A 57,671-nucleotide genomic window follows, 5' to 3' on the forward strand; every position below is an offset into this window, starting at 1 on the left:
GATAGACTTTGCATCTAATCTAGTAGCAGAAGCTACCCTGTGGGAATGCGACTTCTTGTCGCACCATAATTCTCTTTATTGGAAGTTTATTAATATTAGCTTATTTGTCTTATAAGTTAAATTGAGAACAATTAGATTCCAAAATATTTCAGTTCTTTTTGTATGTTATTCAAAGCAAATCCCTCTCGTTCTCGAAAGGAATTATTTGATTCGTTCGAAGATAATATCAAAATATTGTGCGTATCCTGCGATTGATGGTGCAAAGATTTGAACAAATTTCCAACCGTCTTCAGCATGTTCGGCAATAATACGCTTATAATCTTCTTTAGGTTCTCCTTTCCAGTTATTAACTTCGACTTTCACGAATTTGTAATCATACATATCCTTTCCCTCTTTTCCTAATTGTACCATTTCGGAGAATCGATTTGTTATGATTTTTGGATGTGTATGGTATTTGCATTTAGTTAATATAACGTAACATTATCGGTAGCAAGAAAAAGGCGAATCCCTACTTTCAAAAGGAATTCGCCTTTTTCTTTTTCTATAAACCTATTCATCTTTTTATACATTCCTATCATGGTACGGTTTTCGGGTTCTCGTTTGTTACTGGATTATCCGAAAAAATTGTATAAAATCTTGCATGCTCTTAGCGTGGGGGTTTTCCAAAATACTGGCGGTACACCTTATTAGATTTTCAACATAAAAAAAGTACCCCTAATTAGAACCAGGGATACTTCTTTTTATATTTCTGTCAGTAATTTAAATTTCATTTTCTGCTCTGCAGTTAATTCTTTTTCTACATAATTATTTATAAGTAGATCAATTATTTCATGAGCAAATTTCTTTTTGGTAATTTTCATTAGCGCTTCAAGTTCTACTTTTGATTCATTAGGAACTTTAATGATTGCTTCTTGGTTTTTAAACTTCTTTTTCTCTGGCGCCTGTAATTTCTTGTCTTTGTTTAAACCTAAGTTGTCAGTAATAGGCGTAACGGTTACTACAAATGAATTATTCTTATTTTCCACTTATTTATCAATCTCTACAAAAAGACGCCCCAGAATTAACAAAGATACTGTCTCGACTGTTTAATCTTTTACAGAAAAACGGACGACCATAGGTATGAGAAGAAAACAGTCTTTGATATCTTAGGCGTCGTATATAACTTTTCTATGTCTTACAATCATGTAGCATAATTTAAAAAAATTGAAACCCGATAGAGTTTATTTGGTATGCAAATCTTTAAAGACTTACATTAGATCTTTAGAAAAAAGAAAAAATTTCACATGAAATTAACCTTATATAAGCTTAGCTTGATGGGCATGTGGCGAGACCCCTTATAGTATTAATATGTTTATTTTAGGTGACTGTTTTTTTAATCATATGTTATAAAATCAGCCTTTCCTAAAAATAGGAAAGACGCTGCCAATGGTTTGCAACGTCTTTCGAATCGTTTATATGTAGTTATTCCCTTACATTTTACAAGTTATTAACTTATATTTCCTATTTATCTTTAGAATATTTAGTTGATAACTATTTATTGGGGTACAGCCGAGATACCTATGACCTATTTTTGCATGTATCTTGGCTGTACCTCTTTATTAAGGAAAACCTAAATCGACTTGCATGTACATTACGATTCTTTGGGGGCCGTACATACCTTCCCTAAGTTTTGTTAATAACATCGAAGACAATCAAAAAGGGGGAAAGCTATAATTGGTGGGGTCTGCTGAATAAGCAGATCTTTTTATTTGAATTCCGCAAAAAATTTTGTGTCTATAATTCCAAAAGCGACTTTACAGGGAAATGGGTTTTTACCTTCTGAAGCAGCATGCATACAAGAAAGCACCCAATATTCCAGTTCTAACGGTAAGCGATATATTTGAAGACTACCATCATTGTTTTTTACTGTTACAATCGGTGCATTTACTCTAGTTGTAGCAAAACCATCCGTAGTTATCATTGCTACTGCATCATTCGCTTGAAAACCGGCGCTTAACACCTCGTAAATCACTCCGTCTTTCTCATTAATAATCATAGGTATATTTAGAAAGGGATAGCTATTAATATCATTATGAATAACTACTCCTGCTGTATTCTTTCTTATCTGATTCCCTTGCATTTTATAACCCCCTTTATAAGAATCTAACATGTTCGCTTACATGCTTTCTATTTTACATCTATTATATTAGAAAATTGTAGTTTCATCTTGTTATCAAAAGCATCCGTACATATAACAGTGCTATTTGGTGGATCAATATCAACAACAGTCATATAGCTAGAGAGCACATAACCATCTTCATAATATGTAATTAGTATTTCTTCTTCAGATAATAAGGAACATAATAACATGTTCTCAATTAGTTCTTTTTCTTCATCTGTTAAGATCGGCCGAGTTACTTTGCTTTTCTCCTTGATGATTTCACGAATACCAACAAACTGCTCTGGCATACTGGCGAACGGTTGCCATTTTACCATTCCTCTTCCTTTTGGCATATTAGCGTTATTCATGATTTATGTCCTCCTATTAGAGTGTTTCTATATCTAGCTGTAGCGCTATTCGTGTAGGAAATCCCACGTAAAATACTGTTTTTCCCAAACTTAGTGCGTATTTCATCCATTACTTTCGTTAACTTCACTTCTTGTTCTCGCTGCGTTATGTTATCAAAAAGAGAAATTTGTTCCTCTCCTTCGTGGATTAGGTTCGTTAGAGAGATGTTTATGCTGCGAATGGGTTCGCCTGTATATTGTTGATGTAAAAAGTATGTACAGATATGATAAATATCCATTGTTAAATTTGTTGGGCGGCCTAAAGTATGTGTTTTTCTAATGTCGCCTGTATAACTTTTGCTATAACCGACTGAAAAATGAACGGTTTGAGCAAGTTTATTTTGTCTTCTAAGCCGATAACAAACTTCTTCAATATGTTCCAGTAGAATAATCGGAAATTCTTCTATTGTGTAATCGCGCATGAGTATTTGGCTTTTCCCAACAGAAGTTGTGGCAGGAACATATTTTTCTGAAATGCGACTAAAGTCAATTCCGTAGCTATGTAAGTGTAATTCTTCTCCAATCTTACCGAAGCTCTGTTTTAAGTATTTAAGAGGATAATTGGCTAAATCTCCTATAGAATGTATTCCTTTTCGATTCAACTTTTCTTCCGTTTTGTACGAAATGCCCCAAAATTTATTGAGCGGTCGTATGCTCCATAATTTTGTTGGGACATCTTCATATTTCCAATAGGCAATACCGTTTTGATTCTTCTTTGCTTCAATATCTAAAGCTACTTTGCTCATTAAAGGGTTAGGACCAATTCCTATTGTGCACTCGATTCGTGTTTTCGCATATATTTCACGTTTAAATTTCAACGAAAACTCATAGGGATCGTTAGCAAATAAATGAATGCTATCTGTAATATCCATGAAGAACTCGTCGATAGAATATTGGTGAAAATCCTCAATAGGAACGTACTGTAAAGCTAATTTTGTTATGTAATTAGAGCATTTAATGTATGTTCCCATAATCGGATTTACAACAAGAATGTCTTTTCTGCAAGGAATCTCGTATAATCTGGCCATCTTCTTTACACCCAATGCTTGTAATGGTGGAGTGGCAGCTAGAACGATTGAACCATTTCTATTTACATCACCGACTACTGCCAATTTTGTATACATAGGATCTAACCCCATTTTGATGCAACTTACTGAAGCGTAAAAGCTACGTAAATCAACACATAAGATGATTCTATTCGGTAAGATAGAATAGTCATACACTGTTATTCCTCCTTAAATATAATAAGAACATAGGTTCGTCTTTATTATACACGAACCTATGTTCTTTTATGAAGAGGTTTTACAAATAAAAATTAAATATAAATATTTAATTAAGAAATATGTTTGAAGAAGAGTTCAAAACCCCAAAAACGAATCTTTAAGCTAGATTTGTTCTTTCTTTTATGTGCTTTTTTCTTTTTCTTTTTCATAATATACCCTCTTTTTTTACTGCATGTTTCGGATTATACTCATCCTGATCTTATATTTTAAGTAAAAATCTAAAGAATTTTTATTTATTTTCAATTTCCTTTATTCCGACGAAATATAGCAAAAACTGTGCGAGCTTCGTCGATGAATATTAAGAGGTATTGGAGCTTTGATAAGGAATTTTCCTTATAGGAGGTGGCGTAGCGCTATGATTGAAGAAATTAATAAGGTGCAGCAAGCAAGCTTATTAGAGATGGAAAAGAGACTAGGTGATCGTATAGATCAGAAAAATAAATTAATCGAAGAGGATATTATAGAAAGAAATAAATTAATAAGAGAAGATATGAAAGATCGGAAAGAACGAGAAAAAAGGATAGAAAAGAGGTTAGAACTAAGGGATGATAATCTTATGAAGATGGTTAGAGAGATTCAAGAAGCTAAACGTACTATCGTATCAGCCCAGGAAGAAATAGCAGCAGCAAAAAAGAAAGCCTGGTGGAAATTTTGGAAGTGAGTACATTCATTAGTGGATGTACTTATATTTGTGAAAATAGTAAAAAGGGCTACTCAATATGAATAACCCTTTTCTTATAAATTGGTAGAAAACAACATACTAATACCTATTGAGAATACTTTTCAAACGCTTTACTAATAACTACAAGTCCTATTATGAAAGAAAGTGTTCTTATAATTAATTCAGCAACTAGCAAATCACCCATAGTCTTTGAAACATCATATAATTCACCAGTAATAATAATTGGTGCCATGATTATTAGTATTCCTATTAGAATTTGAATGAACAGAATATATTTAGGTTGCAGAGAGATCACCTCCATTAAATTAGCATGTATAATGAACTTAACATGTAATTAAGAAGTAATCGATCATTTAAAAATTTATCAACTTTAAAAATATACATATCCTTCTTTATAAATATACTTATAGTGGCTCGTCGCATAAGATGCACTAAAACCTACACTTCCTGTCTTCCCTACAGTAATGGATACATTGCCATTAAAAGTAGTTGTTCCATTATTATGAAAATCACCATTAACAATATAGAAAATTCTGTTAGGATCCTCTAAATTCGCTTGAACTGTACCACTGAACGTTTTAGAAAGACCATTTGCGTCTCTATTCATATTAATATGTTTTATTTCCTTAATACCCCTGAAGCTTCCACTCCATTCATTTGTTTCACAATAAAACCTTAATGAAGGGCTATAGAAAGGTGTTACTGAAAAATTGGTTGTTAGTGTTCGGTACGTACCGGCAAGTGTTGTAGCAGATGATTGTCCACGAGATTTCCCCTGAGCTATGAGTTGCTGAGAAATTTCTTCTCTAGGTTTATTGGTATCTGCAGCAATTTGATTAACAAGCTCACCAAACGTTAGTACCTCACTCATTTGTACATTCGATTGATCTGATAAATCTAATACATTACCTTTTTTTACAGTAGAATCAGCTGTGTTACCCTCAGCTGCACTTGCAATTGTTCCTTCTCCTAATATAGCAAGAGATAATCCTGCAACACTTAAAACTTTACTAATCTTTTTCATTTTTTGATGCAGTTGAAAAACTTACAACAAAAACAATTGATGAGTATTTAAAATACTACTACCATTTCTATAAAGCTGTGCATAACACCATGATTGCTAACTATATGGAGGCTATGGAGCAATTTGAAGAAGCTGAACGACTTTTAGAGTATATTCCTAATGACATTGAAAAAGCTGAATTTAATTATAAACTTGGTGAACTATATTACCATCTTCAACAACCTTTATTAACAATTAAGCATGTCATGAAAGCAAAAGACATATACAAAAAGCATGAAGATTATGTAGTGAATCAAATTGAATGCGATACAATCCTGGGATTGGCAAGTGTCACTTTAAGTCAGTTTGAACAAGGAGAAGAGCTTTTTGTTAAGTGCTTAGATATGGCTAAAAAACATAACTGTACTCGACTAATTACCTTAATTCAGTACAACTTGGGTTTCCTTTATGCAAAACAAGGTATATCCGCAACTGCAATTCGACATTTAATGGATGTATATAAATCTGAAAAATCATATCATAAAACTGTATTCTTACTGGCTCGAGAACATTTTGAAATAAATGAAATTGAACAAGCGCAAGAATTTTTGACTCAAGGCTTTGACTCAAGGCTTTGAATTAGCTGACGTTGAATATACACATCATTTACGAATACTTCGAGCACAATACGATGAAAATTATAAGCAGAATCTAGAAACAACGATTGTAGATGGCCTAGATTACTTTGAATCCCAAAAGCTTTATGGATTTATGGAAGAGTACTCTGGAATTTTAGCGAAAAAACTTTATCAAGAAGGAAATCATGAGAAAGCTAGCCAATATTTTAATATATCTTATGATGCTAAAGAATTACTTCAGAAGGGAAGTGCGTTAAAATGAAAAAAGTACTAATGGGATTTGTTAGTTTTGCTGCCGTTTTAACTATTGGTAGTTTTACGGAATCTTATACATCACAAGCTGATCATGGTAGACCGCCTGTACCACAAAGACCAGATTATATTTCTAGCTATGAAAATGTGTACGGAAATGCAGGTATGATTACTCTTGACCATGGCAGACCTCCTGCACCAGCATACGAATACGGTGATAATTATATTGGCCATGGAGAACGTATTTAACAAAAGAGAGGACGTAATGTATACGTTCTCTCTTTTGTTATTTATACATTCTTGTTATATCACCCTATAAATATTTCTATCTATATGATAAGGTTGTGATATTACTATATAGGAGGTCTATTGCTTTTAGGCTTATTTGGAACAAAAAAGCCTAAAACAGTTACAGATACGGAGTTTTCTTGGAAAGATAATAAAATTAAAATTACAGAAAGATATGTAGAAACCTCAGGTTTAATTAATTTTATCCGTGTTCCATAAAAACACATCGAAACAGTTACATATGAAATTAAGACAGTAAAGGTAGCAATATCTGTAGATATAAACCTTATTGGAAAAGGCGTAATCCTTGGAACAATTGCTGTAGGTATAGACCTAAAAGATGAAGTGTAAGACTGGTTATTAGAAAAACTGAATTTGTGTTAGATTACTAGAAAAACAACATTTAATCAGCTTGTTCATAGGGGAGTAGTAATTAAAAATAAAAGGATGGTATTAACATGAAATCAACAGGTGTTACACGAAAAATAGATGAATTAGGGCGAATTGTTCTTCCAAAAGAGTTAAGAACAACATTAGGAATTGCAGAAAAAGATCCTGTAGAAATATTTGTAGAAGATGAAAAGATCATTTTACAAAAATATAAATCTTTCGATTCTTGTGTAGTAACTGGTGATATTTCAGAAAGAAATATATCATTAGCAAATGGGCAAATTGTTCTTAGTCCTGAAGGCGCTGAACATTTAATTAAGCAGATTGAACAACAATTAGTTAAGTAGATTCATTATTCTTAGTAAATTACATTAAAGAAAAAGACATCTTAATAGATGTCTTTTTCTTTAACCAACATAATTCCATCAATACTACTTTTACAATAGCAAATATATCAGCAATCTTTCATATCATATTCATTTTAATATAAAATAATCGTTTATTCTATATATTTAAATGTAAATTCAAGAAAAACACATAATTTCCAACTGGAAAACGAACGCAATTTTGTAAAATGACTTGGATATTTAAGTTGAGTAAGGATATAACAGGAATAATCGTTCTTATTTAGAGAAGAATGAGAATAATAAATTGGAGTTCTTTTTGCAAATACCTAAGTCTGTATGTTTATAATCACAATATTGTTTATATATTCATAAAGGAAAACTCTATTTTAATCAATCTTTTGATAAAATGGAGTTTTTTTATTTGTTGTTAAATAAGGATCGAAGGATATTTTTTAATCAATCTTTATTTTTAAAGCTATACCGAATCCTTAAGTTGATGGGCTGAATCCCGTATTTCTCCTTTTCGAGGGGGAGGCAAAACACCCATATAAAAATTCTACAAAAAAAGAGAAGATCAAAGAACAAAATCTTATCTTTAACACACGAAGAAAAAAGGGGAAATCTATTTGATTAAAAATATGTTTTAGACTATTGAAAAATAGTTGTATACTGACAATATGTTTTCTGTCCTTGAAAGATAATGTATTAGACGAGATGACTGGGGGAGTTGGAAGGATAAACGTATATGAAAACCGCCTGTGAGAGCGGTCAATTTTTTAAGTAGTAATTGAGTTCATGTTTCCATCGAAAAAATGCACCTTAACGAGGAGCATTAAGATATGTCTTTTTCACTTTAATGCTTTTATTATGTTATCTACAAATATTTTATCGATTTCATGTCCATGGTTTATTTGTTCTGGGTCCATAAGTAATGCTTTTGATCTTTCTTTGTCAATCCACAAATGATACGTCTGGGTAGTTCCATTTAAATAATGAACATTGATTTTAAAATTTGGTTCTTTTATGTTAGATGGATTTGTCGGGGTATCGAAGTGAGTGAATTTAATAGCATTCAAGAAGTCTACAATCTCTAGGTCCTTAACGAATATATATTTTTTATTACCCTCAACTTCAATAAATTCAACAGGTTTATTTTTTATGGAGTGTGATCCCTCACCATCATTCGCTGTATATTGAAGGATAATACCATCTTCTGACTGGGTGCAATCTCTTAGCATATATGCAAGACCATGTGTTTCTTGAGGAGTAACGAACTTATTACATATATCCTTTCTATTGTCGTTTTTGTACTTGTGAATAAAAGTAAATTTCTCATTTTGATAAGTTACAGTGTCTAAACTCGGTACTTTTGCCTCCTCGTCAATTAAATAATTTTTAATTTGTATCTCATCATTTTTCTTATTTTTTACATTTTCATAAAATTTTTCAAAACGTTCTAGATTTCTAGATTTTTCTTTAGGTATGTGTATTACAATCTCATTTTTACTTGCTTCAGAAGATGATTCTTCATTACCACATGCAGTTAAAGAAGCGAGCGATATGCATATTGCTCCAACAATTAATGTTTTCTTCAAATTAAGTTCCTCCTTTGAATATATTGCAAATTTAATTATATCAATGATTAACTATTTTCCCCTAAAAAATTTAACGATTCGAATAGTTTCCGTATTCCATCATCATTAATTTAAAGCAAAGATGTATCTATAAAACGGGAAGAACGTTATTCTTTTTGTAGAAATATACAGAAAGGATGACGTTTTTTTTATGTCTATTTCTGTATCTGATGAATTACAGCTATTTGCTCAAGAGATTCAACGTTTTTTATCTTCAAATATTTTACGAGACCTTGCTAGAGATATTGGTTTTGTGCAGCAAGCTAGTAAGTACAATGCAAAAAATTTAATCGCTTTATGTGTATGGATGAGTCAAAATATCACTACGACTTCATTAACCCAGTTATCTAGCCGTTTAGAAGCATCAACAAAAGTACTCATCAGTCCTGAAGGACTAAATCAATGATTTAATAAAGCAGCCGTTCAATTTTTACAACATATATTAGCTGAACTACTAAACCAAAAATTAGCCTCATCTATGCCGATTTCTTCTCCATATACTTCTAATTTCAAATGTATTCGTATTTTAGATTCAACTGCATTTCAACTACCAGATCCTTTTTCATCTGTTTATCCGGGTACAGGAGGTTGTAGTCATACAGCGGGGGTGAAGATTCAGCTTGAGTATGATTTATTAAGTGGACAATTCCTTCATATTCATACAGGACCAGGTAAACAACATGATCGAACCTACGGTTCCCTGTGTGTAATAGCGAATGATTTATCTATCCGAGATTTAGGCTATTTTCATTTGAAAGATTTTCAACATTTACAAGATCAAAAGGCTTATTATATCTCACGTATCAAATCGAATACACGTATTTATCAAAAAATCCTATCCTAATTATTTTTAAGATGGAAGACTTAGGGGTAGCATCACATCGCTATCAAGCTAAGAAAATACAACTTCTCCCGGAATGTAAATTTTATCCATTGTTGAATACTGATAAGATGGTTATGTTAACTGAAGGCAATAGATTTATATAAAAAGGATATTGTAATCGACTTAGCTCCTGAAGAGAAAAAATAAAGTATATGATAAAAAACGCAAACCCCTAATCAAAAGAGACTTGCGTTTTTTTAACTAACGTTTTTCCATTTTTCCTCATTAACCAATAGAAAGCAGACAACTTTTTCGTTTTGGGGTGTTATAAAATCCTTAAGTTGATGGGCATGTATGATGACCACTAACAGACCATTTGAAATGAAAAATTACTAAGTAAAAAAACTAGCGGTTTCTAATTGCGTTTCCTCTTTTTTATTTTAAATCAAGATTCTTAACAGTTTTTAAAGTGAATTACATGCATTCAAAGTTAATTGTATGGTTAAAAAGATTGATTAACAGGTTGATATATAGTAGCTAAAGTTTGCACTTCTGATTCTGGAGCTGTAGATAATGGATAATACCCTTTTTTGACCATATATTGCCATACATCGTATGCATGTCTACCACTATTTAAGAATGCATTTTCTAAGAATGTTCTTAAGTTAGGGTTTGCGCATTCTAATACAGAACCAGCATAATTTAAAGCTGCTGACTTTTGATTTAATAAGTATCCAGTTGCAATTGCTCGGTCATTAGGTGGTGCTCCGCTTACATCCGGAGTAACAGGCGGCAATTCTTCAACAGGTGTTCTTAAGTAAGAAGATAGTACAGGTGTTAACTTAGATGGCTGAAATTTTTCAATATTTGGTTCACTTAGACTCTGTACGAATTCAACTTTTAAATTATAATCCTGCACATGTAATGGAAAATGTTGTTGCAATAATTGTTTTAATTCGGGATCTTGTGCCTGCTGAATGTATGTACTCATCGTATTAATTGTATTGTAACAACCAGCAATTAATTCACTTAAATCACGTAATTCATGTGTAGCTAATTGCATATTTTATTCCTCCTTTTTTATATCAATTCTATGTTTTACTAAAACAATAGAAATTATGATTAAAACAAAAATAAATTTTTATGAATACATATTTTTCATAAATTTAAATTGATAGTAAAAAATCTTAGATTGATAATGATGTGCTCCTAAGGAAACTTGTAGTCTAAATAATAGCCATTCTCATGTGTTATTGAAGTGATTTATAAATGGGGTCGCACCACACATCCATCAACCTAACAGCACAGGTTGCCCCCAAAACGATAAAAATGAACTTCATTGCTATAAAAGACTCTAATTTTTCGTTTTGGGGGCATTATAAAATTTTAACTTGATGGTGATGGGGTACCGCCAGCATTTCGGAAAAAACCATGCTAAGAGCATGCAAGATTTTATACATTTTTTCGGCTCATTTAGTAACAAAGGAGAACCTGAAAACCGCACCATGATAGAAATGTATAAAAATATGAATAGGGTATAGAAAAAGGTGAATTCCTCTTGAAAGTAGGGGTTCGCCTTTTTCTTTGCTACCAATAATAGGACGTTATGTTAACTTAACTTGTATACAATATACAAATCAAATCACAAAACATATTAGTTCTTCTAAATGGTACAATAAGGAAAAAAGGGGGTTCTAAATAATGCCTTTAGAAACGACCATTTCTTGCATCATTATTGCAATAATCATTGGTGCACTATTTGGAGGAATTATACGTATAATTCAGCGTAACAGTAATCAAAAGAAACAAAATCAAGTTGAGCAAAAATTAGATAGAGTTATTCAACTGTTAGAAAAACAAAATAAAGATTGACCTTACCTCCAAACAGAAGTGGTTTGCTATAAAAATCATTAATAGGAGTTAAAACATGAATTTTACAGAGAAAGAAATTAAGAAAACCAAACAAAAAGTGTTAATTATATTATTTTGTATAGCTGGTTTATTCGTATACGGAGTTTATTGGGCATTCTTCAGTATGGATCGACTACCTACAGGTGAAAAGATTGCTGAAAAACAATCTCCTGACGGAACATATACATTTAAAGCTTATGTAACAAATGGCGGAGCAACAACAAGTTTTGCTGTTAGGGGAGAGTTAGTATTTAATCATCGTGAATATTTTAAGACAAAGAATGTGTATTGGAATTACCGAGAAGACACGGCAAAGATTGTATGGAAAGACAATGATACAGTAATCATTAACGGACATATGTTAAATGTTCCTGAGGATACATATGATTTCAGAAACGAATAACTGTAGACTTATAGATACATTGACTACCGTTAACGAATTTTACGTAAACTAGCCTCTCTTGTAGGAGCTAGTTTTTTCTTAGTATGGATTTTTTCCAAAATGCTGGCGATATCCCAACAAGGCTATTAAAAAAAGGGCTTATATGAATATCAATCTCCTTTAATTATGTATAATTATTTCACTGCTTCTTTTAATTCTTTTCCAGCTTTAAAAGCAGATGCCTTTGAAGCGGCGATTTGCATTTCTTCACCTGTTTGTGGGTTATGTCCTGTACGTGCAGATTGTTCACGTACTTCAAATGTACCAAAACCAAGAATTTGTACTTTTTCTCCATTTGCTAGCGCATTTGTTATTGTATCTAAAATAGTTTGTGTTGCTGCAACTGGATCCTTTTGTATAAGTTCCGTTTTTTCTGCTACTACTTTTGTTAATTCTGTCTTATTTATTTTTTGCACCTCTTCATATGTAATTAGGTGACTATTATAATATTATGCATAGAAAAAGTACTAGCAAGAGATAAGGGACAATTTCTGTATGGTAGTAAGAAGAAAAATCTGTTAATGAAATTCCAGGGGGTTAGCTTGATGGGCATAGGCTAGTATCAAGAAAATGCGGATTTCCAGCGTTAAAGAAATTTCAATATTAAAAAGCCTAACTTCTCTATTTAATATGAAGAAATTAGGCTTTTTTCATTTAGTGATGAAACCCATTATTACATTTCGTATCATGTGGCATAGGTCCGTCCAGGGAATCCAGAAAGGCAACGGTCTGTTTGAGGTTCCTCAAAAATAAATGGGCAAGATCCATGGAAAATCCATTTCGAACCACAACGCGCATAATCGTCACCGCTTCCATATCTGGAGGCAATGGGTAGGCAGGTACTTGCCAGCCGAACACACGCAATTGTCGAGATAAATCATAAAGATTCCAATTTGATGTGTAACCTTCTTTCAGTCGCCAGGCGAAAACCGGAATTTCCGAACCATCGGACAAAAGTTCGAACGCTTCCATCTTCTGAATGGCTTTGCTAAGAAAAAGAGCGACTTTCTGGGAAGTCCTATGTACATCATAGTACCCACTTTTTCCTAAACGCAGGTAATTGTAATATTGTAGGAGCACTTGTGCACCAGGACGAGAGAAATTCAGGGCAAAGGTCGGCATGTTCCCGCCTAAATAGGAGACACGGAAGATTAGATCCTCAGGGAGATCTTCAGCTTCCCGCCAAATTATCCAACCCAATCCAGGATAGACTAATCCATATTTATGTCCGGATACATTGATGGACTTCACCCTCGGTAATTGAAAATCCCAGACTAAATCTGGTTGAAGAAACGGTGCTATAAATCCTCCCGAAGCTGCATCCACATGCATGGGAATGTCAAGACCCGTCCTCGCCTGTAAATCATCCAAAGCTTTCGCAATTGCGGCAACCGGTTCGTAAAGACCGGTATAAGTTTCACCAAGAATCGGTACCACACCAATCGTATTTTCATCCACGGCCGCGAGGACTCCCTGAGGATCCAATTGGGGATGTTCTGGGCTAACCTTCACATAGCGTGGTTCAACCTCCCAATAATTCGCGAATTTTTCCCAAACGACCTGAACAGCCGAACTAAACACAATATTGGGACGATCCACTGGCTTCCCTTCTTTTTTACGTGCATTTTGCCAGCGTCGCTTTAAAGCAAGTCCACCGAGCATACATGCTTCCGACGATCCAGTTGTTGAAACGCCCATAGTCGTAAGGGGGCTGGGCGAATGCCAGAGGTTGGCTAAGATGCGGACACACCGCTCCTCAATTTCAGCTGTCTGTGGATATTCGTCCTTGTCAATCATGTTCTTGTTGAATGATTTTGCATATAATTGCTCTGCGGCAGGCTCCATCCATGTGCTAACGAATGTTGCAAGATTCAGGCGGGCGTTTCCATCGAGAGCAATTTCATCATGGACGATTTGATACGCTGTTTCTGGTAACATACCTTTATCAGGAATATGAAAGCGCGGAACGACGGATTCTCCTTCGCGGGCAAACAGAGGATTTACAGAAAATTCTTGAGGTAGCTCTTTTTGCATGTGACGCGGTAGAGATTGTGAATTATCTGGCATAATCTCTTTTTTTTCATATGCATCCTTTTGAACTTTTACTTTTCGATCCTGTGGCATACAAGTCCCCCTTAATTAATTTTTTAACAAACATATTATTTACAAAAACTCATTTGTTAAAACAAGGGACAATCCTATTAATGATTCACCATACTACCTACTTTATCTTGGTTTTCGCAACTTCAGTAAGTGTGGGGCGATAGAACGTTGAAGATTTTACGGTTGCAACGTTTTTCTGCAACCAACCTCATATCCTCAGTTTTCGAAGAGCAATCTGTACAAGTAAATGATAGCAAACATGTTGGCCTATGCCAACTGACATGAATCTCCCACGTACTCACTTTGCGTTCCTTAAGGAAGGAGTCTTCTTGGCTAAAATGATAAATTATAAAAATATAGGTATAGGTAAATAGAGAAGAATATATCATTCTTTAAGAATGATATATATTTAAAGTTAATTAACTATAAGAAAAAGAATTTCATATTACAACTAAATATAATTAATTTACTTTACCTATGTGATGAAAAGAACAGTTGTAGAAAAATTAAACAATCATTTGTTAAAACATTTTTAGTTATGAATTAATGTGTGGGGATTATAGAGTTTTTTAGTTTTCTATTTAATAAATCTCTCATTTAATATATAAATTTTATACAACAATGAAAAAAGCATCTGCTATGGATACTTCCTCTAAAAATTTATCTCTACAAGTTCCTCTTAAGGATTTCTCTTCCTGAAAAGTAATTAACTTTTAAACTTTTTCTAATATTCGAAACCACTATTTGTAATCCAATCCATATTTTATTGATACCAATGTAGTTACAGGTATGTTAAAATTCACTTGAAACATTGCTTTTGGGAATACAATTGCTATCATAAACGCAATTTATTTTCTACAAACTGATTGGGTTTTAACCCAAATCGCGGTTTTATTCCGCAGTCCTTAATAAATTGTTAAGGACCTTTTTTATTTGTCTTTTAGCTGCGAAAAAATAAAATTTGCAAAGATATAAACTTTTCATAATGGGGGTACTTCATAACTTTATTTTGATAGCGATCTGCTGAGACTCCTTTTTATATGAATATAACAATGATATGGTTAATTTTTATTCATAAAAAAACAAAAAAAGAAGAGGGATATCTCCCTCTCCACCAACAAAATCAAACATATTTACAATTAAGGAAGGGCATACATTCATCAAGTGATGAAAGGAACAATAATAGTTCACCTAGTGAATTATAACATAAAACAACTCCTATTAATAGGTAATATTACCATTAATGTAATTTATGTGACAAATTTATTAAATATCTTAATATTAAAAGGCTTTATATGTATGTAAATGGAATGTGGATAGTGTAGGGATAAAATATAAGGGGGATATATATGATGTTTAACAAAAAACAAAAATTAGTAACAACGGTAACAGCTTTAACATTAGGATGTGGATTTACTTTTGGATTAACACCAGCCTTTGCAGATTCTACTAAGATTTCCGCAAACAATACTCCTGTTCATTCTATTCAAAACCAAGAACAAGAACCTTTTACTGGATATGTCATTTCAATAGATAACAATTATTTAGTGGTTGCTGCTACTCCTACAAAAGATGAAGCACTTACTTATCAACATGATTGGTGGGATCTAGTTTCCCAAAACAAAATTTTAAGGGTTCCTGTTTCAGATAGTGAAAACTACAAATTAGGTGAAAAATTAAACGTATATGCAGTTGGGTGGACTGCATCATTACCACCAATTGCTGTTATGCCTACAATCGAAAAATTAACCCAATAGGTAATAGTGCTTACAATAATAAAGGGCATCGTTCTAATTAGAATGGTGCCCTTTATTTAATAACAATTCAAACGTGATCACTCAAATCTATTATATTTGAAAATTGCAGTGTCAACTTATATAAAAAACATTGGTACATATGACAGCACTATTTGACGGGTTAATATTGAAAACAGTCATATAATTAGAGCGTGTATAACCGTCCTCATGATAGGTAATCATTATTTCTTCTTCAGACAATAAGGAACATACTAGCATGTTTTCAATTCGTTATTTTTTTCAATTGTTAAGATTTGACGGGTTACTTTGTGTTATTCCTAAATCATTTCACGTTTAAATTTCAACGCAAACTTATAGGGATTCTTAGCAAATAAATGAATACTATCCGTAATATCCATGAAGAATTCGTCGATAGAATATTGGTAAAAATCCTCAATAGGAACGTACTGCAAAGCTAGCTTTGTTATGTAATCAGAGCATTTAATGTATGTTCCCATAATCAGATTTACAACAAGAATGTCTTTTCTGCGAGGAATCTCGTATAATCGGGCCATCTTCTTTACATTCAATGCTTGTAATGGTGGAGTGGCAGCTAGAACGATTGAACCGTTTCTATTTACATCACCGACTACTACCAATTTTATATACATAGGATTTTACCCCATTTTGATGCAACTTACAGAAGCGTAAAAGCTACGTAAATCAACACAGAAGAGGATTCTATTCGGTAAGATAGGATAGTCATACACTGTTATTCCTCCCTAATTAAAAAAGAACACTTTATCTTTAGAAAAGGTATGCGATAGGGTAGGTATAAAAAAATCAATTAGGCTATTTAATTAAGTATAAACAGATCGAACCTATCAATCTGGCTACCTGGAAAGCAGATGGCGGATATCGTTTTGAGCAAGAAGACGTAAAAAAGTTAGAGGAATTATACAAAGCCTCTTTTACATTAAAAGAGGCGACTGAATTTCTAAATAAGTTTAAGACTTACGTTCATAATGCGGCTAAAGATGAGATATTGCCCTTTAAAGAGATTGCTAAAGGGAAATCTACTGAACGATTATACTTAAAATCCGATTTGGAAATTTTCAAAGAAAGAATTGAAAATAGATCAAAAGAAGAGTCGAAAGAAAAAAAGCAGCATTTAAGTCTATACCTTGATGAAAAGGTATTAGAAGCAATAAAGAAAAAGGCCGAAAAGAAAGGGTATAATGGCTACAAGAAGTTTGCTGAAGACATTTTATCCGCAGAAGTAAAAGAAGACATAGAAGAATAGAAATTCCAGAGAAAATATACCCCTAAAAAAACAAAAAACGTTATAAGGGGTATATTTTTGTTTTCAAGAGATTTATAAGTTATCAGGTCTAATTGCATTACCTGAAACGACAATGACGTTTACAAGCGAATTTGAGAGGTCGTTTTTTTGTTCAGTCAAAAATTGCTGTTATTACAAAAAAGGAACTGATTATAAGAGAAAAAGTTTCACAATCTATAATATTGATATTTTTGGAAAATAAGGTGTTGTTTACTTAATAGTATGGGAGGCTTTCAATAGAAGAAAGTAATTTGATATAAAACATAGAAAATAAATTACGAAAAAGAAAAACTTTAAATATACATATTTATATTATAGTAAACTAACTAATATTTGATATTAGTCTACATACTAAGAAACCTCTTTTTCAAATTTAAAGCTACTATTAAAATTAAAAGGATTAATTTAATAATATCTTAATGCAGTAGGGGTTATGATATAATGTAGATAGTAACTGAAGACGTGCGGTGGGAGGTTGCACCCTTTCTTTCTCTTAATTAAAGAGGGAAAGGAGGTGTAACCGATATGGATTTTTTACTTCAATTATTACAAGATGCTACGAAGCTATTCATAACAGTATTCGTAACAACTTATGCAACTGCTTATGCAAATAAGTTAGTTAAAAGTAATAATAAACGTAAAAGAACCACCGCGTCCGGCAAGACAAAAGGTGGTTCAAAAAGAAAATAACTAAAAACTTGCAACCAACCACCTTACAGCGGCAGTTACATATTGGACGGGATGTTTCCAGCATCCTGTCTTTTTAGTTTATGCAATTCAGTTAAGTACTATACTGAATATATATTGGATATACATTCAATATATATATAATTTACAGTAAACATACCACGTTTTTATTATTTCGTCAATAAATAAGCGGTCATGATCTCTTTCAAAGTGTATATGGAGTAAATTACAAAACTTAGCTGCTTTTATCTAACACTATATACTAAACGTAATAGAAGTTATATGTGTTATGTGTGTAAATTATCCTAGGAAAACTTCCTAGGAAATATATCATAAGTTCATACAAAACACATACATTGTATATATAATATATATGTTAGTATTAATATATAAAAGTGCATTTAAATGATTCAAATTTAGATATACTAATCTATTCATCAATAATATATTAGTGGAAAATTTAAAGTCAGATTATACTTTTTTCTGTTACTTACAATTACTAATAAGATGAATTAAAACAGTTAATCTAAATATCAATTAAGCGAGGGGTTGCAAAATATGAAGAGGAAAAAGACCTTAAAAATCGAGAAAGATATACAGCGATATGCACAATCACTATTATTACCAAAAAAAGAAATTCACCTGCCTGTAATTCCGATTTTAAATGAAGGAGAAAATCTCCCTCTTCTTTATAAGGCATTAAATGACGGATTGATGTCTAGATTATCTAGAGGGGAATTAATACTGCCTAATTTTAAAGATTGCGAAACAGTGGCAATCTTTACGGATTATGGTGGAGAGTCGAAAGATAGCAAGTATCTCACGTATACAATTACACTCGTGGACTACAATCGACTCGATGTTTTCCAAGATACTATGAAGAAGATACGAGAAAAACATCAGTTAGATAAACCAATAAAAGAAATTGCTTTTAAAGACTTAAAATACGGCCCTATTAATCGTTCACTGGGAGAGTACCTAGATAATATTAATAATTTAGTAAATGGTATAGCATTTACTTTAGTAGTGGACAAGGAAATTCACTCATTAGCTGACATTAACGAAAAGCAGTCAAAGAAATTAATTGCAAAAATCCTAGAAGAAAAAGGCTATGGTACATTTAAACCCGATGTAGCAGAAAAAGTATATCGAATTACTCACTTAATCTCTTATTTAGTTCATTTACTTGTGCCTTATGGAAAAAAAATATTCTGGATGTCCGATCAAGACTCAACAATCGCAACTGAAAGCAAACACCAAAACATTGCTAGACTTATCCGAAATGCTATATACAGTTTTAATAATGCAAAATATGACACTATAGGTTATGGAAAACCATTCCCAAAGCAAGAAGATACTTTGTTCTTAGATTTGTTGAGTATATCTGACTTAAAAGCTGGTGCAATAGAACATTATTTAACTCGCAAAAAAAAATTATCTAAATCCGATTTTACAATCAGTACCGGTGCAGATAAAATTACACAGTGGATAGCTAATAATGGTATAGCATTTAAAAAACTAAGTTATGTTATTGATTATAATAATGATAAAGCAGCATATAATGGGGGGTTTTTAGAATTTCAACTAAAAAAAAACCCTCAAAATGCAAGATATATTGATATTACCTTATAATTTAAGAAAGCAGCCGAAAAATTATTAAATTACATTTTCGGCTGCTTTTATTTATACAGATTTTTCACATTTTACAATAAAAAAAAGGCGGTACCTCCTTTTTTAAATTATGAATTTTTAATTGGCGGAAACTTCGGTATTGCAGCTCCATCAAAAGCATCCCAATACCAAACACTTCTATAAGTGTTGGTGCTTCAAATAGAATAATCTAGTTAAATTGACTATCCTGGTAGCGATTTATTAAATTTGGATAAAAAAGATTTATGAGCATGTCGATCTTAATAGCTAAATGCAATATCATACTATGAATTAATAGAAATTGTTCGCTTTATAGAAAAGAGATATTATCCCACTTAAAAATGAGGGTTTTAATGGTGTATAGGAGGAGGTAATACGAAAATTGTAATTTGTATATTGGTTTAAACTTTTGAACATAAGACAAGAAACTCTAGGCGAGCTTAAAGAATTAGTTTCAGAAGAAGATAATAACACATCTTGTTTATTTTCAAGACATGAAGACTTCATTGAAGAAATGAAAAGTATAAATGATTTGTTGCTGTATTAAAACAAGATTTTTAATGAACGTTTTTATCTTTGTAATAAAAATTAATATTAATATAACATGTTTTTAAGATTTATGTAATGTTTTCTGCTTATTATTAAATCAGGGGGTGTTAATATGACTGTAAGCATGTTTTTTGTTAAACTTATTTCTGCAATTTTAGCGTGTTCATGCGTAGTACCTGCTATCGATGGCATCTTTAGTAAAATTGAAGAATATGTAGGCTAAAGCATCCATAGCGGTGCTTTTTTGTTATATAGGGTAATATCATATAGGAGTAAAAGCCATACATATGATAAAAAAGAACAATTCCAGTAGGAATCTTAATTGTTCATTGAAATGTGTTCTATATTTGCACCAGAACCGATTAAAATTAAGGTGCTTCAGTTGGAGGAAGGAATCTTATAGTATCTTTGCATTGGGTTTATTTATATAATTAAATTATATAAATAAAATGATTATAGAAGGGTAAGTGAATATTATAATTAATTTTGAACCATTTAATCCAATAGTGAATGACATAGCGATCAAACTTGCTATGGTACTGTTTATACCGTTATTCTTAGCATTGCTTATCAAAGTCATACTTATGAAATTTATGAGAGAATCGATTGCTGGTAGACTAGCATCTCTATCTTGTCTATTTTTTATGTACTATGTATTTAAATTTGTTACAGAGTAGAAAGGCATCTAAGGATGTCTTTTCTTTATAAATAAAAGTAACGTAATATTTTATACGCCCACACAAGATTACATGTATTTAGTTCTGTAAATCTATAAAATTTTAGTTTGGATTTTCTTGTCCCAATCAAGTCCCAAAAATGAAAGTTTAGAGTTTCATGTCTTTGTACAACAACAGTACAAGATGGGGGAAGGGGGTAACTATCATCACCCAAGTGTTCGTTAAATTCTTATTTAACGAACAGAGAATATGCACTTCTCTTTATCAAATACATAAAAAGCCACTGTATCTCTTTTATAAAATACAATGGATTTTATAAAAGAGATAGATTAACATATTAAATTCTTATCCCTTAGAGAGATAATTCATGTCATGTATCAATTTCATCACTTTCTTCTAATTGACATTGTTCTAAACGCTCAATTGTAGCTCGAAGTTTAGTATCATCAATATTCGTATAAAGAGATGTAGTTTCCATCGAATTATTCCCCATTTGATTTTCCAACAGAACCAAATCTTTATTTTCATTATAATGATAAGTTGCGTATGTATGACGCAACTTATGAGGGCTCTTTTTTTCATCAAATGCTCTAGTATATTTCTCTGTGAGTTTTTGTATAACCTTTTAGCTTGATAGCGATGTGACTCTACCTCGTTGTACACAATGAAAGTATTTCTTCCACAAGAATCTAAGGCACTAAAACAAATAAAAGTTTTTTCATTTATTTGCAAAAAATTCAGTTAATGGTTTTTTATTCTTTTTAATGTATATATCTATTAAATTTAGTTGTTTATATGCATTTATAATAGTTTTATTTGCATACTTATTAATTTTTAGACTATTAAAACTTTATTTTCTTTTCAATTAAATCATTTGCCTCTTCTGTATAAGGAATATATACTTTGAGGTGTAAGGATTAATACCTTATAAAAAATTTAAAGGAGGTTTTTTTATGAAAAAAATGAAAAAGTTAGTGAACATTGCGTTAGCCGGAACTATCGGTTTAGGAGGGGTGGGAGCATTTGCACCAACAGATGCAAGTGCAGCTGAGGTCTCTCCTGCTAAAACTAATATTCCTACTAACCTATCTACTGAATTACCTACTAATTTTGTAGAGTCTAAGTTACCAAATGCAGCGAAAGCTAGTGCGAATTTAGATGTAAGTATAGATGTATTAGGTATCGCTAATTTGATTAGGAATGCTATTAATAGTCAAACTAATCGTTCAGGATTTGTAAAAGGTGTAATGGAATCAACATTTTATTCTGCAGGTCAACGTTATAATGTTATGGTTTTTAACTTAAACCAAAACTATGAGGATCGTTTTAACGGTGTTAAATTCTTTGGAACAACAGTATATGATGGAATCACTTTTGGAATTTGGGTATTTGAGGATGGGGAATTCACGAATAAAGGTGATGGTGGATGGATTAACTGGGCATTTAGAGGTTGGTTCGATCGTGATGGTGGCCATGTTAAATTTTATCGCCCATAAAAATAAACCACAAAATCAGCCAATTTTGCGGTTTATTAAATAAAAAGTATTATCTAAGCCTAGGAGATCATATTCTAAAATCAACTCCTAGTAAAAACAGTATAGTTGATATTTGTAAAAAAGAAAAGCACTCTCGGGAGTGTTTTTCTTTTTTATTTAAAAATTAAGATTTTTAGGAATGGAAACAACAAACACTTTATCTTCTTTATTGACGTAATAAGCTGTAAATAAACAATAAGATTGTTAGTATTTTTTATCATTTTAGTTAAGGAGGCTCCTTCCTCAAGGAGCGTGAAGCGTTCAATTGTATATAAACCCATTTATGTTCAATTAATATTAGAGCATATAAAAAGACACTATGTATAATATAGTGTCTTTTTATAAGTTGACTTATTCTGAAAGAAAATGTAGTGATTAATAATAATTTGTTGGATACTTCTTGGTTAATTATATGATAACACTATCATATAAAAATGTAAATGTATTTATGTATATATGTAATTTTATCATATATTAGATGTATTTGAATTTCATTTCATTTCCAAAAATTCCAGTTTCTTTGTTTTATGAAAGTTATTTTGAACGTAAGGAATTTGTAAGGAAGAGGTAAGAAAAAAGAGATTTTCATTGTGTATGATTAAAATGTATAGAAGAGTGAGAGGAGGAACAAATACTGTAAATTTATATGAAAAAACAAATCAATTAATAAGACTTGTATGGAAGAAAAGAGACATTACAAAGATTAACATACATGTAAAAAAGGATAGGCCATTTTCAGGTCAGAAATTTGTTTGTGAAATAATGGGCATAAGAATGATTACAAATTCAATAGCGCTCTTTTGTCTTTGGGTAAGATGTAAGCTGTGTGATTAGTTGAAAAACAGCAAAATACATCTATACGATATAAATAGGGAGAGGAATATTTTGATGAAAAAGCACCGTCAAATTACATTTACAGGTTTAGCCCTTTTAATAACTGGAGGTTCCCTGCTATATACAACTCCAACCTCAATTGTAAAAGCAGAGTCTATTCAAAATGTATCTAATTCGTTACAAAAAAGCAGTCAAAGGAATCGTAATTCTGTCAAAGAGGCAATGGGGGATACATTGCAACTTGGATATCCAGGGATACTTGTTAAAACTTTTGAGGGTGGAAAAACATGGAGTCATGCAGCTGGGGTAGCAGATCTGAATACTAAGAAACCAATGAAAACAGATTTTCGTTTTCGAATTGGCAGCGTGACAAAAACGTTCACTGCAACAGTTGTACTTCAATTAGCAGGAGAAAGCCGCTTGAATTTAGACGATTCTATTGAAAAATGGTTACCTGGTGTCATTCAAGGAAATGGATATGATGATAAACAGATTACTATCCGGCAATTATTGAATCACACAAGTGGTATCGCCAATTACACAAGGTCAAAGGATTTTAATATGATGGATACAAAAAGATCCTATACTCCTGAAGAATTAGTAAAGATGGGAATATCCATGCCTCCAGATTTTGCTCCAGGAAAGAGCTGGTCGTATTCAAATACAGGATACGTATTACTAGGGATCCTAATTGAAAAAATAACTGGGAGCAGTTATGCGGAAGAGATTGAAAAACGTATTATTGAACCACTTGAATTATCGAATACATTCTTACCTGGGAATTCAAGTGTGATTCCAGGAACCAAGCATGCCCGTGGATATATCCAATTAGACAGAGCAAGTGAGCCAAAAGATGTTACTTATTATAACCCAAGTATGGGGAGCTCTGCCGGTGATATGATTTCAACAGCTGATGATTTAAACAAATTCTTTTCTTACTTACTTGGGGGGAAATTACTAAAAGAACAGCAACTAAAGCAAATGCTTACAACAGTCCCTACAGGAGTAGATGAACTTGGTGATTCCGGGCTTGGAATTTTTAAAATGAAGCTTTCAAACGGTGAATCGATATGGGGGCATGGAGGAACCATTCCTGGCTTTTTAACTTTTGCTGGGGGCACACTTGGAGGCAAGCATACATTGGCCGTCAATTTAAACAGTATTAAAGCTGATAGTCCTGATCCTTTTAAAAATATTTTACTTGCTGAATTTAGCAAGTAGGTCAAAGGGGAGAATGGATAAAATTTATCATATTTTCATAGTGGAACAAACAAATGATGAAAACGGTCACTTATCTAAGGAGGTAATTCCGTGATGAAAAATAAGCTAACTGGTGTGTTAGCCACTGCATTAGCGGTAAATATGATTCTACCAACAGGAGCGAAAGCATTTTCTGAAAGTGAGACTACAATTGTAGCTGGTGAAGAATTAGCTAGTCAGGAACTGAAGAAGATTGCAGCAGAAAAGGCGGAGCTACTTACAAAGTCCCATGGAGCGAATAGCGTGCAGTATGCGCTAATTGATAATGGAAAACTTATTTTGTCGGGTCAGACTGGCAAGAACGATATGGAAGGGAGACAGCAGCTAACCAAAGATACTCTATATGGGATTGGTTCAGTCAGTAAAATGTATGCAACAGCGGCTGTAATGAAATTGGTCGACGAAGGAAAAGTTGATTTGGATGCTCCCGTTGCCCGTTATATTCCTGATTTTAAGATGAAAGACAGTCGGTACAAGCGCATTACACCGCGAATGTTATTGAATCACTCCTCTGGCTTGCAAGGTTCTACGTTAGGTAATGCATTTTTATTTTTCGATAATGATACCTATGCCCATGATGCCTTGTTGCAGCAATTATCCAATCAGAACTTGAAGGCGGACCCTGGTGCTTTCTCGGTATACTGTAACGATGGTTTTACGCTGGCCGAAATTTTGGTGGAAAGAGTTAGTGGTATGAGTTTTACTGAATTTTTACATCAAAGCTTTACAGGGCCTTTAAAGATGAATCATACGAAAACGCCGCGGGACAAATGGAGGGATGAAAATCGGGCTGGACTATATTTTCCGGCGTACCAAGGACAACTTCCAAGTGAATCGGTGAATGTAATTGGTACGGGAGGCATTTCTTCTACGGCAGAAGATATGGTGCAATTCTCACAATTATTTATGGGGCAGGGAAAAGGGATCCTCTCTGATAAGGTGGTCAAGGAAATGGAGCAAGAGGAATATAAAAAAGGAATGTGGCCGGGGACTGGAGATAATATTTTTAACTATGGTCTTGGCTGGGATAGTGTGAACCTATACCCATTCAGTGAATATGGGATTAAAGCTTTGGCCAAGGGCGGTGATACGGCATTGCAACATGCTATATTAGTCGTGCTACCAGAACAGAAAATAGCAGCGGCTGTATTGTCATCTGGTGGACGGAGCTCTATAAATCAACTAATGGCAACTGAATTGTTACTCGCCAGACTTAAAGAAAAAGGTATTATTAAGGACATCAAGCCAAACAAATCCTTTGGCAAGCCGGTCAAAGTCAAAATGCCTCAGGGCGTAGCAAAGAAAGCAGGATTTTATGGCAATAGCGAAACCCATTTTAAAATTGAAATTACGAACAACGGAGAACTGTTCTTACCATCTAATCGAGAAGAAAAATATGTATATACTGCTGATGGAAGTTTTATTAATGAGGAGGGTACCTCCAAGCTCAACTTCGTAACCGAGAAGAATGGAAGAACTTATTTGAAGGAGAGCGCATATAAATCGCATCCAGGTTTAGGGCAAAGTGTGATGACCCACTATTTAGCTGAGAAACTAGAAGACAACGTGCTATCGAAGAAAACCGCTGCTGCATGGGCAAAGAGGGAAGGTGTCAAGTTCTATCTTGTAAACGAGAAATTTAGTTCCATTCAATATCTCGTTCAACCAAAACTTCTTACTACACAAATTAATCGCAAGAAAGGCCCAGCAGGCTATTGGGATGGTAGAAAAATTACAGGTCCGAATACCGCAACGCATCAACTCCAAATTCCCGTGATGAATGGCCGTGATACGACGGAAACGAACTTCTATACAGAAGGTGAAAATGAATATATGGAGATGGCTGGGTTATTATACGTAAGTGAATCTAATGTAAAACCGATTGATATAGGCCAATCATCCAAAGTTACGTTGGGAGAAAATGGGCATGCGAAATGGTTTACAATCCCGCAAGCGGCAACAGAGAAAATGATTACCGTGACGTTGCCGTCAAAAGGTTCGTTTGCGGTGTATGATGAGAAGGGAGTTTGCGTCAACTTTACCATCGTGAGTGGCAATAACAAGGTGAAACTGCCGAAGAACGGAACAATCGTATTCGCTGGGGCACCGAAATCGGAATTTGCAATCTCGGTGAACTAGCTACAATTTAAGATGATCTTAAACAAAACCAGTACGGCACAGAAAAGATGTATTACTGGTTTTGTTTGTATTTACGCATTCTCTACGAAAAAACTTGAATAATATCACGCTCAAGCACTATAAAACATCTATAATACATTATAAAATTGTATAAAGAAAAGGCACCAAAGGTGTCTTCTTGCGATTTGAACCTTCTTAATATAGAATTGGGCGCCAATCCAATTATTATTTTACTGCATTAAGTAGTTTCAGTTATTGAGAAATTATAAAAGCCCTCTTTCAAGTGCCTTTTTTAAAAACCAAGATACCCAAATCAAATCAGCTGGTGGGACCCCGTAAAGAAATAATAAGGTTGTTATTTTCGATAAGCGAATCGTTAAACATAATCCAGCGATACTATCCCATATTATATTTCATATGCTTTTCAGCTCACTAGGACATCTGATTAACTGTAAAATAATTATACTCTTTTTCAAACCCCGTAAAAAGCATCACTTTTTACGGGGTTTTCTTTTTTAGATTACATCTGAAATAACCAAGAAAATATGTATAGCTAATAAAATTATCGATATGATCGGGACTTTTTCATGTAATTAATAATGTACCGCTATCATTTCTACTAAAAAAATTTCGTTCTTAGGGCACTATAAAGTGTTAGGTTGATTGGAATACGGTCAGACTTCATTAAGTTAGAAACACGCTGTAGTCATTAAACAGTGGTGAAATACGTGAATTGTATCTTTACATTAAAAGCTTAAATAAAAAAATGACTAATTGTCTAGGGTAGTCAACTGGACATCTGATGTCTAGTCATGTAAAATTTTACATGTAACTAAATCGTTATAAATAGATAATAGAGTAACTAGAGGGAGAGATTACAAATTATGAAATCAGAGAAATCAACAATTGCTGAGAAAGTACAATCTATTAAAGGAAAGACTGTTGCAAAGTATGGGGCAGTAGTTTTCCTATTCTTCGGGCTGACATCTTGTTATAACCAAAAAAACGATAGATTATCGTCACAAGTAGAACTTTATCGAGAAAAGTCAGAGAAATTAGCCAAAGAGTATGATGAACTAGAAACTAATTACATTAAGCTGACGACTAAACTAGATGCGATTGAGAATCCACCTAAGGAAAAACCTGCAGAAGTTGATATCGCTGAAGAAACACCTGTTGAGAAAGTGGAAGAGACGCCAATTCAAGATACGGAGCCAGAGAAATCTGAAGAGGAAACACTCAAAGAGGAGCAATATGCAACCCGAGAAAAGAAAGCATATGCGAATCTCAATTCTCTTGGAAGTTCAGAAGCGCAGGAGACATACAAAGAACTAATTAAACCGAAGCTTTCGAGATGGGCTAGTAAGGACATGTTACAAGTAGCTAAGGAGGGTGTAAAATTTCGTGAGATAGATGATAGTAACCTACCTTGGACAGATGCTACTGAGCCAAATGGAACGAGTACGAAGCATATCTATAAGAGTGGTTATGACCAATTAGAGATTACATACAACTTTGACGGAACCATTACAAAATCTGAATGGAAAATAGGAGTGAACAAATAAAGTGAAAAACTTAATGTCTACACTTACATCGTTAAATTTTGATAAAACTGTTATCGCATACTCGAACGGGGTTCAGGTCTTTAAAGGAACATTACAGGATTACTTATTTATGTCTCACCAAGAGAAGCAGGCGCTAAAGGTAACGACATTAAGTATTTGTGCCAAAGATGGGAACTAATACGTCTACATTTGAAAGATTAAAAGAAGCGTAAACTCCTAGCAGTAAGTAACATTGTGAAAGTTTAATCGTAATATAAATTTGTGAAAAAAGAGGCATTCTATAGCAGGTATCATACTTGTGTAGAATGCCTCTTTTTTCTCTTGTACAGAAGAATCTATATACAATGATGAGGAAAGAGCAGGTAGGAATAATAAGATGGAATAGGAAGTGAAGTCAATGACAAATGAACCTAAATTCGAATCATGTGAGACGTACGGCACTGGTATAATGTATGGTTTCAGTATACATAATGACTGTTAAGATAAGAAGGAACCTGAATTTGAATAATGGGAGATGTAAGGAGTCGATTTTGTTTAACAAATTATCCGGTAATTGAATAAAAGAATATGAATAGAAAAGAGCCCCCATTAATTTATCGGAGGCTCTTATTTTTTACTTCAGTACAGAAGGAGTCGTCTTTTCTAACCATAGAATGCCATCATATTGTTCTGTCGGAATCATGATTTCTTCTTTTAATTTATTTCCCCAATAACTTGCTGCAGTAGGAGTAAACATCCATGAAGTTTCTGGTCGGTTATTTTCTCCTTTTAAGTTAACGAAAACATGGGGACTTCCTACAGTGCTGATGATTTTTTCAACGCTTTGTTCTTCATGTTCATTATGTACAGGAATAACATTTTCATTAACATCATCCCAACTGCTTCCACTATACGCAAATACACCGATTGTGTACATTTGGTCTTTGATACGCTGTGGAAGATAATCCATCATATTTGGGCCAACATAATTGTATTGCTGCACCTTCGTAAAGTCTAATATCATTTTTGAATTTTGTTTTCGAATATGATAATTATGCCCCCACACAATAATTTTTTTATTTTTATATTGCATTTCAGTGAGCCATGCGAAATTTTGTGCCATTTTTTGATCTCGGATATAAAAAGAATAGTCTGTCAGGTTAGGTGAGGAGATGCCACCTCTGACTTTCATATCAGCATCTAGATGCGTTTTAATCGCATCAATCCGTATACTGATTGATTTCTCAAACAAATTCACATCATACGTAGGGTGTGGAGCAACTTGAATCAATTCAGATTTATGATTCTGAATAAACATTCTAACCTTTTCAAACTTGTTAATTACGGGCTGTATTTCCATTTTAAATCGATCATACGGATATGTTTTATTTTTATTGTAATACCTATCCAGTTCAATCAACTCTGACACTGCTGTATCAAATTCACTCGCCACTTCAGGATTTACTTTTTGCAACCATTCTTTTGCATAAGAGCGGAATGAAGATTTATAAAACAAATTCATATCAAAACCAGCTAATGTGAGTGGCTTCCCTTTTTCTTTTTGTTCTTTCATATAGGTAAATAATTGTTCAAGTTCCTCAGTTTGCCATACAGGGTATAAAGATTGTTTCATCGCTTCCGTAGCGGTTAAGTTATCAAAATTTTGCTGAACAGCTGCTGCTTCTCCAAGCCCTGTTTCAAATGCAATCACATCATATCCCATTTCCTCATGTAAGTACTTAATCATACGTATTTTGGATTGATTGATTTCCTTTGCACCATGCGTACTTTCACCAAGTACAAAAATGCGCTTGTCCTGTACGGCCTCTTTAAGAAATGATAAATCCTCTCTTGTTTGGGAAGTTGGTTCATTTAATATTTTTGCATGTCCGTTTAACCATTCCTCCCATCTGGGTTGATCGACTGGTTTTTCTGCTGCGAATGCAACAGATGTAAAGGTGGTACAGGCAAGAAGGGTACTCATTAGTCCAAGGTTCCATTTATTACGCACAACAACGCCTCCAAGTATTATAGTTTACAAGCTGGAAAAAATAATACCAAAATTTACTAATATAATATTATTTATAATAATATATATGATAATCTCTAACAATACTAATATTGCGAAAATTCAAAAGTCTCCTTCAGTGTAGTGAAGAAACCCTTCTTTCTATGTCACGTCTTGTAATCAAATATACACATTGCATGTACGTTTTCTGCATTCCTCTTGTGTGGAATCTGGAATGAGTACATGAATTTCAAAGTTCATTTTTATCCAAAAGGATCAAAAATCATTAATTTACATAATGTATTTATCGTAAACTTATTAGTTTGAACAAATTTATTAATCTATATATTAAATATATAGATATATTATGTTATAATGTGAAGTAGAAACTCGCGTGTTTCAAATACAACATTTTTATCTTCTTGATGGCCTCTTATCTTTCCGTAAGAGGTCCTTTTTTTATCCCTCCATATTGCATAGTCGTTAAAATACTATGAAAAGATACTAAAGACTACTACATTACTATATTCTCTAGTATTTTTTCTTTACCTAGATTATCTACTGTTGGGCAAACGATAATTTAAGGGTTTTTTGTATAATTTTCACAAAATTACTTTGATTCATTATTTATTTCACTATAAAATAATAAAAGGATATATATAGTCAACGATTATAAGAATAGGTATGTCCTTTTTTGCAATGCTAATCCAAATTGAAGCCTAATACTGAAACGGTAAATGAGTAGAATTAGGGCTGAAACAGATAGTGAGGAAAGTAAAACAATAATAGCAAACAATACTTATAATGAAAACTTTCATAATGGACTGTCTATGGATGGAGAAAGAATACGAAAATATAAAGGGGTAAATGAATATGAATAGATCCTTCAAAGGTATTGCATTAGCAGGGTTAAGTGTTAGTTTCATGCTAGTAGGTTGTACATTAAATACATATGGACTTACACAGTCAGAGTATAGAAAAGTAGATAAGTATTATGATGCAGATAAAATGGTATCTGACCTAAAGAAATTGCACTATAGTGATGAACACATTGAAAACCAACTAAGAAACGCATTGTCTAGAATTGAGTATGAACAGGGAAGTAAGGAAGACGAATCAAGTAGTAAAGAAAGTAAATCAAATGTATCAGACACGGAAGGTGAAAAGAAGGTAAAGGTATCTGAAAAAGATTACCCTTATCGTTTGACTGAACTACACTTAGAATTCCAGTATCATTTAAAAAAACTAGAAAAGAAAACTGATAAATTATTTACAGAAGAGGGTGTCTACATAGGTGAGATAGATTCCTTAATTAGTCACATTAGTTTGGATATAAACCGTTTTGAAAAAATCAAACCACCTAAAAAGTATGAAGATTACCAATTCTTAATACAAGAAGGGGTAGAAGAGATTAGAAAACACCTAATAAAAGTAGAAGATGCAGTTAGACAGTATGATGACCGTAAGTATGATGGTGAATATGATAAGGATAAAGCAAAAGAAATCATACAAAACGGTATGTTTGGGATAGATGATGGTGTTTCTAAATGGGAGACAGTATTTAATGGGATAAACGAAAAATACCCTGATGTAGAGCAAGAGGTAAAGGAAGAGAACCAGAAACATGCGAAAGAGGGTCATCGTGAGGATGATTTAAATGAAAAAGTTAGTGGTTCAGAAGTTGATAAATACAAAGCAGCCATCGTAGGAAATACAAATAAGATGGATGAAGTTATCAGACTGATACAAGATATAGGGCATTCAGATGTAAAGGATTATGAGCCAAAGAAAAGTGAAATCCAACTAAGTTTGGATATAGCAAAAACACACGTAAGAGACATGAAATACCTTGAGGCACCTAAAGAGTTAGAAGTTGAACAGGAAAAGATAAAACAGGCAATGGATAATTACTGGGATGCTCTGCGACTACTTTCAGAAGCATTAGAAGAACAAAATAATAGTAAGTTGGAACAAGCAAATAACAAAGCAGAACAGGCAATGAAACTTTTTAAAAAAGCAACTGACAGTATTAAAAGTAAAACGAACTAATCATGAAAATGGTCATGTGGTGGTATCCCTATTATAAATTAATAAATAAAAAAGATAAGATCGGATAGTAGGATCTTATCTTTTCACAAAGAGAAATATATTGCAAGATATCTTATTGTTCATAGTAGTATATGTAACTTTCGATTTCCATATACATTTCACAATTAACAATAATATCTATATTGAGAAATCGACCATAAAAATTCTAAAAGGGGGATCTTCATTATTCTGGAAAACCCCCACGCTAAGAAAAAAACTAGCCCCCACATGAGAGACTAATTGACGTGAAATTCGTTATTGGAATTTAATTATATTTCTCTACGTACTAAATAAAAAGCTAAGGAACCTATAAATAATAGGCGTAATCAAACTAGACGAATATGACCTAGTAATAGTAAAAAGAGAGAGTATAACTACATAGATAACAACTATTCCTATAAATACAGGAATTTCAAATTGAAACTTCCTACATTGTTTTATGTTCCTTTATAATAATTCTCCAATTAGGCAAACTACAAGATCTAGTATACTACCAAATATGAAGAGAATTATAATGAATCCAAATAAGTTAGGCAAATCATTCTGGTAAAAATAAATAGGATCAAAAATATATGACATCAAGAGCAATATGATAATAAAAGTAAGCAGATTTGCAGCATAACTAATTGAAAATCTTCCCAACGTAAGTATCCTGACAAATATATACCCTTGATTAACTAATAACTGCCCTATACGTTATATAGGCTAAAATAACTGAAAGGTTTATTCTGATAAAATCCAAATGACTACAACAATTCCTGTAACTGCTGCACCTCCAAAAAAACCTACCAACATTTTCCCATCAGAACCAGTAACAATTTCTTTTAAATCTGCTTTTGCTTTTTTCTTGTCTTCTCCTGTTGAAAAGAGATAACTAATAAAATGTACGACTAGTGAAACTAGTGCCGCGATTATTTCTATCATTACTTATGTCCCCCTAATAATGTGTACTATTAATCAATAATTGCCTTATACATTATATCAGTTAAGGTACATCGAAAATATAATTAATTATTTATATAATCCATTTTATTAATTGATATCACATTACTATAAGATGGCCCATATCAAAAAAGACACCTAATAATTCCTTAGCGTACGAAATTCGCGTTTTGTTGGCAGGCCCACATGCCCATCAAGCTAAGATTTTAAAATATTCTCTAAATGGAAAGTTTGTGTTTTTAGCGTTTTGGAGGTAAAAGTTGTTGTAAGTCATTATAAATCGAAAAAACGAAGTTTGGTTGTTGCAAACTTCGTTTTCGCTTATATCTTTTTATTGTTTTAAAAATTCTCCCATTATTTCCATTACGTCCTCTGAATCGTTTACTTTATCTTTTGAAAAACGCCATTGTTCTTTTCCATATCGCTCCATCTCAACCTTTATTACTTTTTCTTTATCTGAAACTTTTGCTTCTGGCAAAATAGATATAAAGTAACCAAACGATTGGCTAAATAATTTAGGCTGTTCAATTCCTGGATTTTCTTTTAGCAATCTTTCATTTTCCTTATGTAATTTTGGTTGCAATTCGCTTAATAATAATGGTTTTACTTTTAATTCCACTTCAACTTTATCTTCCTCAGGAGAAGAACCTACTGATTTTACTTTAAATGTAACTTTTTCCTGCAATACAGATTTCAACTTTTTATAATAGTTTTCAAATTCCTGGTCACTAATTCCATTATGCGTACTGGACAGTGCATCTTTTTTAAATTCTTGTTGTATATTTTGAGTAAATTGTTTTCCATCTTCACCGGATAATTTATTAATTTTGTTTATATCCTTATCATAATAAATAGCATTTATATAGGATTTTAGAGCTTCAGCTGGCTTGTTTAAGTCTTTTGTATTCTTTTCTATTTCTTGCGTATCAATTTTGAAAGAAACTTTTTCTGTTTCATCGTCCCTTTTTTTTGTTTCTTCATTGGAATAAACGAGCTCATATGATGAGGCCTTATTCACTTCATAGTAGAGAATCCCCGATGTTTTTTTACCAGGTTCTAATTCTATTAAACGTAATTTATTTGAATCAGCCTTATCATATTTCTTCATTTTTTCATCACCTTGATATAGTGTAAAGAGATAAGGTGATATCTCTAACATTTCATCCCCTTTATTTTTCAAACTCACTTTGAATTTCAATACTGTATCTTTATTTATTCCTCACATGGCCCCACTTAATGGTAATACATACTCAGCATTTTCAACTTCAACTTCCACATTTTTTGAAGACGAAGATGCCTTTCCGTTTTTTACAGTTGTAGAACTTTGTGAAGAACTACAACCAGTCATAATAGTTAATGTGAATATAAACAAAAAACAAATCATAAAAATCTTTCTAAGTTTCACTTAAAACCCCTCCATCCCCTTGGTTAAAAACATTTACTATTTTACCATAAAATTCTATTCGTATGTCTATTGAGCGACAAGATAGCCAAACTTAGAGATAGAAGGATTAGAGATCTTCCAAGCCATACTGGTGACATTGTGCACTTGTTACCTTGTGACTACAGAAACGATTGAAATTCCTATTTGTAGAACGAAATTATTAAAAATTTACATTTGATGTATTCGGATTAGCTTCAATTAAATAATTTTGTTGAGGTAGTGCAAGTCACCAACTCAATGCATCTCAAATTATCATAAAAGGAATGCAAAGATAAAAAGGACAATCCTATATATAGAAGAAGTTAGTTGATAAATCGAATTTGAAAATAAATGAAGCGGTATTAAAAGACATGTATAAAAAGAAAGAAGTGATTGAAAAAAGCTCACCAAAATAAGAAAGTCTTAAGCAGTATCAATCTATAGTTCATTATAAAAAATACCAAACAAGATGATATTGTTTTCCAATGAGATAAAATGTATAATGAGAGTGTAGAGATAAACCTTTTATTAAAGGTTTTAACTTACTAACTATGTGCATAATAATAAAAGACGAGATGCTGGTAACATCCCGTCTAATTTGTAACTGCTGCCGTTAGGTGGTAGATTGCAAAGTTTAATTATTTTTTCTTCGAACCACCTTTCTTACGTTTGGCAGACGTCTGGGTGGTTCTTTTACTTTTATTATTACGTTTTGCTACTAACTTGTTAGCACAAGCAGTTGCAAAAGTTGTTATGAACACTGTTACGAATAGTTTCGTAGCGTCCTGTAATAATTGTTGTAAAAATTCCATATCGGTTACACCTCCTTTCCCTCTAAATTAAGAGAAAGAAAGGTTGCAACCTCCCACCACACGCCTTCAGTTACTAGCAATATTATGCCATAATTAGAATTAGTTATAGTTTATAATTTATTCCGTTTGAAAAACATATTAGGATTATATAATGAGATTAAGATTATATAAAACGCCACTATATATAACAAATTTGGAATGTTTAGGGCGTTAAGCTATCTTATAAATAGACTTCAATATAATAACTTTGACACCCAAATTTCTATGATTTTCTGATTGTTATTAAAACGCGTTTTTCGTGTGCCACAAATGAATCTAATCATTCAGCCGATATAGCTGAAAAGTCATAAAAAGTGAGCATGAAAAAATCAAATAGGTAACAGAAAAGAGATGCGAAAGAAGATGTGCCAGTAAAAGAAATACATACCACTATTAATGCAGGATCCTTTAAATATAGCATTAATTTAGATATAAAGTCGTACTGTTTATTAAAAAGTTGTACCGTTTTAAAGTTATTTAAACTGTTTACAAAAAAATTTACGGTCTTATTTCTTTAATAATAAATTAGAAAAAGTATGAATCCACATTAAGTAACTAAAAATAATTTAAATGTTATAATGAAAAGTTATAATTTTTGAAATGCACTCCCAATTGTTAGATACAGTCTAACAATTGGGAGTGCATTTTTTTTTTGACTAAATTTACTTCAGAAGACAAATTGAATGTAGTCATACGTTAATAAAATGGACGTGAAAATATAAAAGATATCGTTAAATTATGGGGAGTGAATCATGAAGTGGTTTGTATGTAGATAAAACAATTTAAATATTATGAAATCCAAGCATTTGAAAAAGGTTATACAACGTATTCTGCGCAGTATAAACTAGACGTATTAAATTATATGATCGAGAATAGGACGTCTCAAACGAAACATCATTTATTTTTAATATCCCATTTAAAAAAAAGACAACAAAGCGGATATTTTATAAAAATATCCACTACTAATTAAATTTTTTATGTTGATGGACATAGGAAAGGATTCTATAAATATAAAAATAAGATTGACAACGACAGATTACAAGTGTAATATTCAGTTACAGATTACAAGTGTAATCAAAGGAGGGTGTAATTTAAACTAATGAAAGAATTACCTAAAATTTCGGAAGCTGAATTAGAAGTAATGAAAGAATTGTGGTCAAAATATCCACAAACGGCAAATGAAGTAATTGAAGTGTTGGAGGTGAAAATGGATTGGAAACCCAAAACGATTCGAACGTTGATTAATCGATTAGTTCACAAAGAAGCAGTTGCTTATCACCAAGATAAAGGGCGTTTGTACTCTTATTATCCTTTGGTTTCGCAAGATAGTTATTTACAAGTAGAAACAGAATCTTTACTTAAACGTTTCTATGGTGCAGCATTTAAACCTTTACTTGTAAATTTTTTAAAAGAAGAAAAGCTGTCTTCAGAAGATATTAACGAACTTAAACGTATTCTAGATGAGAAAACTGAGGAAAATCAGAGGAAGGATAGATTATAGTTGTGGAAAAATTTGTTGATATTTATCTACCTGCATTTTTTGATTGGGTGATTGAGACCTCGATTATGGCTAGTATATTAGTGGGCCTAATCTTGTGTATCAAGGTCTTGTTTAGAAATAAGTTAACTCCACGCTGGCAATATATGCTATGGATCATATTAATTATAAGACTTGTATTACCTTGGTCGCCAGATAGTTCCTATAGTATCTATTCTGTTCTTACTTACAAGAGTGATGATGCATTCATTTCTAGCCAAAACCCTGTAGCTAGCTTTCTTACAAAAGAACGTATGCAAGAATTAAAAGATATAGAAAATAAAAAGTTACTCACAAAAGAAGATACTTATACCACAAGTTCAACAAAAACTGGTCAGGTAAACAAGACACAAACACACAGTAATGAAGATGATGAGACGATTTCATTTTATACAATCTTTATATACATTTGGCTTACTGGCGTTATCCTTCTAAGTGTTGCTACTTTTGTAATGAACAGGCATTTATTACTTTACATAAAAAAACAGCCTGTTATTACAGATGGGAAGATTGTTCAAATTTTTGAAAAGTGTAAGCAATCTATGTCTGTTCAAAGGAATATCCCATTGCTTGTATCTGGAAAGGTTTCCAGTCCGACAGTGTTGGGGTTTATTAAGCCAAAGTTGTTATTATCAACTGTACATATGAAAATATTAGATGAACAACAGTTACGATATATTTTTCATCATGAATTAGCTCACATCAAGCGAAGAGATGTTGGTGTAAATTGGCTTATGCATGGCTTACTCATTTTAAATTGGTTTAATCCCATTCTATGGTATGCCTACTCATGTATGCGAGAAGATCAAGAACTAGCATGCGATGCATTAGCCCTTACATATATAGATTCAGAGGAACAAATTGCGTATGGACATACTATTATTAGTCTTTTGGAACATTACTCAAGTTACTATAAAGTACCGAGTATGGCAAATTTCAGTAAAAACAAAAGGATGTTAAAAAGGAGAATTTTAATGATTAAAAAATTCCAAAAAAAATCGTATCGTTGGTCTGCACTAGGAGCTGTAGCAGTTATTGCTGTATCATCTGTATCCTTATTAAATGTCCGGGCTGATATGCCGACTAACCCTGAGAAACAACAAATAGAAGTGAAAAATAATATGAAAGAATCAAAAACGCAAATCGATATTCCTATACAACAAATTGTAGAAAAAATGATTGGTACAAAAGAACAGGCAGAAGCAGAATTTATTGTTTCAGAAGAAGAGTATAATACTTTACTTACAGAACTTGGAGTGGCGCGAAATCTGTTTACGAAGGAAGAATTTGAGCGATTTATTAATTTAGAAACAGAATCACAGATTTTGTATAAAAAAGTAAAATTAGCAGGAAGTCCTGAAAATTTAGACCCAGAAGAGCAGAAAAAATATGAGAAAAACGATGAAGAAATTGGACCATTTAGACAGAAAATTTATTCGTCTTTTAAATTGACTAAAAAGCAAGCACAGGAATATCTTGATTTTCCAATAAAGACACCAACGTATGTAGTAAAAGGGTATAAATTCACTGGAGAAGATGTTCAAACACCGATGACTATAAAAAGAATGGATCCCACTATTGTTTATGAATACCACAATGAAGATTCCGTATATATTGTGCATCAATCTGCCGTTAGGGATCAAGGAGAAAATTCGTTGCACGAGGTAGTGGGGAATAGTACAAAGATAACTAATTATGAATTAGTTGGTACAAAAATAAATTTATCTGAAAATACAAAGGATAAATTTAAAGTGATGAAGATGATTGTTCCTGCAAAAGGAAAGCATAGTGCTTATCAAGTGACAATTCTTGCAGATAATTTAAGTAGAGAAGAGTTAGAGAAAATTATGCTGTCCTGTTTAAAATAAAAAATAGAGTCTTAGGAACGGTATCCTAAGACTCTATTTTTTATTTTAGAAAGAAGCATTCTATGCAACTGTACAGAAAAGTTCTCTGTTTATTTCCCTTGCACAGATGTAGAAAGAAATAAAAGTCTAAACTACTTATTTATTAATGTTGGAATATTCAGGAATTATTTTTGGATGGAATTTTACTCTCACGGTTTCAATAAGAAAAACTATGTTGTAAATGCTCATAGTTTTTTATTTTTGAATTTCTTGTGTAGAACATAAATGAGCTAAACAAAAAATATCATTTTCATCTTAATACATCTCTAATTTTAATTCATTTTACAAAAATTACCAAAGTGAAATAATAAATTTAGTTTATAGTTTCTTACTTTAACAAATACGTCAAATTAGTAGAATGATAATAAAGTTGTTTAATTCACAACATAGTCATTAAAAAATAATAAAGTTATTTAAAAATCTTTCTTTTAAGCATTCAAAAGGTATTTTCAACTTAGTACAGAACTATATCATAATAGATTGACATAAAAAAGGTTTTAAAAAATTAATATGAATTGGGAGAAAAATTCGGATGAATTGCTTAGTTGCAAAGGGGAGTATTTATTACGAAATAGTAGGGAATGGCTTTCCAATATTAATAATGCATTCAATGGGGACAGACCATAAATCTATGAAAGCCTGGATAGAGCCAATATTTGATAAGATTCAGGGTTTTCAGAGGATTTATATAGATTTACCTGCTCACGGTCAAAGTTTAATTGACGAAAATTTCAACTCTTCAGATGATATGCTTTTAAACATTTTGAATTTTATCGATATGATAATTCCTAACCAAGCATTTTCTCTTATTGGTTTTTCATTTGGAGGATATTTGGCACAAGGTGTTTTGCACCATAGACATAAAAATGTAAAGAGTATTTGTTTGCTGGCTACTTCACTTCATTTGAAGGATAGGAATCTTCCTAAAAAAATAGTGGTTAGAAAAGATAAAGATTTATTAACAGAATTGGATTCTGATATAAGAATGGCTTTTGAAACATTGATGAATTATCAAAATAAAGAGAATCTTCACTGCTTTTTAAACGAAATTCAACCTGGACGATTATTAGCTAATAAAAATTTTTTAATGTCAAATTGGAGAGAGAAAGGATATTTTCTTTCTGAAGAACCGCTTAATGGTGTAGGTACACTTACACAACCTGTACTCATTATTCTGGGGAAACAAGATTCAATCTGTGGTTATAAAGATCACTTTTTTCTTCTAGAAAAATTTCCGAATGCTACGTTTTCCATTTTAGATGGTGCTGGTCATATGCTTCAAATAGAAAAACGTAAAATAGTACAAGAACTAATAAAAGACTGGCTAATTAGGAGCAATCCGGTTTGCGAATTAAGCGAGTAAATACAATCGATAAATTTTTTAACCAGGTTTCCATGTCTGTTGCTTGTCATTTCATTTTGTAGTTCTTCAACTAAAAGCTGCTTTAATTCAATAAGGATTAAACAATTTTAAAGAGCCTTGGTACAATAAAATGTGCAAGGCTTTTTTATATTTCATAACAAAATTCAATAAATTTATTATTAATTTTAAAAATTAAAAATTCAGACTTTTTGTCTTTGTACAATACAACATACATCTACAATGAAGGATGGGTGATAACCATCATTTTCATCTTCGCGTTAAGTTCTGATATAACGAACTCTTGGATACTGAAATTCTATTCCTATTATAGCGGTAGCTTATTTGATTTTTAGGTTTATAATTCATAGCTAGTTTAAGTTAAGTGACTATTTTGAGTGATCTATAAAGAATTAATCGCTTTTATATAATTATATACAAATAAATTATACATTTTTGGGTATGGATCCCTTTAATTTACGAAAATGGGAAATGTAAATTTAAATTTTATGATATTTTCCCTCTGTTGTATTCATTGCGAGTGACAAATAATTTAAAAGCGTAGAAAGATCTTATTTCTACGCTTCTTTTAATAAGTAGTAGATTTAGTGTTTTTTAAAATTTGTTATATAAGATTTTACAGCTTGCAATAAGAATTCTTCCTGTCTCATACCAGCTTCCGCTGCCATTTGAACTACTTTTTGCTTAAATTCATGATCTGCATGAAAAGTTAATGGCTCTACATTACTTTTAAAGTAAATACCTTCTACATGTGGAAGAATCGTGCCAGATTTCATATGAGAATGTAAGTACTTAATCTCTTCTTGAAACTGCAATGGATCTACTTGTAATATGAAAGGTTTAATTTCTAATTTGATAGTATCTGCTGAAATACTCAATCTCATATTTGTGATACCTAGCTCCTTATAAAATAAGTTTATTAGATTATAAGTAATGGAATTAAATAATTGAGGTTTTTTAAAGGAAAAAGATAAATACCCTCGTTTTGTAATTACCGCTTTTTTAATGAAAGGTTCAAAGGTGTAATCATGTTGTTTATAAGTGGATAGAGGGAAAATGTCTTCGTCCTCTGTAAGAATCTTGCCGTCTGCTCCATTGATTTCTATTACCCTAGCTGTTTTTCCGTTATGTTGATGTGTTAATAATTGATATAAGTATATATCTTCATTTTGAATTTTCGTAATGAATGTTTTTCGCTCTTTTGTTTTGGTTTTTTCATAATCAAGCATAAAAATCTCTAGTTCTTCCTCATCGATAAGATATACTTGTTTTCCTCTTTTTTCTACCATTGTGGCGGGTAATTTTCCAGATTTGATGTATGTAAAGATAGTAGATGGTGCAACATTAAGAATTTCAGCTACTTCTTTCGTGCTAAGGCCTTTAACCTTATTTTGATTTTGTAAACGTTCAATATCCTCTAAATAGAAAATCTTACTACCGAATTGCTTCCAGTTATCTTTATATACACATTCTATTAATCCATCTTTTTCTTTTTTTAAAATTGTTTGTACCGTTACTCCTAATAAGTCGGCTGCCTCTTTGGTCGTTACAGTAGGTTTTGTAATGAACAATAAATCTTGTGTCATGAAAGGACACCTCCATAACTATCGTTTGTTAATATTTTAGGTATGTATATATCATATCAGAATCTGATTTATATTTAAAATAAGAAATAGATTTTATTAAATATAGTATTCATTGTTATGGTTTGTAAATATTTTTCATTTAATTTATATGTTAATGAATTATTATAGTTGTTTTTATTGTAAAATAACTATAAATTTCAAGTATTTAATTGTTAAAAGATATCTATTTAATAATAAATTATAAAAAAATATAAGTATTGATAAATAGAGAAGAATGTAGCGTTCTTACAGAAAGAAAATGAATTATCATTTGTATAATTAATAGAAGTAAAATAAAATAATAATTATAGGTAATAAAGAGAATTATATTCATAATCTTCTATAAGAGAGGTGAATTCGAAATATGAATAAAAAAAATGTAAAAGAAAATTTATTAATTATAAACAATCAAAGTGAGTATATGGATACATATGTAGAGAATATAAAAGATATCGTTCCATATCTATATAACAACAGTTATGTAGATATGGTGGAAGATAAGATGGAGGTTGCAGAAAAAGAAGGAAAGGGTAAATATACGTATTTAAGTGACATAGAAGTCATTTATCATTTCGTACATTTACAAAAAGATATGGATGAGAAGAAGAATAGAAAAGAGGATACGAAAAAGAGCTATATCTCAGAAATCTTATCATTTTGTCAGTGCATGGTGCAGCATGCAGAAGAATTTGAATTGGATGGGGAAGAGGTAAAGCAAAAGGACTCTTTATTGAAAACATTGCAACCTTGGCATATTCGTAAATACAATTCGTGGTTGAAACGGGTAGAGAACGGTAGGAATGGTGACACGTATGCAGTCGCGACACTTGCAAAGAAAACAGTGCTCATTCGTTCTTTTCTAAAACATCTACATGTATTTTCTTATATTGAAAAGCCTCTTCATGAAGAACTACAGCGCGCAAATGTGAATGAGCAGGATCGGCCAAATCGGGACCTATCCTATGATGAGGTTATGAAAATTTTAGGATTTTATAAAGAAAGAGGACATTTAGTAAACTATACAATTTTACTGGCTCTAGCAAGTACTGGTGCAAGAATTCAAGAATTGTGCACCGCGAGAGTGAAAGATTTACATTATGACGGAAAGTACTGGTTAAAAGTCACTGGAAAAGGGGATAAAGTGCGTGAACTTTTTATTTCGGAACATTTATATCAATGTATTTGTGAAATGAGGCTAAGAAGAGGATGCCAAACAGTATTGGATAAAGGGGATGAGAGTCCGGTATTTATAAATCAAAGAGGAAATACTTATAACTCTAAAACATTATCGAATCAAGTAACAGATATGATAAAAAAGACAAACTTAGAGTTTCTACTGTATCGTGAAAATCCAGTAACGGCGCATACATTCCGTCATGCTTTTGCAATTATGGCAGTAGAGCAAGGTAATGCAGATCTATATCATTTAATGCAAACACTTGGCCATGAAAATATTCAAACAACTAAAATATATTTAGAAAAGCATATGAAGCGTAAAAATAACGTTGGATCTACTTTCGCTGATATGCTGGTTTAAATTTTATGTAGTTTATAAGGGTATTTAATTATGTATTTTTTATATAATTAAACAATGTATATGTTTGTTTATTTATTGTGAAGAAATATATAAATTAGGGAAATAAATAAAAATAACGAAATTCATTTTATACAGAAAAAACCAGGATGATTTTAAAAAGTTATCCTGGTTTTTTCTTAAATACACATAATTATTCATATTTCATAAAGTTAATTTGAGCTAATTATAAGTTAGCAGAATTTATATCTATTCCAATCTTGATAGTGTTAATAACATTATATAGTTTGTAGAATTAGTTTATAGAGATTATGAAACTATTTTTCATTAGGTGTATCTAATTGATGATTGATACAGTGCTTGACTTTTTATTCATAAGTATATAGATCCCACCTATGAATGATAAGATTACTGGATAGAAAATCGCCCAACCACTAAATGAGTATACAAAAATACATATAATTAAAGATAGGAAGGCCATCCACCAACCTATATCTAGAACTTTTAATAACTTAAGAGCAGCTAGCATTGTAAAAATATATGAGGTAATAAAAATTACACTAGGGCCTTTTAGAAGCATCTCTAAATTTGGTCGTGCTATACCATAAAAAATTAAAATACAACTAAAAATTCCGCCTAAAACTAGTAAAACTCTAGTTGGAGTTTGGAATTTAGAATGTAATTTAGCAAAGAAGGAAGGGAAATGCCCTTCTCTAGCTTGGGCATAAATCATTCTTGAAAAACCTGCAATGTTAGCATGTACAGCACTAAACGAAATGAAAATTGCTAAAATAGTGGTTATATATGTACCTATTGGTCCTAATCCTTTTGATATTAGAATACTAAGTGAAGCTATCTGGTTCTTATCACCATATGAGTGAGTCCCTATTGTTACAAAAGATATTGCAATGTACATAATTGAGATGCAAATTGCCCCTAAAAATAGACTTATGGAAATATCTTTAGCAGGTCTTTTAAACTCTTCAGCTAATGGGGTTATCATCTCCCATCCTACAAATGAGAAAAAGATAATTACAGAAGAAGCTCCAACAGAAGACCATCCATTTGGTACAAAAGGTGTAAAAGAACTTAATTTTACATTAGGGATAGAAACGACAACAGCCACAATTATTAGAAGTGAAATTATACAAATGACAAACACACTTACTTTTGATGATAACTCAATTCCTTTAATATGTAAAAGTAAAGAAGTAATCAAAATTACTGCCGCGATGCCTATAACTTCTGCATTACTTATTGGAAAAACATAACCAATATAATGGGCACCTGTTAAAGAGATAATAGGTAATCCAATAGGAATAGATCCTAACATAATCCACCCTAGGATTGCACTCGTATTTGCATTAAATGCCATTTGAACATAAGCTGTAATTCCTCCTGCGCTAGGAATCATTTTAGCAAGGCGTGCCAGAGCTGCGACAATGGGAAAAGCTAATATAGACATGATAACCCAAGATAAAAGCGAAGCTGGTCCAGCACTATTTGCAGTAATTGAGGGCAATATAAGAATTCCACAACCCAACACAGCTCCTATGGTTAATGCAGTCCCTTGTACCCAAGTAATTGAACGTTTCAATGATTGTTGTGTCAAGATATTCAGCCTCTCTTTCGTTAATTGATATCAATTATATAAAGTTTTAAAAAAAGATAACATGCTATAATTTATGTATTAATTATAATTTTCTTAAAAAATTTAAGAATTACTAATTGTATTCTTAATTAATCAAGGGGAGATACATTAATGGACCAAACAGATTTAAAGATTCTTTCACATCTTCAGGAAAATGCACGTTTAAGTATGGTTGAAATAGGAAAACTGGTAGGTTTGAGTTCCCCTTCTGTTACAGAGCGGGTCAGAAGGCTAGAGGAACAGGGTGTCATTATAAGTTATCGTACGATTGTTAATCCGAAAGAATTAAAAAAACATATTACCGCGTTTGTTTTGATGGAACCAAGAGATTGCAACAAATATAAAAAATTTGCAATGGAACATCCAGATGTAGTCGAATGCCATCGTATTGCCGGTTTATATAGTTATCTAACAAAGGTAGTGACAGAATCAGTACATACACTCGAAGACTATATTAATTTGTGCTTAGGGTATGGAAAGCCTACAACCTTAATAGTGCTTTCTTCTCCAGTAGAACATAAATCACTTTTTACAGAGAGTGAAAAAGCTTAATTACATATGAGAGATTATCCTAAATAAAAAGTGTAAAAATAATACCTAATGGGAAATAGGGTCCTATTAGGTATTATTTTTCAGGGGGTACTTTTCAGAAAATTATTAATTGATTGAAGGTAGGGTTATTATGAAATATGCAGTGCTCACAAATGACTTACAGTGCGATTTGATTAATAAAATGAGGATAGAATTGCAGCTGTAGAGGCGTTTACATCTAAAATGGTGGCTTTCGTAGATACTATGAGAGGAAATGATAAAATTTTAAATTATATATTTGATATAGCCATAGACTAAGGCTTCGGCACTAGCTTTCCTTTCACTTGAATATATTACTAAGTCATATATAATATGCTTATATACTTGAAAGTGAGGGAGAGAATGGCATACAGCAAGGCGCAAAATGAAGCCACAAAAAACTATAAAAAACGTAATCCAGAACAAGCGAAATACCTTAATTATAAAACTATGGCTAGAAGTTTCATCAAGAATTTAGCCACACAAGAAGATTTGGATATGCTAAAAGAATTAATGGCAGAAAAAGAGGAGAATGACCGTGCTAGAAAATAAATTAGGTATTAAAAATCAGTTGGAATTGAATCGAGTGGAAGAACGACTATCAAAAATGAAAGCCAAAGATTTATATGATTCAGGAGAAATAAACCACATAGAAGTTGGCACATTTAAGGGTCTTTCTGACATTCATAATTATCTATTTGAAGATATTTATTTCTTTGCTGGAAAGATTCGAAAGGTTAACATAGCGAAGGGAAACTTTCGATTTGCTCCTGTTATGTATCTAAGCCATTCACTAGAACATATAAACACTATGCCACAAACAACCTTTGATGAAATCGTTGAAAAGTATGTTGAAATGAACATTGCCCATCCTTTTAGAGAAGGAAACGGTAGAGCGACTAGAATATGGTTAGATTTAATCTTTAAGAATGAAATTCAACAGGTGGTTGACTGGAATAGAATTGATAAAGAAGATTATTTACTGGCAATGGAACGCAGTCCAATTAAAGATATTGAAATTAAGTATTTACTCAAAAATGCACTAGTAGATAAAATTAATAGCCGTGAAGTATTCATGAAAGGCATTGATATTAGTTACTATTATGAAGGATATACTGAATATGATATAGAGGATTTATAAATAAAAAAGGGCTGAAATTGCCCTTTTTTATTTGCGCTTTGAAGAGGATTTTTCATATAAAAACAGTATAAAATGGATTCCATTAGGGATCCCTAGTGTTATTTGGAGCTTATCTTTTGTATTTCCATTCATTACCAATGTCACATAATACAAGAAAAATAACCATGAAACAGATATCAAAAAGATAGAAAATGATTATTGTGCTATTTTCTTGCTGTTTAATAAATTGAAAGACACCTTAAATTAAGGTGCCTTTTTAATTACACATAAAACGAAGGATTAGATTAGCCGAACGCTATAAAATCTAGGGGATTATTAATTATATAATATATATATCGATTGAATAGAATATACTTCTTGAAAAATTCGATATTTATTATTTTTAAGAATTATACATTTTTTTATATTTTAAAAATAAATATCGTATATTCTAGAATATTATTATACAATATATCAATTGAATTATATATAAGAATGGAGAGTTTTAATTGGAATTATTAAGAAACAGTAGGGTTGGTACAAAACTAAACATATTAATAGCTATATCGAGTATCGCTTGTATAGTATTATCCCTAATAGGTTTTTCGGGACTAGAAAGAGGAAAGAGTGCTTCTTCTAATATGTATGAAGATGATTTAAAATCAGTCGAGTGGATAGGGACCATAGAATCTAACTTTTATCATGTTAATATGAACTTTATGGAAATAATGATATCCAAAGATGAGAAAAGAATGAACGATTTGATAAAAGAAATGGATGGGATGCGTAAGGAAAACGATCAGTTATTAAAGCAGTATGAGGCTAAAATTATCTCTAATAAAGAAAAAGAGCTATATAACACATTTCATGAAGCATTTAATCAATTAAGAACTCTGATGAAAAAAGCACAAGAATTAGGGAAATCTAATAATGAGGAAGCTTATGTCTATTATCTAAAAGAAATTGAACCTAATATGCAAAAAACAATCCAGTCAATTCGTGAACTAATTATATATAACAGTAATAATGCAAACGAGTTACAAAAAGTTAACAATACCAGTGCTCAAAATACAATGATAATGTTTGTGGCTATCTCAATTTTAGCAATTGTTATAGTTATATTTATTGGATATATTATTAAACTTTCTATACGAAAACCACTTATTTTATTACAAAATGATATGGAAAAAGTCGCTGCAGGTGATTTAACAATACGTACTTCTTATAAAGCAAATAATGAGTTAGGGATCATTGTACAGTCTTTTAATAGTATGTTAGATAACCTACAACAATTAATTACGAACGTTAAGTCGACAACACAAGAGGTGATTTCTTCTACGGAGGGGGTTTTACAAGACACAAAGCGAGCATCTAATATTTCAAATGAGGTTGTTCAGACCATTTTTGAAGTAAAAGAAAAAATAGCGGGACAGGTAACTAGCATTCAAGAGAGTTCATCTTCAATGGAGGAAATAACAATTGGTGTGCAAACAGTAGCTGAATCTTCAGCAGTAGTTGCTGAGGTAGCAGTAACTACTACAGAACAAATACATACCGGTAGTGAAGTGATAAAGCACTCTATTCTTCAAATGAATAGTGTCCATGATGCTGTCGAGGAAACATCAAAAGTAATAGATAGACTTGTTACACGTACACAACACATTGATACAGCCCTGGATGCAATCACTAATATTGCCGAGCAAACGAATCTACTTGCTCTAAATGCTGCTATTGAAGCGGCACGTGCTGGAGAGAATGGGAAAGGGTTTGCAGTGGTTGCAGCAGAAGTGAGAGATTTAGCTGAAAAGTCTAAAGAGTCCGCGAATGAAATTAATCATTTAATTAAATCTATTCAACAAGATACTCAAGATACAGTTCAGGTCATGCAAAAAGGAGAACAAAAGGCAGCAGAAGGAAAAGAAGCGGCCCACAAAGCGGATCAAACATTCTCATCTATTATGAGAGATATTGATAAAATTACAAGTCAAATTCAAGAAGTCTCTGCAGCCACAGAAGAGATGTCTGCTGGCACAGAAGAAGTAAATGCGTCTCTTTCACTAGTATCTGATACTGCAACACAAGTAGAAAGAGAAACAATTCAAACAGTACAATCAATTCAATCACAAGCAGTTTCAATCAATGAAATTTCAATTCAATCCAACAGGATGAAAGAAAAGGTAGAAGCATTATCTGAATTGCTTTCAAGATTTATTATTACAGAACAAGAAAAAAATTAATAAATGTGGATACAGTAACAATAATATATTCTTATTTTTATCAAAGTGAAAAATTTTTGTAGAATAGATGGGATGGAAGGGAATTAAATGAATAACGAACTAAAGTATAAGATTTACGAATTACAACAATTCATTCAAAAAACTTATTTTGATATTAAAACAGCATGTGATATTGCCATTTATCAAGAAAACAATTCTAAATATCTAATTTCATTAGGATTTTTAAATAAATCATATATAACTTATTTAGAAGCTAAAAGATTTTATCGTGAAAATGAAGAGCTTACAAGTGTAGAATTTGATAATTTCTTTGATGTGTATGATAAATTAGAACACGAATTAAAACAAGTTATTTCAAGAGAAGATAAAAATCCTTCATTATTACATAGTAGACTTAGTCAGTTTCAGCAGAAAGTTGAAAATATAAATGATCTAATAAAAGTAATGCAAAATGCTCGTTAATGAATGTTTTTTTCTTTGGTATATAGAAAGTAAACATTAAAAACATTTTAGAAAGAATCCGTTTTGTGAATCCATTTTAAAACGGTGTGCGAATTGGCTATAAATACATTTACCAATCCTTTTTATAAGAGAGCACTTACTGGGAGTGCTCTCTTTTTATTGTTTATGTCGGAAAGTAAAAAATCCATAAACTAATGGTAACTAACATAAGTCCATATTATTAAAGTTAAAGTGGTTATGAAATCTGAAGAAGACTCCTAAGGTGCCTTAAATTAGTAAAGCGCAGTATTTCCCTTTTTCATTTGATCGTTTAAATCTTAATATATTAATGATAAGATTAAAGGTATTATAATTAGTAAAGATTTCTAATAATTAGATTGAGAGGATACAATATTATGGGTTATAAGTTTCGTAGAATTATCCAAGTTTCTCCGGGTGTAAAAATTAACTTTACATACACTGATTCAGGAGGAAGAACCGTTCCGCCTGAATCAGGAGTAATAACTTATGTACCTGGCACTGGAATCTCGTATACACCACGAATAGCAGAGTCAAATAGCTATTATAAACAACGAGGATTTCAAAGACAAAACACTTCCTATCCCACTATGAATGAACAGGATTACAATACGATAAAAGCATTTGAGCCGGTAAGAGAAACCAATACTTACCTTGTTACTGCTTTTCGTAAGAAGGATAATCAAGTAAACTCCGTGGGTAGAAAACTAATGAAACCACTTTCCATAATTGCAGGCGTTTTTGCAGGCCTATTCTTACTTATGATGCTTGTTATACCTGCTCTATTCCTGGCAGTCATGTCTTTCCTATGCTATAAAAATATAAAAACACCATTTGCAGTTGTATGCCCAGAATGTGATGCTGAGAATCTATTCATTTTTGAAGAAGAGAAAATTGCTTGTCGTAAATGTGAGAGCACTCTTATTATACAAAAATAAAAGACGTTCATTTGAGCGTCTTTTATTTTTGTTTGGACTTTTATTTTCAAAATCATAAAATTGGATTCATTTACAAATAGATTAGAGCTCCGCTTCTTGTAGAAGGGTCTTACTTATTAGTTTTTCAAGTAATAATCACTTTAACCCAATGTTTTCAATTTCTAAAATATGTTACGATTTAAACTGGGAGGGAAATATATGAAAATGATACAGGAAGATATGTATAAAGAACTAATAGATAAGACAAGAACGGTTACTATATTTTTAAAAAGTGGTGTTCCGATACGAGGACAAATACTTTCAATGGATACATACTCTGTTCTTGTAATGGCTCATAACCAACAACAATTAATTTACAAACAAGCTATTTCAACTATTACCAAGTAATTTTTGATATTTAAAAAATTGTTAATTTCAAGGAAGTAAACCTTACAAAAAACGAAAAAGCATAATCCTTCTTTCTTGCAATATAAAGAAGGGTTACACTTTTTCTTTTAATCCAAATGTTCATATAATCCTGAATGATAAAATTTTGCTAAACGTACGAATTGGGATAAGAAAACGTAGCGTTTGATTAAAATTTAGGGTTTTAAAGATTTCAAGGTTAATCTCATATAAGTATCCATTCGCTGCTCTAATGAATATTCTCCACTTAAAAGACACCAGTCTAATATAATTCCTCTAGCAACTGTAAAAAGATACGTTGTTATGTCTTCTACACTTATATCATTTGTTAATTCTTTTTCAAATCTTCCTTTATTAACAAGATCATTTAGAGTTTTGTAAATTAATGAAGGTTCATATGCAAATATTTTTTTGTTGAAATCGTTAAGGAGATTTATATGTAACTCTAATTTAGTAGTATATTTAGCTATGCATTGGAAGAAAGTCAAAATAGTTTTTTGTATTGTCGTATGTTGAGTTATACTTTTCAGTTCTACATTTAGGTTTTCTTCAATTTGTTGAAATAACTTTTGATAAATATCTTCTTTGGAAGAAAAATGATGATAAAAAGTGCCAACAGAGATATTTGCCTTTTTACAAATATCTTCAATAGTTATATTTTCAACTTCTTTTTTTTTCGTTAAATTTAAAAATACAAGAAATATATTGTTCTGTGTTTGTAGAGCTTGTTGTTTTCTTTTGGTTAAATTTTTATTATGCAATCCTTATTCCCCCTTAACTATATATTAACTGATATTTTTAAAGTGAAAAAGTATTTTGAAAGTTTTGATTATCGTTGTATAATTTACATTAAACCGAATAATATTCGGTGAATGTAATTCGGTTTAATGTGAATTATTTTTTTGAGGGGAGATTGTTATATATGAAAACACCTTATCAATCAATCTTTATGATTCCTACAAATAAGCTGTTAGGAAAACAGGCTTTAGGGGACACATATGAACCATTTGAATGGTATAAAGAGATGCGAGAAAAAGAACCTATTTATTTTAATTCTCAGGCTGACATGTGGAATATTTTTTTGTACGAAGATGTAAAAAGAGTCTTAGAGGATAAAGAGTTTTTTTCTAACATTATGCCGGAGAAGAAAAAATCTCCCTTTCCACAAAGTATCCTTGGGATGGATCCGCCAAAACATACGCAAATCCGGTCTATTGTAAATCGTTCGTTCACTCCTAAAGCATTAACGGTATGGGAGCCGAGAATTCAACAAATCACAAATGATATTCTTACTCAATTATCTAATCGTGAAACTTTTGATATTGTTCGAGAGTTATTTTATCCTTTACCAGTTATAGTAATTGCTGAAATGTTAGGTGTTTCTGTTAATGATATGGAAAGATTCAAGAAGTGGTCTGATATTATAGTAAGTTCACCCAGTCATGATGATCCGGATTATTTGCAAGAATTTTTTCATATACGTTTACAAGCAGAAAATGAATTAGAGGAATTTTTTGAAGAAATCATACAACTCCATCGAGGAAAATCAAAAAAAGATTCAAATGACATTATTTCTTTATTAGTTCAAAGTGAAGTAGACAAAAATATTTCGGGCAAGGAAGTAGTATCATTTTGTAAATTACTATTGGTAGCAGGAAATGAAACTACAACTAACTTACTTGGAAACTCATTATATTGTTTGATAGAACATCCAGATGTTTATAAGCAAATACAACAGGACACATCTCTTGTTCCAAAAGCAATTGAAGAAGTACTGCGGTATCGTTCACCAGCTCAAAGAATTGTAAGAAAAGTAAAAAAAGAGGTTCAATTAGGAGGCCAAACTTTACAAGTAGATCAAATCATCTCAGCTTGGCTCGGATCAGCTAATCGTGACTCTCTTCATTTTAAAGATCCTGATAGTTTTAACATACATCGTAGTCGAAATCCCCATCTTGCATTTGGCCATGGAATACATTTTTGCTTAGGTGCTCCCCTAGCTAGATTAGAAGCAAAAATTGTATTGACGGAATTAATGAAAAAATATAAATCGTTTTCGTTTATTGACCATAATCTTCCCGTTCCTATCTCGAGTGTTAGTTCTGTATATGGATTGAAATCTCTCCCTGTGAAAAGTGAAGTTATTCATATAAAGTAAATGATTTACTTTTGATACAGGTTGTATCAGAACTAACTTTATTTATCAATTAGAACTATTGACATCAGACTATCAAAAAATTATTGCAAAGATAGTGATAATTATAATTTCGTTTTTGATTTTCATAGAATGAAGCCAGAAGAACAAGTAGAATTATAGGTAAATAAGTTGCAGAGTGAAATTATGAAAAGAATGCTGTTTACTCAAGAGGGATATTTTAGCTTAGGATTATTTTTTAGATTGTATTGTAAATTCTATTCCCGAGCATAGATTGAAATTTATACTTTTAAAAAGTAAATAAGTTTTAAATTTACAGATTTATAGAAATTTTATAGGGTGAATATAAAACCATAAAATGAGGTGTTCTTTATGTGTACTAGTTTGACATTACAGACAAAAAGCGGTCAGCACCTTTTTGCAAGAACAATGGATTTTGCATTAGATTTCAATCAAGAAGTAATAATAGTTCCTAGACGTTATCAATGGAACAATATAACTGGTGAAACTATCAAGGCGAAACAAGCTGTTGTAGGAATGGGGATTAACTATCTAGGAAGGATCATTCTGGCAGATGGAGTAAATGAATCAGGTATGACATGTGCAACACTTTATTTTCCAGGATTCGCTACTTATAGTAACAGCATAGATGACAATAAAACAAATCTGGCTCCATTTGATTTTGTGGCATGGAGTCTCACACAATTCAATTCTGTCGAAGAATTAAAGAAGTCTGTAGATAGTATTTCCTTTTTAGATGTACCACTATCTGTTTTAGGAGTTATCCCACCTCTACATTGGATTTTAGCGGATAAATGGGGAGAATGCATTGTATTAGAGCCGACAATTGAGGGGCTAAAAATGTATGATAATCCGCTAGGGGTAATGACCAATAGTCCTGAGTTTAACTGGCATTTACAAAATTTAAGACAATATATTGGTCTTAAATCGCAGCCATATGCCCCAACCCAATGGGGGGATGTACCCTTAAGTGCTTTTGGACAAGGTTCAGGTTCGATGGGACTCCCCGGGGATTTCACTCCACCATCAAGATTTGTTCGGGCGGCGTATAGCAAACAAAATATTCAAGGGGTAGATAACGAAGAGGAAGGGGTATCGGCCGTTTTTCATATCTTATCAAATTGTGAGCTACCAAAAGGTGGAGTGATAACGGAAGAAGGTACAATAGATAATACCATTTATACAAGTGCAATGTGTATGGAGTCTGGTATATATTATTATCATACCTATGATTGTAGACAAATTATAGCCATACATCTATTTAATGAAAATTTAGATACAGATGAAATTAAAACTTATCCATTTCAGCGTAAACAAAAGATATATTATCAAAACTAATTAGATTTGGAATAACATCAAAAAAGCAAACTTAATTAAGTTTGCTTTTTATAATAGGCCATACCTTCAAAAAGTTAAAAGAAGTATAATTGATGTATACTAATTACATTCATATTCTATTATATGCTTTTAATTTATTAGTATTTGCTACAACTATATAAAATGGAAAATCTGTAAAAGTGTTTGTTGTAATCAGATGAGTAAAATTAATACGCAGAATAAAGTAGTGGTCATACCTGAAAATAATTTGATAAATAATGAAGAACATGTCCGTTTATATGCAAGCCCTAATATAATTAAAAATGAAGCATATTACAAAAGAAAAGGGAGTTAAAAAGGAATTAGAAGAATCTAGGTAAAAAATAGAAATATTAGCTTATAGTAAATAGAAATTTCTTAGCAAAACCGTTTAAAAACAGTCGATTTCTTTTTAAACACCTTTACAACTTAAAATAGACATTTAAGTTGTTGTGCATGTTTTAATATTGTCGTGGTGTTTAAAAACTAATACAAACGAATCTGAAAGTTTGTTTTTTCGGGATAACTAGATAAAATAAAGAATTTAATATAAAAAGCGGTGCTTATTTATAAATATGGTGGGATTAAAATATTATTTCAGATGAATATGAAATAATAGAGGAATGATAGAAATATAAAATTTTTAATTAAATTATCTAATAAAAGAAAACATTAAATAAATAGATATATGATAGATGGTATTACTATTTTAAGAAGACGGTTCTTTTGAAACCGTCTTCTTTTTGTTTCCCTATAAAAAGATACAGACTAATTAATGCCCATTTTTATGTTTTATAAATGTAATGGATCTATTTTAAACAGCCTTTTTAGTAGTAGCTATTTTAAAGGTATTACTTCTCATGCTATAAAATTGTAGGCTTAATGAAATAATCATAGAGATTATCGCAAAGTAGATTAGAGCCATAGTCCCCATTCCAAGAGAAATTACTACTCCACCTAATGTGGCACCTACAGAACTTCCTAGATAATTTATCGAACTATTGAGGGCCACAGCTGCACTTCCGTGCTTAGGTTGATAGGATAATAAAATATGTTGCTGTGGTGCTCCTGATGCCCATCCCATTGCTCCCCATATGAAAAATGGTAAGTACTTTATAATTGTTAGATTAATCATTATAGGAATACATACAACTGAGACAGTTAAAATAATTAAAATAAGAGCCATTAAAGTTTTTGGTTTTTTGAAGTAATCAATTAAATATCCAATTGTTATACTTCCAAATAATCCACCCAATCCCCAAGCCCATAAAAAAATTGTTAAATCACTTGTGCTATCAAGATCTTGTAATAATGGAGATAGATAGGTATATAAACCTAAACTTGAAATACTTGCAAAGAATGTTATTAAAACAGTGATAGTAACTCTTTTATCTAAAAACATTGCAAGTCTTTCTTTCATAGCAGGTGGTGCAGTGACTGGAACATGTGGTAGAAACTTAAGAATACTAATAGCAGCAATTAAACTAAGTATTACCACAAACCACATTGCTGATTGCCAATCAAACTTGTCTGCGATATAAAGACCTATCGGAACACCTAATACAGTTCCCATACTCATGCCACCGATTGTTAAGCCAAGTGCGCGTCCTTTCTTTTCTACAGGTACTAACATAGTTGAGCCTGCAACAGCTAAAGGAGAAAATAATCCAGCACCAACACCAGCAATCGCCCTTGATATTAAGAATATCGAAAAGTTTGGAGATACTGCGGTTAATGCATTTGCAAGTCCAAATACAATTATTGAAGTCAATAGAACTTTTTTTATAGGTTTACCTGCTAAGAGAGAGGCAAACAGTGGAGCGGATATTGCATAGCATAATGTAAATATACTTACAGCTTGCCCAACTTGGGATGCACTTTTTTGATAGGTATCACTAATTCCAGGAACCAGTCCAGCAATAATATAAGCATCGAATCCCAAGGCAAACATACCAATAGCTAAAAAGATAACTTTTTTCATAGTTCTGCCACCTTTACATTGTCAAGATTATAATAAATTATCAATCTTATACACTCTAGTTGCTAGTTTTATACAGATAGAGAATGATTATTGAATCAATATATAACTCTATAATGATGTTACTTACAATTATAATAATTGAGCTATATATAATTATTGAATAATGCCATAGTAATTAAAAAATCTGCAGATTAAATTAAGGTAAAATAACATTTGATAATCATTACTCGTCTAGCTTAAGTAGGTTAATATTAGTATACTTAATGAATGGGATTAAATAAAATGAATAATATTAATGCAAGGGATGAAAAAAACTCATGAGTATTATTAAGTATGAAATTTTTGAATCAGTTATTACAACGGGGAGTTTTACAAAGGCTGCCGAAAAATTAAACATGACGCAATCTGCAGTAAGCCATGCAATTTCTAGCTTAGAAAAGGAATTAGGAACGTCTTTATTCCTGAGAACTGGTCGGACGATTACTTTAACTCCTCAAGGCACTAAAGCTTATGAGTATATTGGTCAGATATTAAATATAAACCGTAAATTAATAGAGACTAATTTTAATGATCAATTATTGCCTAAAACACTGAGGATTGGAGCCTTTACAAGTGTAAAAAAACATATATTACCTCCAATTATGAAAGAATTTAATAAATTGTATCCGTTTATTGAAATTATAATATTTGAGGGGACTTATGATGAAATACAAGAATGGGTTATTAATAAAGTAATTGACCTGGGATTTACAATTAACGGGGAATTCGGATGTGAATCCGTCCCATTTTGGGAAGACGAGTTAGTTATAGCAACACCAAATAACTTAAAGTTAATTCCTGAAGATTGCTCTTTAAAGGATTTCTTTGATCAAAATAATATTATTATGCCAGCAGCGCCATACAGAAATCAAGTTGAGAAATTTTTTAATCAGCACAGTATAGAGCCTAAGGTTCATTCGTATATAAGTGACTGCAATACAATTGTGAAAATGATTGATCTAGGAATAGGTATTTCTATAGGACCAAAGCTTTTCTTAAAATCATTTGATAATATAAAAATATATGAATTACCGGATAGACATTATAGAAATATATACATATCTTATAAACATGCTACAGAATTAACACATGCAGAAGGACATTATGTTCAGGAATTTATAAAAAT

The 57,671-nt window shown here is 31.8% G+C and carries 48 protein-coding genes and 12 pseudogenes (1 of these 60 running past the window's edge); 36 read left to right on the plus strand and 24 right to left on the minus strand.

The genetic code is table 11. The features are described from left to right. Positions 1–201: 201 nt before the first annotated feature. Together QO049_RS22640 and QO049_RS22645 are read right to left on the minus strand one after the other, a co-directional pair. Positions 202–381 (minus strand): DUF4177 domain-containing protein, encoded by a 180-nt coding sequence (locus tag QO049_RS22640; protein WP_097797625.1) that lies wholly within the window; start codon positions 379–381, stop codon positions 202–204. A 359-nt stretch (positions 382–740) separates the two neighbouring features. After that, entirely contained in the window at positions 741–1,025 is a 285-nt protein-coding gene (locus QO049_RS22645) for a hypothetical protein (protein WP_246963328.1), read from the minus strand. On the opposite strand from QO049_RS22645, the pseudogene QO049_RS22650 reads away from it, so the two are divergent. Continuing rightward, a pseudogene (locus QO049_RS22650) lies at positions 1,016–1,193 on the plus strand (IS4 family transposase); the annotation flags it as partial. The gene QO049_RS22645 and the pseudogene QO049_RS22650 overlap by 10 nt on opposite strands. 551 nt (positions 1,194–1,744) lie before the next feature. Here QO049_RS22650 and QO049_RS22655 read toward each other — a convergent pair. From QO049_RS22655 to QO049_RS22665, 3 genes are read right to left on the minus strand one after another with little or no spacing between them, the layout of a single operon-like run. After that, entirely contained in the window at positions 1,745–2,119 is a 375-nt protein-coding gene (locus QO049_RS22655; protein WP_246963325.1) for a hypothetical protein, read from the minus strand. Positions 2,120–2,166: 47 nt separating this feature from the next. Beyond that, positions 2,167–2,508 (minus strand): YolD-like family protein, encoded by a 342-nt coding sequence (locus tag QO049_RS22660; protein WP_246963322.1) that lies wholly within the window; start codon positions 2,506–2,508, stop codon positions 2,167–2,169. After that, positions 2,505–3,770: a Y-family DNA polymerase gene (locus QO049_RS22665; RefSeq protein ID WP_167092679.1), complete on the minus strand. Its 1,266-nt coding sequence runs from the start codon at positions 3,768–3,770 to the stop codon at positions 2,505–2,507. Before QO049_RS22665 ends, QO049_RS22660 begins: the two co-directional genes overlap by 4 nt. A 406-nt stretch (positions 3,771–4,176) precedes the next feature. On the opposite strand from QO049_RS22665, the pseudogene QO049_RS22670 reads away from it, so the two are divergent. After that, positions 4,177–4,491, plus strand: a pseudogene (locus QO049_RS22670) (DUF3967 domain-containing protein); the annotation flags it as partial. Between the two features lie 106 nt (positions 4,492–4,597). Here the strand turns inward: QO049_RS22670 and QO049_RS22675 are convergent. Beyond that, a complete protein-coding gene (locus QO049_RS22675; RefSeq protein ID WP_142331187.1) occupies positions 4,598–4,813 on the minus strand; it encodes a hypothetical protein in 216 nt (71 codons plus the stop codon). Positions 4,814–4,882: 69 nt separating this feature from the next. Further along, on the minus strand, positions 4,883–5,536 hold the full coding sequence (locus tag QO049_RS22680; protein ID WP_246963319.1) for a hypothetical protein: 654 nt from the start codon (positions 5,534–5,536) through the stop codon (positions 4,883–4,885). Between QO049_RS22680 and QO049_RS22685 the strand changes: the two are divergent. From QO049_RS22685 to QO049_RS22700, 4 genes and pseudogenes are all read left to right on the plus strand, one after another. After that, positions 5,533–6,415, plus strand: a pseudogene (locus QO049_RS22685) (tetratricopeptide repeat protein); the annotation flags it as partial. The gene QO049_RS22680 and the pseudogene QO049_RS22685 overlap by 4 nt on opposite strands. Next, entirely contained in the window at positions 6,412–6,654 is a 243-nt protein-coding gene (locus QO049_RS22690; protein WP_246963316.1) for a hypothetical protein, read from the plus strand. The pseudogene QO049_RS22685 and the gene QO049_RS22690, both read left to right, overlap by 4 nt. Positions 6,655–6,774: 120 nt before the next feature. Continuing rightward, positions 6,775–6,912: a hypothetical protein gene (locus tag QO049_RS22695; protein WP_246963313.1), complete on the plus strand. Its 138-nt coding sequence runs from the start codon at positions 6,775–6,777 to the stop codon at positions 6,910–6,912. A gap of 239 nt (positions 6,913–7,151) precedes the next feature. After that, on the plus strand, positions 7,152–7,430 hold the full coding sequence (locus QO049_RS22700; protein ID WP_284489507.1) for an AbrB/MazE/SpoVT family DNA-binding domain-containing protein: 279 nt from the start codon (positions 7,152–7,154) through the stop codon (positions 7,428–7,430). A gap of 848 nt (positions 7,431–8,278) precedes the next feature. On the opposite strand, the gene QO049_RS22705 is transcribed toward QO049_RS22700, so the two are convergent. After that, positions 8,279–9,025 (minus strand): DUF4362 domain-containing protein, encoded by a 747-nt coding sequence (locus QO049_RS22705; protein WP_193409711.1) that lies wholly within the window; start codon positions 9,023–9,025, stop codon positions 8,279–8,281. 190 nt (positions 9,026–9,215) lie between these two features. Here QO049_RS22705 and QO049_RS22710 point away from each other — a divergent pair. Further along, a pseudogene (locus QO049_RS22710) lies at positions 9,216–9,896 on the plus strand (IS4 family transposase); the annotation flags it as partial. A 493-nt stretch (positions 9,897–10,389) separates the two neighbouring features. On the opposite strand, the gene QO049_RS22715 reads toward QO049_RS22710, so the two are convergent. Further along, the gene (locus QO049_RS22715; RefSeq protein ID WP_001175194.1) at positions 10,390–10,950 is read right to left on the minus strand and encodes a spore coat protein; all 561 of its coding nucleotides are present in this window, start codon (positions 10,948–10,950) and stop codon (positions 10,390–10,392) included. Positions 10,951–11,588: 638 nt separating this feature from the next. Between QO049_RS22715 and QO049_RS22720 the strand changes: the two genes are divergently transcribed. Together QO049_RS22720 and QO049_RS22725 are read left to right on the plus strand one after the other, a co-directional pair. Next, positions 11,589–11,759, plus strand: a complete 171-nt coding sequence (locus tag QO049_RS22720; RefSeq protein WP_001127871.1) for a DUF4083 family protein — start codon at positions 11,589–11,591, stop codon at positions 11,757–11,759. Between the two features lie 55 nt (positions 11,760–11,814). After that, complete coding sequence (locus tag QO049_RS22725) at positions 11,815–12,201, plus strand: DUF5412 domain-containing protein (RefSeq protein ID WP_044585223.1); 387 nt, start codon at positions 11,815–11,817, stop codon at positions 12,199–12,201. 173 nt (positions 12,202–12,374) lie between these two features. Here the strand turns inward: QO049_RS22725 and QO049_RS22730 are convergent, their stop codons facing one another. Together QO049_RS22730 and gad are read right to left on the minus strand one after the other, a co-directional pair. Further along, positions 12,375–12,647, minus strand: a complete 273-nt coding sequence (locus QO049_RS22730; RefSeq protein WP_246963632.1) for an HU family DNA-binding protein — start codon at positions 12,645–12,647, stop codon at positions 12,375–12,377. 247 nt (positions 12,648–12,894) lie between these two features. Then, complete coding sequence (gene gad / locus QO049_RS22735; protein WP_284489508.1) at positions 12,895–14,364, minus strand: glutamate decarboxylase; 1,470 nt, start codon at positions 14,362–14,364, stop codon at positions 12,895–12,897. A 1,331-nt stretch (positions 14,365–15,695) separates the two neighbouring features. Here gad and QO049_RS22740 point away from each other — a divergent pair. After that, positions 15,696–16,100, plus strand: a complete 405-nt coding sequence (locus QO049_RS22740) for a DUF3221 domain-containing protein (RefSeq protein WP_000482308.1) — start codon at positions 15,696–15,698, stop codon at positions 16,098–16,100. Between the two features lie 67 nt (positions 16,101–16,167). Here QO049_RS22740 and QO049_RS22745 read toward each other — a convergent pair. After that, positions 16,168–16,411 (minus strand): annotated as a pseudogene (locus QO049_RS22745) (YolD-like family protein); the annotation flags it as partial. Positions 16,412–16,423: 12 nt separating this feature from the next. Continuing rightward, positions 16,424–16,849, minus strand: a pseudogene (locus tag QO049_RS22750) (Y-family DNA polymerase); the annotation flags it as partial. Positions 16,850–16,913: 64 nt separating this feature from the next. On the opposite strand from QO049_RS22750, the pseudogene QO049_RS22755 reads away from it, so the two are divergent. The 4 genes and pseudogenes from QO049_RS22755 (at position 16,914) to QO049_RS22770 (ending at position 20,984) form a co-directional block, all read left to right on the plus strand. Further along, a pseudogene (locus tag QO049_RS22755) lies at positions 16,914–17,382 on the plus strand (helix-turn-helix domain-containing protein). A gap of 564 nt (positions 17,383–17,946) precedes the next feature. Then, positions 17,947–18,111: a hypothetical protein gene (locus QO049_RS22760; protein ID WP_000346798.1), complete on the plus strand. Its 165-nt coding sequence runs from the start codon at positions 17,947–17,949 to the stop codon at positions 18,109–18,111. A gap of 555 nt (positions 18,112–18,666) precedes the next feature. Next, positions 18,667–19,740, plus strand: a complete 1,074-nt coding sequence (locus QO049_RS22765; RefSeq protein ID WP_098292829.1) for a hypothetical protein — start codon at positions 18,667–18,669, stop codon at positions 19,738–19,740. Positions 19,741–20,774: 1,034 nt separating this feature from the next. Continuing rightward, positions 20,775–20,984 carry a hypothetical protein gene (locus QO049_RS22770; RefSeq protein WP_246963302.1) on the plus strand — a complete coding sequence of 70 codons (210 nt, stop codon included), beginning with the start codon at positions 20,775–20,777 and terminating at the stop codon, positions 20,982–20,984. Between the two features lie 370 nt (positions 20,985–21,354). On the opposite strand, the pseudogene QO049_RS22775 reads toward QO049_RS22770, so the two are convergent. Then, positions 21,355–21,603, minus strand: a pseudogene (locus QO049_RS22775) (tyrosine-type recombinase/integrase); the annotation flags it as partial. 334 nt (positions 21,604–21,937) lie between these two features. On the opposite strand from QO049_RS22775, the gene QO049_RS30990 reads away from it, so the two are divergent. From QO049_RS30990 to QO049_RS22800, 5 genes are all read left to right on the plus strand, one after another. Then, the gene (locus tag QO049_RS30990) at positions 21,938–22,480 is read left to right on the plus strand and encodes a stress protein (protein ID WP_284489509.1); all 543 of its coding nucleotides are present in this window, start codon (positions 21,938–21,940) and stop codon (positions 22,478–22,480) included. A 927-nt stretch (positions 22,481–23,407) separates the two neighbouring features. Beyond that, the gene (locus QO049_RS22785) at positions 23,408–24,574 is read left to right on the plus strand and encodes a serine hydrolase domain-containing protein (protein ID WP_284489521.1); all 1,167 of its coding nucleotides are present in this window, start codon (positions 23,408–23,410) and stop codon (positions 24,572–24,574) included. A gap of 93 nt (positions 24,575–24,667) precedes the next feature. Then, positions 24,668–26,752: a serine hydrolase domain-containing protein gene (locus QO049_RS22790; protein WP_284489522.1), complete on the plus strand. Its 2,085-nt coding sequence runs from the start codon at positions 24,668–24,670 to the stop codon at positions 26,750–26,752. Between the two features lie 884 nt (positions 26,753–27,636). Beyond that, the gene (locus QO049_RS22795) at positions 27,637–28,317 is read left to right on the plus strand and encodes a hypothetical protein (protein ID WP_061663982.1); all 681 of its coding nucleotides are present in this window, start codon (positions 27,637–27,639) and stop codon (positions 28,315–28,317) included. A 1-nt stretch (position 28,318) separates the two neighbouring features. Then, a complete protein-coding gene (locus QO049_RS22800) occupies positions 28,319–28,495 on the plus strand; it encodes a hypothetical protein (RefSeq protein WP_153600683.1) in 177 nt (58 codons plus the stop codon). Positions 28,496–28,930: 435 nt separating this feature from the next. Here QO049_RS22800 and QO049_RS22805 read toward each other — a convergent pair whose 3' ends face one another. Continuing rightward, positions 28,931–30,307 (minus strand): erythromycin esterase family protein, encoded by a 1,377-nt coding sequence (locus tag QO049_RS22805; protein ID WP_284489510.1) that lies wholly within the window; start codon positions 30,305–30,307, stop codon positions 28,931–28,933. Positions 30,308–31,171: 864 nt separating this feature from the next. Here QO049_RS22805 and QO049_RS22810 point away from each other — a divergent pair. After that, the gene (locus QO049_RS22810) at positions 31,172–32,353 is read left to right on the plus strand and encodes a DUF7018 domain-containing (lipo)protein (protein ID WP_284489511.1); all 1,182 of its coding nucleotides are present in this window, start codon (positions 31,172–31,174) and stop codon (positions 32,351–32,353) included. A 308-nt stretch (positions 32,354–32,661) separates the two neighbouring features. On the opposite strand, the pseudogene QO049_RS22815 reads toward QO049_RS22810, so the two are convergent. The 5 genes and pseudogenes from QO049_RS22815 to QO049_RS22835 all read right to left on the minus strand — a co-directional run bounded on the left by QO049_RS22815 (position 32,662) and on the right by QO049_RS22835 (position 35,569). Then, a pseudogene (locus tag QO049_RS22815) lies at positions 32,662–33,034 on the minus strand (hypothetical protein). A gap of 81 nt (positions 33,035–33,115) precedes the next feature. Further along, complete coding sequence (locus QO049_RS22820) at positions 33,116–33,316, minus strand: hypothetical protein (RefSeq protein WP_086423427.1); 201 nt, start codon at positions 33,314–33,316, stop codon at positions 33,116–33,118. A 349-nt stretch (positions 33,317–33,665) separates the two neighbouring features. After that, the gene (locus QO049_RS22825; RefSeq protein ID WP_284489512.1) at positions 33,666–34,532 is read right to left on the minus strand and encodes a DUF5105 domain-containing protein; all 867 of its coding nucleotides are present in this window, start codon (positions 34,530–34,532) and stop codon (positions 33,666–33,668) included. 21 nt (positions 34,533–34,553) lie between these two features. Further along, positions 34,554–34,739 (minus strand): hypothetical protein, encoded by a 186-nt coding sequence (locus QO049_RS22830; RefSeq protein WP_284489513.1) that lies wholly within the window; start codon positions 34,737–34,739, stop codon positions 34,554–34,556. A 656-nt stretch (positions 34,740–35,395) separates the two neighbouring features. Continuing rightward, the gene (locus tag QO049_RS22835) at positions 35,396–35,569 is read right to left on the minus strand and encodes a hypothetical protein (RefSeq protein ID WP_000395068.1); all 174 of its coding nucleotides are present in this window, start codon (positions 35,567–35,569) and stop codon (positions 35,396–35,398) included. 811 nt (positions 35,570–36,380) lie between these two features. Between QO049_RS22835 and QO049_RS22840 the strand changes: the two are divergent. From QO049_RS22840 to QO049_RS22855, 4 genes and pseudogenes are all read left to right on the plus strand, one after another. Further along, positions 36,381–36,523 (plus strand): annotated as a pseudogene (locus tag QO049_RS22840) (IS3 family transposase); the annotation flags it as partial. A gap of 184 nt (positions 36,524–36,707) precedes the next feature. After that, positions 36,708–37,109, plus strand: coding sequence for a BlaI/MecI/CopY family transcriptional regulator (locus tag QO049_RS22845; protein WP_284489514.1), 402 nt, complete (start codon positions 36,708–36,710; stop codon positions 37,107–37,109). Beyond that, on the plus strand, positions 37,106–39,013 hold the full coding sequence (locus tag QO049_RS22850) for a M56 family metallopeptidase (protein WP_284489523.1): 1,908 nt from the start codon (positions 37,106–37,108) through the stop codon (positions 39,011–39,013). Before QO049_RS22845 ends, QO049_RS22850 begins: the two co-directional genes overlap by 4 nt. Before the next feature lie 571 nt (positions 39,014–39,584). Next, positions 39,585–40,415 (plus strand): alpha/beta fold hydrolase, encoded by an 831-nt coding sequence (locus QO049_RS22855; protein WP_152127774.1) that lies wholly within the window; start codon positions 39,585–39,587, stop codon positions 40,413–40,415. 602 nt (positions 40,416–41,017) lie between these two features. Here QO049_RS22855 and QO049_RS22860 read toward each other — a convergent pair. Next, a complete protein-coding gene (locus QO049_RS22860; RefSeq protein ID WP_284489515.1) occupies positions 41,018–42,019 on the minus strand; it encodes a helix-turn-helix domain-containing protein in 1,002 nt (333 codons plus the stop codon). Between the two features lie 403 nt (positions 42,020–42,422). Here QO049_RS22860 and QO049_RS22865 point away from each other — a divergent pair, with 403 nt between their 5' ends. After that, complete coding sequence (locus QO049_RS22865; protein WP_001035905.1) at positions 42,423–43,595, plus strand: tyrosine-type recombinase/integrase; 1,173 nt, start codon at positions 42,423–42,425, stop codon at positions 43,593–43,595. A gap of 314 nt (positions 43,596–43,909) precedes the next feature. Here the strand turns inward: QO049_RS22865 and QO049_RS22870 are convergent. After that, a pseudogene (locus QO049_RS22870) lies at positions 43,910–45,204 on the minus strand (APC family permease). Positions 45,205–45,354: 150 nt separating this feature from the next. On the opposite strand from QO049_RS22870, the gene QO049_RS22875 reads away from it, so the two are divergent. The 8 genes and pseudogenes from QO049_RS22875 to hfq all read left to right on the plus strand — a co-directional run bounded on the left by QO049_RS22875 (position 45,355) and on the right by hfq (position 50,975). Next, positions 45,355–45,795, plus strand: a complete 441-nt coding sequence (locus QO049_RS22875; RefSeq protein WP_246963285.1) for an Lrp/AsnC family transcriptional regulator — start codon at positions 45,355–45,357, stop codon at positions 45,793–45,795. Positions 45,796–45,925: 130 nt separating this feature from the next. Next, positions 45,926–46,053: pseudogene (locus QO049_RS22880) on the plus strand (cysteine hydrolase family protein); the annotation flags it as partial. 123 nt (positions 46,054–46,176) lie between these two features. Then, positions 46,177–46,365: a hypothetical protein gene (locus tag QO049_RS22885; RefSeq protein WP_000331756.1), complete on the plus strand. Its 189-nt coding sequence runs from the start codon at positions 46,177–46,179 to the stop codon at positions 46,363–46,365. Further along, positions 46,346–46,954: a protein adenylyltransferase Fic gene (gene fic / locus QO049_RS22890; protein WP_033690372.1), complete on the plus strand. Its 609-nt coding sequence runs from the start codon at positions 46,346–46,348 to the stop codon at positions 46,952–46,954. The genes QO049_RS22885 and fic overlap by 20 nt, the downstream gene beginning before the upstream one ends. Before the next feature lie 488 nt (positions 46,955–47,442). Beyond that, positions 47,443–49,170 carry a methyl-accepting chemotaxis protein gene (locus tag QO049_RS22895; protein ID WP_246963282.1) on the plus strand — a complete coding sequence of 576 codons (1,728 nt, stop codon included), beginning with the start codon at positions 47,443–47,445 and terminating at the stop codon, positions 49,168–49,170. An 87-nt stretch (positions 49,171–49,257) separates the two neighbouring features. Further along, positions 49,258–49,632 carry a hypothetical protein gene (locus QO049_RS22900; protein ID WP_157408164.1) on the plus strand — a complete coding sequence of 125 codons (375 nt, stop codon included), beginning with the start codon at positions 49,258–49,260 and terminating at the stop codon, positions 49,630–49,632. A gap of 395 nt (positions 49,633–50,027) precedes the next feature. After that, complete coding sequence (locus QO049_RS22905) at positions 50,028–50,588, plus strand: DUF4236 domain-containing protein (RefSeq protein ID WP_246963280.1); 561 nt, start codon at positions 50,028–50,030, stop codon at positions 50,586–50,588. Positions 50,589–50,786: 198 nt separating this feature from the next. Beyond that, positions 50,787–50,975, plus strand: coding sequence for an RNA chaperone Hfq (gene hfq / locus QO049_RS22910; RefSeq protein WP_246963277.1), 189 nt, complete (start codon positions 50,787–50,789; stop codon positions 50,973–50,975). Between the two features lie 194 nt (positions 50,976–51,169). Here hfq and QO049_RS22915 read toward each other — a convergent pair whose 3' ends face one another. Beyond that, a complete protein-coding gene (locus QO049_RS22915; protein ID WP_246963275.1) occupies positions 51,170–51,754 on the minus strand; it encodes a TetR/AcrR family transcriptional regulator in 585 nt (194 codons plus the stop codon). A gap of 161 nt (positions 51,755–51,915) precedes the next feature. Here QO049_RS22915 and QO049_RS22920 point away from each other — a divergent pair, with 161 nt between their 5' ends. Both QO049_RS22920 and QO049_RS22925 read left to right on the plus strand, forming a co-directional pair. Further along, complete coding sequence (locus tag QO049_RS22920) at positions 51,916–53,151, plus strand: cytochrome P450 (RefSeq protein WP_246963272.1); 1,236 nt, start codon at positions 51,916–51,918, stop codon at positions 53,149–53,151. A 369-nt stretch (positions 53,152–53,520) separates the two neighbouring features. Beyond that, positions 53,521–54,507 carry a choloylglycine hydrolase family protein gene (locus tag QO049_RS22925; RefSeq protein WP_246963269.1) on the plus strand — a complete coding sequence of 329 codons (987 nt, stop codon included), beginning with the start codon at positions 53,521–53,523 and terminating at the stop codon, positions 54,505–54,507. An 832-nt stretch (positions 54,508–55,339) separates the two neighbouring features. Here the strand turns inward: QO049_RS22925 and QO049_RS22930 are convergent. Beyond that, on the minus strand, positions 55,340–56,506 hold the full coding sequence (locus tag QO049_RS22930) for an MFS transporter (protein ID WP_246963267.1): 1,167 nt from the start codon (positions 56,504–56,506) through the stop codon (positions 55,340–55,342). 317 nt (positions 56,507–56,823) lie between these two features. On the opposite strand from QO049_RS22930, the gene QO049_RS22935 reads away from it, so the two are divergent. Next, positions 56,824–57,671, plus strand: partial view of a LysR family transcriptional regulator gene (locus QO049_RS22935; RefSeq protein WP_025687816.1) — the 5' portion only. It continues 19 nt past the right edge of the window; only the first 848 of its 867 coding nucleotides appear in the window; the start codon lies at positions 56,824–56,826; its stop codon lies beyond the right edge, outside the window.

The organism is Bacillus sp. RB3, assembly GCF_030164735.1.
In the GTDB taxonomy this organism is placed as follows: Bacteria; Bacillota; Bacilli; order Bacillales; family Bacillaceae_G; genus Bacillus_A; species Bacillus_A cereus.

Coding starts and splice junctions, on each gene's coding strand:
- QO049_RS22795 (WP_061663982.1), top strand. CDS start 27,637: ATGAAATCAGAGAAATCAACAATTGCTGAGAAAGTACAATCTATTAAA.
- QO049_RS22925 (WP_246963269.1), top strand. CDS start 53,521: ATGTGTACTAGTTTGACATTACAGACAAAAAGCGGTCAGCACCTTTTT.
- hfq (WP_246963277.1), top strand. CDS start 50,787: ATGAAAATGATACAGGAAGATATGTATAAAGAACTAATAGATAAGACA.
- QO049_RS22900 (WP_157408164.1), top strand. CDS start 49,258: ATGAATAACGAACTAAAGTATAAGATTTACGAATTACAACAATTCATT.
- QO049_RS22860 (WP_284489515.1), bottom strand. CDS start 42,019: ATGACACAAGATTTATTGTTCATTACAAAACCTACTGTAACGACCAAA.
- gad (WP_284489508.1), bottom strand. CDS start 14,364: ATGCCACAGGATCGAAAAGTAAAAGTTCAAAAGGATGCATATGAAAAA.
- QO049_RS22875 (WP_246963285.1), top strand. CDS start 45,355: ATGGACCAAACAGATTTAAAGATTCTTTCACATCTTCAGGAAAATGCA.
- QO049_RS22855 (WP_152127774.1), top strand. CDS start 39,585: ATGAATTGCTTAGTTGCAAAGGGGAGTATTTATTACGAAATAGTAGGG.
- QO049_RS22845 (WP_284489514.1), top strand. CDS start 36,708: ATGAAAGAATTACCTAAAATTTCGGAAGCTGAATTAGAAGTAATGAAA.
- QO049_RS22655 (WP_246963325.1), bottom strand. CDS start 2,119: ATGCAAGGGAATCAGATAAGAAAGAATACAGCAGGAGTAGTTATTCAT.
- QO049_RS22810 (WP_284489511.1), top strand. CDS start 31,172: ATGAATATGAATAGATCCTTCAAAGGTATTGCATTAGCAGGGTTAAGT.
- QO049_RS22675 (WP_142331187.1), bottom strand. CDS start 4,813: ATGGAGGTGATCTCTCTGCAACCTAAATATATTCTGTTCATTCAAATT.
- QO049_RS22720 (WP_001127871.1), top strand. CDS start 11,589: ATGCCTTTAGAAACGACCATTTCTTGCATCATTATTGCAATAATCATT.
- QO049_RS22640 (WP_097797625.1), bottom strand. CDS start 381: ATGTATGATTACAAATTCGTGAAAGTCGAAGTTAATAACTGGAAAGGA.
- QO049_RS30990 (WP_284489509.1), top strand. CDS start 21,938: ATGAAAAAAATGAAAAAGTTAGTGAACATTGCGTTAGCCGGAACTATC.
- QO049_RS22785 (WP_284489521.1), top strand. CDS start 23,408: ATGAAAAAGCACCGTCAAATTACATTTACAGGTTTAGCCCTTTTAATA.
- QO049_RS22885 (WP_000331756.1), top strand. CDS start 46,177: ATGGCATACAGCAAGGCGCAAAATGAAGCCACAAAAAACTATAAAAAA.
- QO049_RS22905 (WP_246963280.1), top strand. CDS start 50,028: ATGGGTTATAAGTTTCGTAGAATTATCCAAGTTTCTCCGGGTGTAAAA.
- QO049_RS22690 (WP_246963316.1), top strand. CDS start 6,412: ATGAAAAAAGTACTAATGGGATTTGTTAGTTTTGCTGCCGTTTTAACT.
- QO049_RS22920 (WP_246963272.1), top strand. CDS start 51,916: ATGAAAACACCTTATCAATCAATCTTTATGATTCCTACAAATAAGCTG.
- QO049_RS22740 (WP_000482308.1), top strand. CDS start 15,696: ATGTTTAACAAAAAACAAAAATTAGTAACAACGGTAACAGCTTTAACA.
- QO049_RS22680 (WP_246963319.1), bottom strand. CDS start 5,536: ATGAAAAAGATTAGTAAAGTTTTAAGTGTTGCAGGATTATCTCTTGCT.
- QO049_RS22790 (WP_284489522.1), top strand. CDS start 24,668: ATGAAAAATAAGCTAACTGGTGTGTTAGCCACTGCATTAGCGGTAAAT.
- QO049_RS22865 (WP_001035905.1), top strand. CDS start 42,423: ATGAATAAAAAAAATGTAAAAGAAAATTTATTAATTATAAACAATCAA.
- QO049_RS22660 (WP_246963322.1), bottom strand. CDS start 2,508: ATGAATAACGCTAATATGCCAAAAGGAAGAGGAATGGTAAAATGGCAA.
- QO049_RS22930 (WP_246963267.1), bottom strand. CDS start 56,506: ATGAAAAAAGTTATCTTTTTAGCTATTGGTATGTTTGCCTTGGGATTC.
- QO049_RS22820 (WP_086423427.1), bottom strand. CDS start 33,316: ATGATAGAAATAATCGCGGCACTAGTTTCACTAGTCGTACATTTTATT.
- QO049_RS22765 (WP_098292829.1), top strand. CDS start 18,667: ATGAAGAGGAAAAAGACCTTAAAAATCGAGAAAGATATACAGCGATAT.
- fic (WP_033690372.1), top strand. CDS start 46,346: ATGACCGTGCTAGAAAATAAATTAGGTATTAAAAATCAGTTGGAATTG.
- QO049_RS22700 (WP_284489507.1), top strand. CDS start 7,152: ATGAAATCAACAGGTGTTACACGAAAAATAGATGAATTAGGGCGAATT.
- QO049_RS22760 (WP_000346798.1), top strand. CDS start 17,947: ATGGATTTTTTACTTCAATTATTACAAGATGCTACGAAGCTATTCATA.
- QO049_RS22725 (WP_044585223.1), top strand. CDS start 11,815: ATGAATTTTACAGAGAAAGAAATTAAGAAAACCAAACAAAAAGTGTTA.
- QO049_RS22835 (WP_000395068.1), bottom strand. CDS start 35,569: ATGGAATTTTTACAACAATTATTACAGGACGCTACGAAACTATTCGTA.
- QO049_RS22715 (WP_001175194.1), bottom strand. CDS start 10,950: ATGCAATTAGCTACACATGAATTACGTGATTTAAGTGAATTAATTGCT.